Consider the following 53,414-nt stretch of genomic DNA (forward strand, 5'->3'; position numbering starts at 1 on the left):
AGCCGGGTTTCGACGGCTTGCCAGAGGGCCTGCAGGCGCCCGGGGGGTTCCAGCAACAGCAGGCCGATGCCTTCGTCCTGGGCGGCCTCGGCCAGCAGTTCGTCCAGCAGCCGGCTGGCTGCGTCGGGCTCGTCCTGGGCCAGGCAGCAACTCGCCAGCGCCAGCCGGGCGTCGGCCATGTAGGCCGGCAGGCGGCAGCGGGCCTGCAGCGCCACGGCGCGCTCCAGATGCGGGCGAGCAGCGGCCGGCTGGCCCAGCAGCAGCGCATGCTGGCCCTGCACCAGCGCGGCGCCGGTGTCCAGCACCGGCCACTCGCGCTCGTTGCGCGTTGCGGCCAGGTCGGGCAGCAGCCTGCCCAGTCCGGGGGCGTCGCCGGCCCGCCAGAGGATGCGGGCCTGGATGTGCAGATAGGTGCGGCGCCAGCCGCTGCGCTGTCCGGCGGCTTCGGGCATCTGCAAGGCCTGCTGCACGCGGTCGGAGGCGGCGAGGGCTTCGTCCTGCTGGCCGCGCACGGCCAGGGTCAGGGCCAGCAGGTGCTGGGCGCCGACGTTGAGCATGAAGACGCCGGGCAGCAGGCGCTGCAACTGCCGCAGCTCCTGCAGCGTGGCCTCGGCAACATCGGGCTCGCCGTGCCAGAAGGCCAGCCAGGCGTCCAGAGCGGGCACCTGCACCTCGCCTTCGAGAGGGGAGCGGCCGCGGCAGGCCCGTTGAAGCCTTTCCATGACGGGGCGGGTACCCGGCAGGCCCACGTAGTGACCGTAGCCCATGTCGACAACGTTGGGGTAGCGGGTCTGGGGCGCGCGGCTGATGTTGTCGGCCATGGCGTCCAGGGCCTGCACGAGGGCGGCGCCGTCGCCGCGGGCCATGCCGTTCCAGGCGGCCAGGGAGTCGAAGGGCACCTGCAACTCGGGCGGCAGGGCCGCGTCGGCCGCGTCCTGGATGGCCTGGCGGGCGAGCTCCAGGTCGGCCAGCGCGTTGTGGCAGGCACCCAGCATGCCGAGGGCGACATACCGGCCGGGGCCATCGCCGTCGCGCTCGAAGGCGTCGTGGCTGCGCTGGAATTCGTCGCGGGCGCGCAGCCAGTCCCAGCGCGACCAGGCGCACAGGCCGCGCAGCAGGGCCACTTCGGCGTGCGCCTCGCGCCAGTCGGGGGGCAACTGCTCGATCCAGCGCTCAAGCTGCTGGTTGGCGCCGACGGCCAGCATGCCCTCGGCGCAGCGCCGCATGCCGGTCACGGCTTCGGCCCAGCGGCCGGCGGCCAGCCAGTGCTGGATGGCGCGCTCGGGGAGCGGCTCGACGGGCGCCGCGCGGGCATGCAGCTCGGCGGCCAGGCCGGGCAGGCGGCGTTCGAGCTCGCCGCGCAGGAAGTCGAGAAACAGGTCGTGGAAGCGCAGCACCGGCACCGCCTCGTCGAGGGCGCGCAGGAAGAGCTGGCGGCCGTAGAGGCCCTCCAGCAGCGCGGCCGCATCGGCGCGGCCCGTGACGGCCTGGCACAGCGCGGGGCTGAGCTCGGCCAGCACGCTGCTGCGCAGCACAAAGTCCTGGAGCGTCGCGGGCAGTTCGGCCAGCACCTCTTGCGCGAAGTAGTCGAACAGGTGGCGGTGGGCGGCCGGGCCGATCAGCGTGGGCAGGGCCCCGCGGTCACGCACGCTGCCGAGCATCAGCTGCAGACCCGCGGCCCAGCCGTGGGTGCGGGCCAGGGCAGCGCGCAGGGCCTCTTCGGAGGGGGCCTCCAGGCCGCGCAGTCGGCACAGGGCCTGGGCGGTGTCCAGGTCGAAGCGCAGGTCCTCGAAGCCCAGCTCGACCAGCTCGCCCGCAACGCGCCAGCGCGCCAGCGACAGCGGTGGCGTCACGCGGCTGCCGATGAAGACGCAGACCTCGGGCGGCGCGCGCTCGATGAAGGCGTCCAGCAGCTGCAGCGCGGCAGCGTCGGCGATGTTGTGCAGATCGTCCAGCACCAGCGCGATGCGGGCTTCGGGGCGGGCGCCCAGGGCATTGAGCAGGGGGGTCAGGGCCGCGCGCGCGGTGGGGCTGGCATCCTGCAACTGGGCCAGCACGGCCGCCGGCGGCACGTCCCAGGGCAGGTCCAGCGGCGCCAGCGCGCCGATCAGCGCGGCAAACAGGCGGTTGGTGTCGTCGTCCTCGGCGTCCAGCGACACCCAGACGACCTCGCCCCCCGGGGCCGCGGCCAGGGCCTCGGCCAGCTGGACCAGCAGGGTGGTCTTACCGAAGCCGGCCGGTGCCTGCACGAGGACGACGCGTGCCTCGGCTGCCTGCGCCAGCGTGCGCGCCAGCAGTGGCGCGCGGGCCACGGTGTCGCGGCGGGCGCGCGGCACGCGGTATTTGCTGGGCAGGGCGGACGTCTGGGGCATGTGCGGGTTGGCGGTGCCGGCGGATTCTAGGAAGCGCAGCTGCGGCTTGCGGGGGCGCAAAGATGCCGACAATCCGCCGCGCCCGCTGTCCCGCACCTTAGGGCCGTCGCGCCCAAGGCGACATCGCCCTGAAGAGCCATTGGAGCCATACCCCCTCTTCATCCCGACATGAGCCGACACGACGACGCCTGGTTCGCTGCCCAGTACGACAACCGCGCCCGCGTGGCCGACAGTGCCCGCTGCCTGGCGCGCTGGGCCGAGGCCTCGGCGCTGGTGCGCGCCCGGCTGCCGGCCCAGCTGAACCTCGCCTATGGCGAAGGGCCGGACGAGACGCTGGACGTGTTCCCGAGCGCGGTGCACAGGGCCCCGGTGCTGGTCTTCATCCACGGCGGCTACTGGCGGGCGCTGGACAAGTCCGACCATTCCTTTCTCGCGCCGTCCTTCGTCGACGAGGGCGCCATGGTGGTGCTGCCCAACTACTCGCTGTGCCCGGTGGCAAGCGTTGACCGCATCGCGCTGCAGGTGGTGAAGGCGCTGGCCTGGGTCCGGCGACATGCCGAGGGCTTGGGCGGCGACCCCGCGCGCATCGTCGTGGCGGGGCATTCCGCGGGTGGCCACCTGGCCACGATGGCCGCCTGCTGCGACTGGAAGCGCCTGGGCCATGACCTGCCGAAGCGTCTGCTGGCCGGTGCGATGTCCCTCTCCGGCCTGCACGAGCTGGCACCGTTGCGCCGCGTGGCCTGGCTGCAGGCCGACCTGGGCCTGGACGCGGCGGCGGTGAGCCGGCTCAGCCCGGCGCGTTTCCCGCGACCCGAGGGGCCGGTGCACGCGCTGTGCGGTGCCGACGAGAGCCAGGAGTTCCGGCGCCAGAATCGCCTGATCCGCCAGGCCTGGGGTGCGCGTGCCGTGCCGGTCTGCGAGGAGCTGCCCGGCTGCAACCATTTCACCGTGCTGCACGACCTGGCCGATCCCCAGGGGCGCTCGCACCAGCTCGCCCGCCGGCTGCTCGGCCTGCGCTGGTATAGCGGGCTGCTATGAGGTGCATTGAAGCTAACGATTGGATGACGGGGCCGGCGAGGGAGTAGCGTCACCGTCTTTCCCCAACGGAGACTGCGATGAGCTTGAAAGGATCCAAGACCGAGCAGAACCTGAAGGACGCCTTTGCGGGCGAATCCCAGGCCAACCGCCGCTACCTCTACTTCGCGAACAAGGCGGACATCGAAGGCCAGAACGACGTGGCGGCGCTGTTCCGCTCCACGGCCGAGGGCGAGACGGGCCATGCGCACGGCCACCTCGAATTTCTGGAGGCCGTCGGCGACCCGGCGACCGGCCTGCCCATCGGCGCGACGCGCGACAACCTGAAGGCCGCCGTGGCTGGCGAGACGCACGAGTACACCGACATGTACCCGGGTATGGCCAAGACGGCGCGCGACGAAGGCTTCGACGAGATCGCTGATTGGTTCGAGACGCTGGCCAAGGCCGAGCGCTCGCACGCCAACCGCTACCAGAAGGCCCTTGACGCGCTGGTGGACTGACCCTGAAACGGCTGCTGAGAAGCGGCCGTCTTCTTTGGGAGATCGCCGCAAGAGCGCTGAGGTGAAAGCGTGGCGGCGGGCCGAGCGCCGGGCCGCCCCAAGCCGGCCTGCCATCTCCTTGGGAGATCGGCCAACGTACCCGTTGGACGAGAGGCACACATGACCACGAGAGAAGGCAACCTCGAAGCGCCCACCCGGCACGCCCTCGACTGGAAGAACCCCGAGTTCTACGACGAGGAGAAATGCCTCCACGAGATGGAGCGCATCTTCGACATCTGCCACGGCTGCCGGCGCTGCGTGTCCCTGTGCCAGAGCTTTCCGACGCTGTTCGACCTCGTGGACGAGGGCAAGACGGGCGAACTCGACGGCGTCGACAAGCGCGACTTCTGGAAGGTCGTCGACCAGTGCTATCTGTGCGACCTCTGCTACATGACCAAGTGCCCCTATGTGCCGCCGCATGCGTGGAACCTGGACTTCCCGCACACCATGCTGCGCGCCAAGGCGATCAAGTTCAGGAAGGGCGAGGTCGGGGCGGCAGAGAAATTCCTCGCTTCGACCGATGTGCATGGCCAGTTCGCCGGCATTCCTGTCGTCGTGCAGGCCGTCAACGCGGTGAACCGCACGAAGACGGCGCGCAAGCTGATGGACAAACAGCTCGGCGTTCACCCCGAGGCCTGGTTGCCGGAGCTGGCCACCAAGCGCTTCCGCTGGAGCGCGCCGAAGGCGCTGGCGCAGGTCGTCACCAACGGCGAGCGCACGCCGGGCAAGGTGGCCATCTTCTCGACCTGCTACGTCAACTACAACGAGCCCGGCATCGGCTTCGACCTGCTGAAGGTGCTGGAGCACAACGCCATTCCCTACGTCATCGTCGAGAAGGAAGCCTGCTGCGGCATGCCCAAGCTGGAACTGGGCGATCTGGACACGGTGGCGAAGCACAAGGCGGCCAACATCGCCGTGTTGGCGCCCTATGCCAAGGACGGCTTCGCCATCCTGTCCGCCATCCCAAGCTGCACACTGATGTTCAAGCAGGAGCTGCCGCTGATGTTCCCCGACGAGGCGGATGTGAAGCTCGTGCAGGAGGCGATGTGGGACCCCTTCGAGTACCTCGTCGCCCGCCACAAGGACGGCCTGCTGAAGACCGACTTCAAGCAACCGCTCGGCAAGGTCAGCTATCACATCCCCTGCCATGGTCGGGTGCAGAAGATCGGCCGCAAGACCGAAGAGATGTTCAAGCTGATCGGCCAGAGCGTCGACGTGAAGCTCAACACCGTCGAGCGCTGCTCGGGCCATGCGGGCACCTACGGCGTGAAGACGCCCTACCATCCGGTGGCGATGAAGATCGGCAAGCCCGTCTTCAAGGCCATGGCCAAGGACGAGCCGGACGTCATCGCCAGCGACTGCGCGCTGGCCGGCCACCACATCTCCCAGGGCATGACGCAGGCCGGCACGCCGCCCAAGGCGCTGGCTCACCCGCTGACCCTGATGCGCACCGCCTACGGACTTAAATGAACGCCCCCACGCTCGCTTCGCCAGCTGTCCCCCGAGGGGGCGCGGCCGTGGCTACGGGCGGCCGGGCGCTACAGCCATGATCACCGTCGACAGCCTGATGACCCTGGAGGCCTACGCGAAGTTCCGCAAGGTCGAGAAGAGTTCCATCGTTGCCCACCGCCGCCTGCGCAGCGTGCGCCTGGGCGAGCATCTGAACCTGCAGTTCGAGGACGAGCGCACGATCCGCTACCAGATCCAGGAGATGCTGCGCATCGAGAAGATCTTCGAGGAAGAGGGCATCCAGGGCGAGATCGATGCCTACGCGCCGCTGGTGCCCGACGGCACGAACTGGAAGGCGACGATGCTCATCGAATACCCCGATCCGAACGAGCGCCGGCGCGAACTTTCAAGGCTGATCGGCGTCGAGGACCGGATGTTCATCGAGGTGGAAGGCCAGCCGCGCGTCTATGCCGTCGCCGACGAGGACCTCGACCGCGAGAACGACGAGAAGACCTCGGCCGTGCACTTCGTCCGCTTCGAGCTGACGCCGGCCATGCGCCAGGCCGTCAAGGCGGGCGCGGGCGTCAAGCTGGGCTGTGACCACACCCACTACCCGGCGCATGTGCAGATCGCGCCGGAAACGCTGGCCAGCCTGGCCGGTGATCTGGTTCAGGTGGCGACGTAGCGGCCGGGCCGGTGGTTGATGGCCAAGGCCGCGTTGATGGCGGCCATGCCCAGCAGCGACAGCCCGATGCGGTCCAGCGGCACCAGGGGCAGGGCGGCGAGCAGGATGGCCGTGTCCAGCCCGGCCTGCAGATAGCCGGCGCGCCAGCCTCGGGTTTCCTGCAGCCAGAGCACCAGCACATTGAGCCCGCCAAGAGACGCCTTGTGGCGGAACAGCATGATCAGCCCGGCGCCTACCAGCAGCCCGCCCACGATGGCGCCGAACCAGGGGTTGAGCTGGCTGATGCTCAGCCAGCCCGGCAGGGCCTCGGCCAGCCCCGCCAGCAGGGCCACGGACAGCAGGCTCTTGACCGTGAAGGCCGGCCCCATGCGGCGCCAGGCCAGCACGTAGAAGGGCAGGTTGATGGCAAAGAAGAGCGCGCCGAACGACCAGCCGAAGGCGTAGTGCAGCAGGAAGGCGATGCCCACCGTGCCGCCGCTGAGCAGCCCGGCCTGCTTGAAGAGGGCCACGCCGAGCGCTGCGAACAGCGTGCCCGTGAGCAGCGCCTGCGCGTCCTCGAAATGGCTGTGCTTCAGTGTGCGGCTCACGGCCGCTGCCGGCTTCATCCGATGGCTCCGGAAAGGAAGTACTTGATGACGCCCTTGGCCGCGAAGCCCACCAGGCCGAAGCCCAGGCCCAGCAGCAGCACGAAGGTGCCGAAGCGGCCCGCCTTGGACTCGCGCGCCAGCTGCAGGATGATGAACACCATGTACAGCATGAACGCCGTGACCCCGAAGGTCAGGCCGAACTGCGCGATTTCAGCTTCGGTGTAGCCCCACATGGTTTGTTCTAGTCGGAGCGGCGCGTGACCAGGTCGCGGTAGGCGTGCCAGCTTGCGTGGCCCAGCCAGGGCGCGACGAGGATCAGGCCCAGCAGGGCTGTGGCCATGCCGATCAGCGTCAGCGCGAGGATGAGGGCGGCCCACAGGGCGATGGGCGCGGGGTGCTCCAGCACGACGCGCCAGCTCGTGAACACGGCGCCCAGCACGCCCAGCTTGTGCGGTGGCAGGTCCACCAGCGCCGGGATGGCCACGACCGTGGACGCGAACACCGGCGCGGCCAGCACGGCGCCCAGCATGAGCCAGGTCTCGAAGAGGTGGGACTCGTCGTTCAGCACGACCTTGAGCAGGAAGTCGCGCGGGCTGTGGATGGGGTCGGCGGCGAAGCCGGTCACGAAGGCGGCGGAGCACAGCACCCAGCCCGTGCCGGCGAAGGCCAGCAGCACGCCGAAGACGATGAGCCGGCCGTCGTGTGGCCGCCAGGCGTCGCGCACCGTGCGCCAGCCGGGCCGCCCGCCGCGGTCCAGCTCACGGCTGAGCGCGTACAGGCCCGTGGCCAGGATGGGTGACACGATGAGGAAGCCGGTGAAGGCGCCGGCCAGCAGCCAGAAGCGCTCACGCGCCAGCGCGAACAACAGGGCACCGAACAGCGCCATCGCCAGACCGTGGCTCAGCGATGCCAGCGGGGCCTGCCAGATGTCTTGCCAGCCGCGCGCTAGCCAGCCCAGCGGGCGCAGCACGGGAATGGGACGGACACCGAAGGCCTGTGACTCCCTCAGTGCCTGTTCGCTGTAGCGGTTGGGCATGACGGCCTGAAGTGTCCCGCGCCTCGGGTGCGAGGGCCTTGATCCGCCTCAAGCCATGGCGATCAACTGCTTGGCGGCCTGGCGCAGCGTGTCGGGGCGGGTGTCGGTCAGCACGAGGGGCGGCGTGTCGGCCACGGCCGGGAAGTGGCGGCGCAGCGAGGCGGCATAGCCGGGGTCGTAGTGCTCCCGCATCAGGGCCGAGAAGACGCCGGCCCAGTCGCCGGCCCGGGCCTGGGCCTGCCAGGCCGCCACGCGGGCATGGCCGCGCAGCTCGACGAGACTATCCAGCGTCGTGCAGAAACCCTCGGGGTCGGCGCTGAAGTGGGCGTAGTCCTGCAGCAGCAACTCCACGCGTGCGGTCTCGGGCATCTCGATCCACAACGGCTGGCCCTGGCCGTGCAGCGCGGTCAGCAGGGCGGCCGGCAGGGTGATGCGGCCGATCTTGCGGCTCTCGCTTTCGACGAAGACGGGGCGCGACGGGTCCAGCCCGCGCAGGGCCGCCCACAGCGCGCTGTCGAAAGCCTTCTGGCTGGGCTGAGGGCGGTCGGGCAGGTTGCCCAGCACCGAGCCGCGGTGGGCGGCCAGGCCTTCCAGGTCCAGCACCTGGGCGCCCTCGGCGGCCAAGGCCTGCAGCAGCCGCGTCTTGCCGCAGCCGGTCAGGCCGCACAGCACGCGGTAGCGGAAGTTGGCAGGCCAGCTTTCCAGGTCGGTGCGGACCTGGGAACGGTAGGCCTTGTAGCCGCCGACGAGCTGGCGCGAGCGGAAGCCGATCTGGCCGAGGAACCAGTGCATGGCCCCTGAGCGCTGGCCGCCGCGCCAGCAGTAGACGAGGGGGCGCCAGGTCTTGGGGAACTCGACGGCGCTGGTTTCGATGTGGCGGGCGATGTTGCGCGCGACCAGCGCCGAGCCCAGCTTGCGCGCCTCGAACGGCGAGCTGGCGTAGAGCAGGCCCACGTCGTGGCGCTCGCGGTCGTCCAGCACCGGCCAGTTCAGCGCGCCGGGCATGTGGTCCTCGGCGAACTCGGCGGGCGAGCGCACGTCGATGATCGCGTCGTAGCGGTCCAGCTCGGCGACGGCCTCGGCGATCGTGGTGGTGTAGCTCATGCGGGCAGGGAAACTGCGTCGAGCAGCTCGCTCTCGATCTGCAGCTGGGCCTTGTTCTGCTGCAGCGCCGGGCCGTCGAGCAGGAAGGTGTCTTCCACGCGCTCGCCCAGCGTCGAGATCTTGGCCAGCTGCAGGTTGATGCCGTGGCGGGCCAGCACGCGGGCGATGGCGTAGAGCAGGCCGGCGCGGTCGCTGGTGGAGATGGTCAGCAGCCAGGCCGTGGCGCGCTCGTCAGGTCGCAGCGAGATGCGCGGCGTGTAGGGGAAGCTCTTGACGCGACGCGACAGCCGCCCGCGCCGGGGCTCTGGCAACGGGCCGCCGGTCTGCAGCGCGGCGCTGAGCTTCTGTTCCACAAGCGGCACGAGGTCACGGTGGTGCACGTCGGCCTCGGGGCGGATGACCTGGAAGGTGTCCAGCGCGTAGCCCTTGCGCGTGGTGTGCACCTTCGCGTCGAGGATGCTGAAGCCGGCGGTGTCGAAGTAGCCGCAGATGCGGGCGAACAGGTCGGGCTGGTCGGGTGAATACACCAGCACCTGCAGGCCCTCGCCGATGGGCGAGGGGCGGGCGCGCACGACCGGCACCTGGGTCTCTACGTGGCGCCACAGCGAGCGTGCGTGCCAGGCCAGCTCGGCGCCGTCGTGGCGCGCGAAGTAGCTGATGGCCAGCGTGGCCCACAGCGGCTCCTCGGTGCCGGGCAGCTGGGAGTGCAGGGCCAGGTCCTGGCGGGCCTCGGCCTTGCGGGCCTCGATCTCGGCATCGAGGTTGATCTTGGCGCCGCCCAGCGCCCGCAGCGTGATGCGGTAGAGGTCTTCCAGCAGCTTGCCCTTCCAGGCGTTCCAGACCTTGGGGCTGGTGCCGCGGATGTCGGCCACGGTCAGCAGGTAGAGCGCCGTGAGGCGTCGCGCATCGCCCACCTTGGCGGCGAAGCCGGCGATGACGTCGGGGTCGGAGAGGTCTTCCTTCTGCGCCACGCGCGACATCGTCAGGTGATGCTCGACGAGGAAGACACACATCGTCGTGTCCGCGGCGCTCAGGCCGTGCTGGCGGCAGAAGCGCCTCACCTCCACGGCACCCAGCTCGGAGTGGTCGCCGCCGCGGCCCTTGGCCACATCGTGGAAGAGGGCGGCGATGTAGAGAAGCTCGGGCGTGTCGAATTGCGCGGCCAGCTGGGAGCAGAACGGGTACTCGTGCGCGTGCTCCGGCACGAAGAAACGGCGCACGTTGCGCAGCACCATCAGAATGTGCTGGTCCACGGTGTAGACGTGGAAGAGGTCGTGCTGCATCTGCCCGACGATGGCGCGGAACACCCACAGGTAGCGGCCCAGCACCGAGGTCTGGTTCATCAGCCGGAAGGCATGCGTCTGGCCTTCGTGCTGGCGCAGCATGGTCATGAAGGTGGCGCGGTTGACGGGGTCGCGCCGCCAGGCCGCGTCCATCAGGCCGCGGGCGTTGTAAAGCGCCCGCAGCGTGCGCGCCGACAGGCCCTTGATGCCGGGCGTCTGCTGGTAAATCAGGAAAGTGCGCAGGATGGCGTGCGGATCGCGCTGGTAGAGGTCGTCGCTGGCGACCTCCAGCATGCGGCCGCGGTCGAGGAAGTCGCTGTGCCCGTCCAGCGGGCGCAGGAGGTTCTGCTGCGAACCGCTGATCTGCTCTTCCAGGTTCAGCAGCAGGATCTGGTGCAACTGCGTGACGGCCTTGGCCGCCCAGTAGTAGCGCCGCATCAGCACCTCGGAGGCCCGCTGCGCGCCGGTGCCCTCGAAGCCGAAGCTCTGTGCGACGGCGGTCTGCAGGTCGAACACCAGCCGGTCCTCGCGGCGGCCGGCCACGGCATGCAGGCGGGCGCGGATGAGCTTGAGCTGGCCCTCGTTGCGCTGCAACTGGCGGCTCTCGAAAGGCGTGATGAGGCCGCGTGCGCTGAGGGCCTTCCAGGTCTTGCCCAGGCCCGCGGCGCGCGCCAGCCAGATCAGCATCTGCAGGTCGCGCAGGCCGCCGGGGCTTTCCTTGCAGTTGGGCTCCAGCGCGTAGGGCGTGTCGTCGAACTTGGTGTGGCGCTGCAGGCTCTCCAGCGTCTTGGCGCGGAAGAAGGCCTTGGGGTCCATGGCCTGCATGAAGCGCTTGTGCATCAGCTTGAAGAGCTTGGCGTCGCCGGCCAGCGGGCGGGCCTCGAGCAGGGCGGTCTGGATGGTCACATCGGCCTGCGACTCGCTGAGGCATTCGCCCAGCGTGCGCACCGAGGAGCCGATCTCCAGGCCCACGTCCCAGCAGGACGTGATGAAGCCCTCGATGGCCGTCTTGGCCGGGCCTGGCTGGTAGGCCTCGACGCCGTCGGGCAGCAGCACCAGCACGTCCACGTCGGAATGCGGGAACAGCTCGCCGCGGCCGTAGCCGCCGACGGCGGCAAGGCAACTGCCCGAGGGCATGCCGGCGGCGTCCCACAGCGAGCGCAGGGTGTCATCGACATGGCGGGCCAGGCGGCGCAGCATGCTCTGCGCGCCGGCCTGCGTCGGCCTCGCGGCCAGGAAGTCGTCGATCAGCGTCTGCTTGCCCGCCTTGAACTGCTGGCGGAGCTCGGCAACCGTGGCCACGGCGCTCAGACGGTGGCCGGGGCTGCGGCCGCCGTGATGAAGGCGGGCGGCGGCGGGCTGCCGGCGGACAGCGTCATGACCTCGTAGCCGGTCTCGGTGACGAGGATGGTGTGCTCCCACTGAGCCGAGAGCGACCGGTCCTTGGTGGCGATGGTCCAGCCGTCGCCCATCTCGCGGATCTCGCGGCGGCCGGCGTTGATCATGGGCTCAATGGTGAACATCATGCCGGGCACTAGCTCGTCCAGCGTGCCCGGGCGACCGTAGTGCAGCACCTGCGGCTCCTCGTGGAAGACCCGGCCGATGCCGTGACCACAGAACTCGCGCACGATGGAAAAGCCGGCGTTCTCGGCGAAGGTCTGGATGGCGTGGCCGATGTCCCCGAGGCGCGCGCCGGGGCGCACCTTGGCGATGCCCTTCCACATGGCTTCGTAGGTGAACGAGCACAGCCGCCTGGCGGCGATGCTGCCCTCGCCGACGACGAACATGCGGCTGGTGTCGCCGTGCCAGCCGTCCTTGATGACGGTGACGTCGATGTTGACGATGTCGCCGTTCTTCAGCGCCTTGTCGTTGGGGATGCCGTGGCAGACCACCTGGTTCACCGAAGTGCAGATGGACTTGGGATAGGGGACGTAGCCCGGCGGGCAGTAGTTCAGCGGCGCGGGAATGCCCTGCTGCACGTTGACGATGTGGTCATGGGCGAGCTTGTCCAGCTCGTTGGTGGTGACGCCCGGTTTGACGTGGGGCGTGAGCATGTCCAGCACCTCGGAGGCGAGGCGCCCGGCGATGCGCATGCCCGCGACATCGGCGGCGGTCTTGATCGTGATGGCCATCGGCCGATTATCTCAGTCGGCCCAGATGACCGTACCCGTGGCCCAGGTTGCCAGCACGACGATGCCGAAGGCGATGCGATACCAGGCGAACGGCACGAAGGTGTGGCTGGAGACGTAGCGCAGCAGCCAGCGCACGCAGGCCCAGGCGGCCAGGAAGCTGACGATGAAGCCGACGGCGAACATTGGGAAGTCGGCCATGGACAGCGCATGGCGCTCCTTCCACAGGCTGTAGCCGCCGGCCGAGATCAGCGTGGGGATGGCCAGGAAGAAGGAGAAGTCGGTCGCCGCCTTGCGTGACAGGCCCAGCAGCATGCCGCCGATGATGGTGGCGCCCGAGCGGCTGGTGCCGGGGATCATGCCCAGGCATTGCACGAGGCCTACCTTCAGGGCGTCCAGCGGCGTCATGTCATCCACCACCTGCACGCGGGCCACCGGCTGCGCGCGCTTCTCGGCCCACAGGATGATCAGCGCGCCAACGATGAAGGCGCCCGCCACGACCGGGGCGTTGAAGAGGTGGGCCTTGATCATCTTGTAGACCGTCAGGCCGACGATGCCCGCGGGGATGAAACCGATGATGACGTTGGCGACGAAGCGGCGCTGCCTGGCGCTGGTGGCGATGCCGCCCAGTGCCTCGCGTATGCGCGCCCAGTAGACGATGAAGACGGCCAGGATGGCGCCGCTCTGGATCGCGATGTCAAAGACCTTGGACTTGGCGTCCGTCATGCCCAGCAGGCTGCCGGTCAGGATCAGGTGACCCGTGGACGACACCGGCAGGAACTCGGTCAGCCCCTCGACGATGCCCATGACGGCGGCTTTGATCAGCAGGATGGCATCCACGTAAAGGCTCCGGGGCGAAAAAGCCGCGCAGTGTAGCCAGCGGCCATGCGCCGACCTTGCGGCCGACTGGCCCCGCCGGCTACATTACTGACCGTTCGGTCATTAACTTAGCCATCTTGGCCACTGCCCCCGTCCGCCAACGCCGCAAGGATGCCCGCCCGCAGGAACTGCTGGACGCAGCGCTGGCCCTCTTCGTGGAGAAGGGCTTCGCCGCCACGCGCAGCGAGGAAGTGGCCACGCGGGCCGGCGTCGCCAAGGGCACGCTCTACCGCTACTACCCCAGCAAGGACGAGCTCTTCAAGGCCATGGTGCGGGACAACCTGTCCGTGCACATCGCCGAGTCCGCCGCCCTGGCGGCGCAGTACGAAGGCCCGATTGCCGAACTGTTGAGCCAGATGATGCGGGCCTGGTGGGCCAAGGTCGGCCATGGCAATGCTGGCGTCGTCTGCAAGATCATGATGGTGGAGGCGCGCAACTTCCCGGAGCTGGCGCGCTTCTACGTGGACGAGGTCATCGCGCCGTCCAAGGCGCTGATCGGCGGCCTCGTCGAGCGTGGCATCCGCAGCGGCGAGTTCCGCGCCGTGTCCATCGAGGCGACGGTGCATATGCTGATCGCGCCCATGCTGCACATGCTGCTGCACGAGCACTCCTTCGGTGAACAGGACAGCTGCCACGAGACGATGACGGCCGAGGAACTGCTGGACGCCCAGATGGCGCTGTTGCTGCACGGCCTGCTGGCCGGCCCGCCGGGCACCTAGAATTTTGCTTTTCAGCCCGCCGTACCGCGCCCCCCGGAGAACAAGATGAATGTCGAACAAGCCCGCTTCAACATGATCGAGCAGCAGATCCGCCCCTGGGACGTGCTCGACCCCGGCGTGCTGGAACTGCTGCACGTCGTGCACCGCGAGGATTTCGTGCCCGAGGCCCACAGGCACCAGGCCTTCGTCGACGTCGAGCTGCCGCTGACGGCCACGCGCCGCATGCTGGCGCCCAAGGTCGAGGCGCGGCTGCTGCAGGAGCTCAAGGTGCAGCGCCACGAGAAGGTGCTGGAGATCGGCGCCGCCACGGGGCACCTGGCCGCGCTGCTGGGCCACAAGGCCCAGCGCGTCATCGCGGTCGAGGCCGACGCCGGCCTCGCCGCCCAGGCCCAGGCCAATCTCAAGCGTGCCGGCGTGCTCAACGCGACGGTCGTGAACATGGACGGCGCCGCCGGCATGCCCGGCGAGGAACCCTTCGACGTCATCCTGCTGTCGGGCTCCGTCGCCGCCGTGCCGCAAGCCGTGCTGAACCAGCTCAAGGTCGGCGGCCGCCTCGCGGCCGTCGTCGGCGAGGCGCCGGTCATGCGCGCCGTGCTGGTCACGCGCACCGGCGCGAGCGACTTCCGCACCGTGGAGATGTTCGACACCGTCGCCGGCCGCCTGCCGGGCTTTGCCGAAGCGCCGGCCTTCAGCTTCTGAGCAGCAACCGGATGCAGCCCGTCGCCGGAAAACGACCGTTGCTCCCCGTTTGGGCGCAGGTCGTCACATGGCTTCAGTCATCGACGGGCGTTGCCTCTATAAACCCGGCCGCGCTCACTTCATTGCTCCAGTCAAGGAATCCCATGCCTTTCGTCAAAGCCTCCCGCCTGACCCTGCAACCGCTGGCCCTCGCCGCCGGCCTCCTGCTCGCCGGCGTGGCCCAGGCCCAGAGCCTGCAGGAGCTCTACGACGCGGCGCGGGGCTATGACGCGACCTATCTGGCCACCCGTGCCAGCGCCGACGCGGCCGCCGCGCGCGCTGCCCAGGCCGAGGCCCTGCTGCGCCCGACGCTGGGCCTGCAGGCCGGCGCCACCCAGGCCCGCACCGACCCGCCGAGCACCGGCGCCATCAACGCCACGACGCTGACTGCCGGTCTGCAGGGCAAGTATTCGGTCTACAACGCGGCCAATGTGCCCACCATTGACAAGGCCCGCCGCGGCTATGCCGTCGCCCAGGCCGACTTCGAATCCGCCGAGCAGGACCTCATCGTGCGCCTGGCCACGGCCTACTTCGACGTGCTGGCCGCCAAGGACGCCCTGACCACCTCGCGCGCCAACAAGACCGCCATCGCCGAGCAACTGGCCTCGGCCAAGCGCAACTTCGAGGTCGGCACGGCCACCATCACCGACACGCGCGAGGCCCAGGCCCGCTACGACTTGGCCGTTGCCCAGGAACTGGCGGCGGACAACGACCTGCGCGTCAAGCGAGTGACGCTGGACCAGTTCGTCGGCCGTGTCGGTGTCGAGCCCAAGAGCCTGGCCACGCCGGTCGCGCTACCGGCCCTGCCCAGCGACCAGGTCGAGACCTGGGTCGCCACCGGCGACGACCAGCATCCGGCCATCCGCAAGGCCCGCCTGGGCCTGGAAGTAGCCCAGCTCGACACGCAGATCGCCCGCGCCGGCGAGAAGCCGACGCTGGACGCCAGCGCCAGCATCGGCGGCCAGAACCTGCACAACAGCCTGAACGGCGCCCAGGCGACGGCTTCGGGCGTCGGCACGACCAAGACGGCCAGCATCGGCCTGACCTTCACCTACCCGCTCTATACCGGCGGCGCGACGCAGAACCGCATCAAGGAAACTCTGGTGCTGGAAGACAAGGCCCGCAACGACCTGGACTTCGCCCGCCGCAGCGTTGCCGAGGCCACGCGCCGCGCCTTCTTCGGCGTGCAGTCGCTGAAGGCCCAGGTGGCCGCCTACGAGGCTGCAGAGTCGTCCACCAAGCTGGCGCTGGAGGCCACCCAGCTGGGCTACAAGGTCGGCGTGCGCGTTAACCTGGACGTGCTGAACGCCCAGACGCAGCTCTTCACGACGCAGCGCGACCTGGCCAAGGCGCGCTACGACGTCGTCGTAAACAGCCTCAAGCTGCGCCAGGCCTCGGGCCAGCTACGCGCCGAGGATGTCGGCGCCGTCAACACGCTGCTGGCGAAGTAAGCCGCCGCGAGGCGTGCATCAAGCCTCGCTGCGGCGGGGCTTTTTGCTGGCCGCGGCCGGCGCGGGCCCGGGCGTGGGCTCGGCCTCGGTGGTGGGCAGTGGCTTGACCGGCGCATGCTCGCGCACGGCGTTCAGGATGATGGCCGTCGACGTGGGCACCTGCTGGCAGAAGCGCGACAGCGTCGCCCGCAGATGTGCCACGTCGCGCACGGCGATCTCCAGGATCCAGCTGTCCTCGCCGGTCACGCCGTAGGCCGTCAACACCTCGGGGCTGCACTCCAGCGCCCGCATCAGCACGGCCTCGTCGAGATTGCCGATGCGGATGATCGAACGGATGGCATAGCCCAGCTTGCCCGCGTCGACGACGGCGCGGTAGCCGCGGATGACGCCGCCATCCTCCAGCTTGCGCACCCGCTCCGTCACGGCCGGCTGGCTCAGGTGCACGCGGCGGCCCAGCTCGGCCATCGTGAGGCGGGCGTCGGCCTGAAGTTCGGCGAGGATGCGATGGTCGTGGTGATCGAGCTCGATGGCCATGAAATTCTCCGAAATTCAGCGACGTTTTCTGCAATCCTAAGGTTGACCATGCGTCGAACCTTGAAGTTCCCCTGTTGCCAGCATGCCGGAATTTCTACGATGCCGGCCATGAACACGACCGTGCTGCCGCTCAAGACTGCCCCGGGCCTGAGCCCCAGACTGATGCTCTGCCTGGCTGCCACTTGGCTGGTCTGGGGCTCGACCTACCTGGCTATCAAATACGCCCTGGTCAGCCTGCCGCCTTTCCTGCAGATGGGCAGCCGGTTCCTCGTCGCCGGTGCGTTGCTGGCCGGCTGGATGCGCTGGCGCGGCGCACCCTGGCCGAGCCGCCGCCAGTGGCTGAACGCGCTGGTCATCGGCGGGCTGATGCTGGGCGGCGGCATGGGCGGCACTGCCACGGCCGAACAGACCGTGGGCTCGGGCCTGGTGGTGGCTTTCATCGCGGTGATGCCGCTGATGATCGCCGGCCTGAACCTGCTGTGGGGCGAGAAGCCGACGCGGCTGGAGTCGCTGGGCATCGCCTTCGGGCTTGTCGGCGTGCTGCTGCTGACGCAGGGGCAGGGCTTCGGGGCGTCGCCGATGGGCCTGGTGGCGATCAGCGTCGCCTGCGCGAGCTGGGCCGTGGGCAGCGTGCTGTCGCAGCGGGTCTGGCCGCTGGCGCCAGGAGCCATGGGCTTCGCCAGCGAGATGCTGGCCGGCGGCGTGGTGCTGATGGGCCTGAGCCTGCTCAGCGGCGAGGCTTTGCCCGGCCACATCGAGCCGCAGGCGCTGTGGGCCTGGGTCTACCTCGTCGTGTTCGGCTCGCTGGTGGCCTTCAATGCCTACATGGTGCTGCTGGCCGAGGCCTCGGCGGGGCTGGCCTCGAGCTATTCGTTCGTGAACCCGGTCATCGCGATGCTGCTGGGCGTCACTCTGGCGGGCGAGCAGATCAGCGGCCACGAATGGCTGGCCGCCGGCGTCGTGCTGGTGGGCGTGGTGCTGCTGCTCATCGGCCGCGGGCGTTCGGCAAGGCGTTGACGGGGATGCGCAGGTAGCTGATGCCGTTGTCCTCGGCCGGTGGCAGCTGGCCGGCGCGGATGTTGACCTGCAGGGCGGGCAGGATCAGCGCCGGCGCGCCCAGCGTCGCGTCGCGGGCGCGGCGCATGGCGACGAAGGCGGCTTCGCTGGTGCCGTCATGCACGTGGATGTTGGCGGTGCGCTGCTCGGCCACCGTCGTCTGCCAGCGTGCTTCGCGGCCCTGCGGGTAGTCGTGACAGACGAACAGCCGTGTCTCGGGCGGCAGGGCCAGCAGGCGCTGCACGGAGCGGTAGAGCTGCGCCGCGTCGCCGCCGGGGAAGTCGGTGCGGGCGCTGCCCAGGTCGGGCATGAAGAGGGTGTCGCCGACGAAGACCGCGTCCTCGACGCGGTAGGCCAGGTCGGCCGGCGTATGGCCGGGCACGAGCAGGGCGGTCACTTCCAGGCTGCCGATGTGCAGGATCTCGCCGTCGCTCAGGAGCCGGTCGAAACCGTCGTCGACCACGGGCTGGTTGTAGAAGCGGCCGAAGCTGGCCTGTACCTCGCGGATGTGTTCGCCGATGGCGATCAGCCCGCCGGCCTGCTGCTTCAGGTAGGGCGCGGCGGACAGGTGGTCCGCATGGGCGTGTGTCTCCAGGATCCACTGCAGGCTCAGGGACTGCGCGCGCAGGTGGGCGAGCAGGGCGTCGGCCGAGCGCGTGGACGTGCGGCCCGATGCCGCGTCGTAGTCCAGCACCGGGTCGATGATGGCGGCCTGGCGCGTGGCGGGGTCGTGCACGACGTAGCTGACCGTGCCGGTGGCGGTGTCGTGGAAGGCTTGGATGGCGGCGCTCATGCAGGTGTCCCGGGCTGGGTTTGGATGTTTCATTATATTCATCGATATAATGTTTGCCATGCACAATTTGATGGCCCTAAACCCGGAGCTGCTGCGTGCCGCCGCCGGTGAGGCCGTGGCGGCGCTGAAGGTGCTGGGCAACCCGGAGCGGCTGCTGCTGCTGTGCCAGATGTCGCAGGGCGAGCTCAGCGTGAGCGAGCTCGAAGAGTGCCTGGGTATCCGCCAGCCCACGCTGTCCCAGCAACTGGGAGTGCTGCGCCGCGAAGGCATGGTGCAGACACGGCGCGACGGCAAGAAGATCATCTACAGCGTGGCCGACGAACGCCTGCTGACGCTGCTGCGCACCCTCTACGCCCTTTACTGCCCGAAGGAAGAGACATGACCCTGAACTGGCCGGCCTTCACGCCGGGAACCGCTCTCGCAGGCGGACTGTTGCTCGGCACGGCGGCTGCGTTGCTGGTGCTGCTGGGCGGGCGCATCGCCGGCATCAGCGGCATCGTGGGCGGCCTGTTGCGGCGCGTGCCCGGCGAGCGTGCCTGGCGGGCGGCTTTCGTCGCTGGCCTGGTGGCGGCGCCCTGGCTGTACGCGGCCGTGGCCGCGCCGCTGCGGCCGCAGATCGACGCCGGGTGGGGCCTGCTCGTCGTCGCCGGCCTGCTGGTCGGCGTCGGCACGCGCTACGGTGCCGGCTGCACCAGCGGGCACGGGGTTTGCGGGCTGTCCCGGCTGTCGTGGCGGTCGGCGGTGGCGACGGGCACGTTCATGGCGGCCGGCTTCGCGACGGTCTTCGTCGTGCGGCATCTCTTCTGAGGAGCGCGAGCATGGGAACTTTCGTTGGTGCCGTCGCCGGCCTGCTGTTCGGCCTCGGCTTGATCGTCTCTGGCATGGTGGACCCAGCCAAGGTCCAGGGGTTCCTCGACCTCGCCGGCGCCTGGGACCCATCGCTGGCCCTGGTGATGGCGGGAGCCATCGCCGTCGGCCTGCCGGCCTTCGCGCTGGCCATGCGCAGGCGCGAGAGCTTTCTCGGCCTGCAGATGCAGCTGCCGCAGTCCAGTCTGGTCGACCGCCGTCTCGTCGGCGGCAGCCTGCTGTTCGGCATCGGCTGGGGGCTGGCGGGGCTGTGCCCCGGCCCTGCCGTGGTGGTGGCCGGCAGCGGCGACCTCAAGGCACTGGTTTTCGTCGCGGCGATGGTGGCCGGCATGGCGGTTTTCGAGTGGCTGGAGCGGCGCCGGGCGTGAGCCAAAATCCGCGCCCATGCTGTTCCTGCTCTCGCCCGCCAAGTCCCTCGACTACGACACCCCGACCCCGCCCGAACTGGCCGGCGCGCTGACCCGCCCGCAGTTCCTCGACGACACGGCAGCGTTGATCGACGTGCTGCGCACCAAGAGCGTGGCGGACGTGCGCGAGCTGATGGACCTGTCCGAGCCGCTGGCCCGGCTCAACGTCGACCGCTACAAGGCCTGGCGCCCGCGCTTCACCGATCACAACAGCAAGCCGGCCGTGCTGGCCTTCAACGGCGACGTCTACGACGGCCTGGAAGCCAGGACGCTGTCCGCCGACGACCTGGCCTGGGCGCAGCAGCATGTGCGCATGCTGTCGGGGCTGTACGGCATCCTGCGGCCGCTGGACCGCATGCAGCCCTACCGCCTGGAGATGGGTACCCGCCTCGAAACTAAGGCCGGCGCCAGCCTCTACGACTGGTGGGGCGACCGGCTGGCCCTGCATCTGAACAGGCTGGCTTCGGGCCAGAAGGCGCCGGTCATCGTCAACCTGGCCTCGCAGGAGTACTTCCGTGCCGCCGACCGCAAGGCGTTGAAGCCGCGCGTCGTGGACTGCCAGTTCGAGGACTGGAAGAACGGCGGCTACAAGATCATTTCTTTCTTCGCCAAGCGCGCCCGTGGGCTGATGGTGCGCCACGCCATCCAGCAGCGCCTTGAGACGCCGGAGGGGCTCAAGGGCTTCAACCTGGACGGTTATCGTTTCGCCCCCGACGTTTCCTCCCCCGACCGACTCGTCTTTCGCCGCAAGTCATGAGCCAGCAAGTCATCACCCCCGAACTGTGTGCGTGGATCACCGAGCAGAGCCGCGCCGGCCACGCGTCGGAGAGCATCCTGGCGGCCATGCTGGGCAGCGGCTGGGACGAGTCCATCGCCCGCCAGGCCCTGGCGCGCACGCTGGGCCAGTCGGCCACGCTGACGGCGCCGCCCGGCACCACGCCCGGCCTGCCCGAGCCCGACCTGAGCCGCTTCGCGCCGGTCATCGACGCTGGTGATCGCCAGGTCAAGGTGCTGATGGCGCTGCGCCAGCCGCGCGTGGTCGTCTTCGGCGACCTGCTGTCCGATGAGGAATGCGACGGCATCGTCGCCCTTGCGTCCAAGCGCCTGGCGCGCTCCGAGACCGTGGCCACCGGCAGCGATGGCAGCGAGGTGAACGCCGCGCGCACCAGCGACGGCATGTTCTTCGAGCGTTGCGAGACCGAGCTGATCCGCAAGGTCGAATCGCGCGTCGCCACGCTGCTGCGCTGGCCGCTGGACCATGGCGAGGGCCTGCAGGTGCTGCGCTACCGGCCCGGCGCTGAGTACCAGCCGCATTACGACTACTTCGACCCCGGCCACGTCAGCACGCCCAACATCCTCAAGCGCGGGGGCCAGCGCGTCGCCACGCTGGTCATCTACCTGAACACGCCCGCGGCTGGTGGCTCGACCATTTTCCCGGACATCGGCCTGGACGTCGCGCCCGTCAAGGGCAATGCCGTCTTCTTCAGCTACGACCGGCCCCACCCGGCCACGCAGACGCTGCATGGCGGCTCGCCCGTCGTCGAGGGCGAGAAGTGGGTGGCGACCAAATGGCTGCGCCAGGGCGTGTTCACCTGAGCAGGCCCCGGTTCAGGCCGACAGCAACCGGTTGATCAGCTCGGGCGTGCTGCCCGCCTGGTATTTCTTCATCAGTCGGCCGCGGTAGATGTCCACCGTGCGCGGGCTCACGCCCAGGCGCCGGCCGATGAGCTTGCTGGTCTGGCCCTCCACCAGCAGGGCCGCGATCTCGCGCTCGCGCGGTGTCAGCTCGGCGGTGATCTGGCGCCGGGCCGACAGGTCCTCGAAGCTCCAGATGCCACGGGCATGCGGGTCGGCCGGGTCCAGCGCACGGCCGGTCACATGACACCAGAAGAGTTCGCCGTTGCCCAGCCGGCGCATGACGCGGTCGTCGGCGTAATGGCCTTGCGCATCGAGGCTGGCGACGATGCGCGCACCGGTGCGCTCGAACTCGACGGCACTGGGGTACATGACGGCGAAGCTCTGGCCGACGAGCTGCTCGCGCGTGGCCGAGAACATCTGCAGCACCCGCTCGTTGCAGTCCACGATCTGGCGCTGCTCCGACAGCACCAGGCCGATGGGGGCGAACTGAAAGGCGCTGCGGTAGTCGAGGAAGGGAGGCACGGAAAAGGACATGGCCGACGGCTGCGGGTCGCGATGCTACCCGCCCGGGTCCCCTTGTTCGCGGGGAGGAGCCACGGGCCATGGCTCCAATGGGCGATTCGCTGCGCCGGGTGGCGCCCTACCGTGCGGCCCTCACCTCAAACAAGGAGTTCGATGATGGTCCTCGGTTCTGTTGCGGCCCGCCCGGGTCGGTTTCTGCGCGCGCTGCTGGGCGCCGGGCTGCTGGCGGCCGCCAGCGGCGCCGCCCAGGCAGGCGTCGGCCTGGTCTGGGACCTGAAGCAGTGGAGCTACACGCTGGCGCCCGACCAGACGCTGGAGCTGCACGCGTCCATCTACAACGAGGCTTCGGCGACCGAGCATCTGCTGGGCAGCCGCTTCCTCACGGCCTACGGCGAAGGCATCGAGTCCGTCTACGACTTCGTGGCGCCGCAGCAGCCGCTGGCCCAGCAGTTCGCCGCGATGGATCTCGCGCCGGGGCAGGGCATGGACTTCGTGTTCGGCCGGCTGGTGCCCATCGGAGGCCAGGCCGCGCCGGGCGGCTACACGGGAGGCGGTTTCTCGCTGGCCTTCCTCGACGCGAGCGGCGCCGAGGTGTCGTGGACGCCCGAGCACAACCTGAGCCTCACCGTCGTTGCCGACAGCCCTACGACGCCGGGCCAGAACCTGCCCGAGCCGGGCTCGCTGGCGCTGGCTTCCGCCTGTCTGGGGGCGCTCTTGCTGCAGCGCCGCCGCCGTCCAGCTTAGGCGATTCTGCGTAATCGACGCCGTGGCCTCGGGGGCGCTACGCTTCGCCCCTCATTCCAGCAGGAGACGGCATGAACAAGGTGTACCCGAGCGCCGATGAGGCGTTGCGCGGCGTCGTGAAAGACGGGCAGCTGCTCGCGGTTGGCGGTTTCGGCCTGTGTGGCATCCCCGAGGCCCTGATCGCCGCGCTGCGCGACAGCGGCGTCAAGGACCTGACGGTCATTTCCAACAACGCCGGCGTCGACGGCTTCGGCCTCGGCCAGCTGCTGACAACGCGCCAGATCAGAAAGATGATCTCCAGCTACGTGGGCGAGAACAAGGAGTTCGAGCGCCAGTACCTGGCCGGTGAACTGGAGCTGGAGTTCACGCCCCAGGGCACGCTGGCCGAGAAGCTGCGCGCCGGCGGCGCCGGCATCCCGGCCTTCTTCGTGCGCACCGGCGTCGGCACGCTGATCGCCGAGGGCAAGGAGGCGCGCGAGTTCGACGGCCAGACCTACATCCTCGAAAAAGCCCTGGTGCCCGACGTGGCCCTGGTCAAGGCCTACAAGGCCGACAAGAGCGGCAACCTCGTGTTCCGCCGCACGGCGCGCAACTTCAACCCGGCCGCGGCCATGGCCGGCAAGCTGACGGTGGTCGAGGTGGAGCAGCTCGTCGAGACGGGCGAGATCGACCCGGATGACGTGCATCTGCCGGGCATCTACGTGCACCGCATCGTCGTCAACGCCAACCCCGAGAAGCGCATCGAGAAGATGACTCTCAGCCCCAAGAAGGAGGCCTGAGCCATGGCCTGGACCCAAGATCAGATGGCCGCGCGCGCGGCCCGCGAGCTGGAAGACGGCTTCTACGTCAACCTCGGCATCGGCATCCCGACGCTGGTGGCCAACCATGTGCCGGCCGACAAGGAAGTCTGGCTGCAGAGCGAGAACGGCATGCTGGGCATCGGGCCCTTCCCGACCGAGGACGAGGTCGACGCCGACCTCATCAACGCCGGCAAGCAGACTGTGACGACGCTGCCCGGCTCCAGCATCTTCGGCAGCCACGACAGCTTCTCGATGATCCGCGCCGGCAAGATCAACCTCAGCATCCTGGGCGCAATGCAGGTCAGTGCCAAGGGCGACCTGGCCAACTGGATGATCCCGGGCAAGATGGTCAAGGGCATGGGCGGCGCGATGGACCTCGTAGCCGGCGTCAAACGCGTCATCGTGCTGATGGAGCACGTGGCCAAGAAGAAGGACGGCAGCGAGGACATGAAGATCATCCCCAGCTGCACGCTGCCGCTGACGGGCGTGGGCGTGGTGGACCGCATCATCACGGACCTGGGCGTCTTCGACGTGACGCCGCACGGCATCAGCGTCGTCGAGCTGGCCGAGGGCGTCACGCGTGAATTTGCGCAAAGCAAGACCGGGGTCCCTTTGCTCTGAGGTAAAGCCTCACGGGCACCCCCAGTTCATGGGCCTCGACGGGTCGGCGCAAGCCGGCCCGTTTTCGTTGGGCGACGATCCCTTCAACAACGAGCGAGGATTCCATGCGCGCAGCACCGCCGCCAGAAGTCGAGACCATCGCCCCCGCACTCGGGACAAGTGCAGACCCGGCCCCTGGCCTCGCTGCCGCCGCGGCCGCCGCCGCCTTGCTGGTCGCCTGTGGCGGTGGGGGAGGGGATGGCGGCACGCCGGCGCCTTCCCCACCGCCGCCACCGCCTCCTCCCCCGCCGCCGCCTGGCATCACGGATGCCGAGGCCGCGCGCTTCCTCGCCCAGGCCGGGTTCTCCGCCAGCAGTGCCGACATCGCCAGCGTCAAGACCAATGGCTACGCCGCATGGCTGGACGCGCAGCTCGCGCTGCCGGTCAGCGACGGCCATTTCGACTGGATGGTGGCCAACGGCTACGCCATCGTCGACCACCGCAACGACTTCGGCGGCGCCGACAACACGCTGTGGCGCAAGCTGATGTCCGCACCCGACTCGCTGCGCCAGCGTGTCGTGCTGGCCCTGAGCGAGATCTTCGTCATCTCCATGAACGGCCTGCCCGTGCCCTGGCGCGGCTTCGCCGTTGCGGCCTATGTGGACATGCTGGAGCAGCGTGCGTTCGGCAGCTACCGCGAGCTGCTCAACGCCGTGACGCTTTCCAACGGCATGGGCGTCTACCTGAACATGCGCGGCAACCAGAAGGAAGACACGGCCACCGGTCGTGTGCCCGACGAGAACTACGCCCGCGAGGTCATGCAGCTCTTCAGCATCGGGCTCTACCAGCTCAATGCCGACGGCACGCCCAAGCTCGACGGCAGCGGCAAGCCCATCGAGACCTACAACCAGGCCAACATCACAGACTTGGCCCGCGTCTTCACCGGCTGGGATTTCGACGGCTACAGCGGCACCGACCCCGGCTTCATGAAGAAGCCCATGGTCAACATCGCATCGCGGTTCTCGACCGGCGCGAAGAAGGTACTGAACATCGACATCCCCGCCACGGCCGACGGCCCCGCGGCGCTGAAGATCGCGCTGGACACGCTGGCCAGCCATCCCAACGTCGGGCCATTCATCGGCCGCCAGCTCATCCAGCGCCTCGTCGCCAGCAACCCCAGCGCGGCCTACGTCGCGCGCATAGCTGCCGTCTGGGCTGACAACGGCGCCGGCATGCGCGGTGACCTCCGGGCCGTGGTCAAGGCCATCTTGCTCGACGCCGAGGCGCGTACCCCGTCTGCCGATCCTGGTGCCGGCAAATTGCGCGAGCCACTGCAGCGTTTCATCCAGTGGGGGCGCACCTTCGGCGTCGCCTCGCCCAACGGGCTGTGGAACATCGGCGACACGACCAACCCCGGCACCCGCCTGGGCCAGAGCCCGCTGCGCAGTCCCTCGGTCTTCAACTTCTTCCGCCCCGGCTATTTGCCGCCCAATTCGCAGCTGGGCACGAACGCGGTCACGGCGCCCGAGTTCCAGCTCTGCAACGAGAGCACGGTGGCCGGCTACCTGAACTATCTGCAGAAGGCCATCTCGGACGGCGTCGGCGACGTCAAGCCCGGGTACACGGCCGAGCTTGCGCTGGCCGGCGACGCGCCCGGCCTGGTCGCCAGCCTGGCGCTGCGCCTGGGCGGTGGCGGCATTTCGGCGGCGACGCAGACGACCATCGCGACCGCCGTCGCGACCATCTCCGCCGGCACTGATGCCGGCAAGCTCAACCGTGTGCAGGCTGCCATCCTGATGCTGATGGCCTGCCCCGAATACCAGATCCAGAAGTGAGGGGACGACGATGAAGCTCAACCGACTCCCCGAACTGCAGCGCCGCGAGTTCCTGCGCCGAGCCGGAGCCCTGGGCCTGGCTGGTACGGCGGCACCCTGGGCGCTTAACCTCGCCGCCCTTGGCGAAGCCGCCGCCGCCACGGTGCCGGGTGACTACAAGGCGCTGGTTTGCGTCTTCCTCTACGGCGGCAACGACTATGGCAACACGCTGGTGCCCTACGACCAGGCCAGCTACAACGCCTACGCCGGCATCCGCCAGACATTGGCCACGCCGCGCGAGCAGCTCGCTGCCACGGCGCTGGGCCTGAACGTGGGCGGCCGCCAGATGGCCCTCGCGCCTCAGCTCGGCAAGCTCAAGGGCCTGTGGGACAGCGGCCGGCTGGGCATCCAGCTCAACGTCGGCACGCTGATCCAGCCCACCACGCTGGCCCAGTACAAGGCCCAGAGCGTGCCGCTGCCACCCAAGCTGTTCTCGCACAATGACCAGCAGTCCGTCTGGCAGAGCAGCACACCCGAGGGCGCCACTTCGGGCTGGGGCGGCCGCATGGGCGACCTGTTCCTGGCCGGCAACGGCACGGCCACCTTCACCTGCATCAACGCCTCCGGCAACGCCGTCTTCATGGCCGGCAAGCAGGCCGTGCAATACCAGGTGTCTACCAGCGGCGCCGTGCCCATCAACGGCATCCTGAAGCCGCTGTACGGCTCGCAGGCCTGTGCCGATGCGCTGCGCGGCCTCATCACCGCCGACCGCACGCACTGGATGGAGGCCGAGCTGAACAAGGTCGTCGCGCGCTCGGTCGGCGCCCAGAGCGCCGTCACGACTGGCCTGGCCGGCGTGCCGGCCCTGCAGACGCCCTTCGACACGGCCAGCAGCCTGTCGGCCCAGCTGCTGATGGTGGCCCGGCTCATCGCCGCGCGTCAGGCGCTCGGCGCAACGCGTCAGGTCTTCTTCGTGTCGCTGGGAGGGTTCGACCTGCACGACTTCCTGCTCGACCAGCACCCCGGGCTGCTGACCGCCGTCAACGACGCGCTGGCCAGCTTCTACGCGGCCACGGTCGAGCTGGGCGTGGCCAGCCAGGTCACCACTTTCACCGCCAGCGACTTCGGCCGCTCGTTGACCAGCAACGGCGACGGCTCCGACCACGGCTGGGGCAGCCATCACCTCGTGCTCGGTGGCGCCGTGCAGGGCGGCCGGTACTGGGGCACGCTGCCCTCGGTCAGCGTCAACGGGCCGGACGATGTCGGCCAGGGCCGGCTGCTGCCGACCACGGGCGTGGACCAGCTCGGCGCCACGCTGGCCACCTGGATGGGCATCGGCGCGGCGGACCTGCCGCGCGTGCTGCCGCAGATCGGCAACTACAGCCAGAAGGACATGGGCTATTTCTGACGCTGCCGGGGCATCGCGGGCCTGCCTAAGATGCCCCCCATGCGCCGCCTCCTGACACCACTTCTGCTGGCCAGCCTGCTGGCCCAGGCCCACGCCCTCGACCAGCCCGAGGCCGCGACCACGCGCACCGCCAAGCAGGGCAGCCTGACGGTGCCGGCGCGGCGCTTCGCGGTGACGGCGGCCAACCCGCTGGCGGTGGACGCCGGCGTGGAGATCCTGAAGGCCGGCGGCTCGGCCCTGGACGCAGCGGTCGCCGTGCAAGCCGTGCTGGGGCTGGTGGAGCCGCAGTCCAGTGGCATCGCCGGCGGCGCCTTCCTGATGCACTGGGATGGCCGCCAGGTGCAGGCCCTGGACGGCCGCGAGACCGCGCCCGCCGCGGCAACGCCGGAGATGTTCCTCAAGGCCGATGGCAAGCCGCTGGCCATGCGCGACGCCATCCTCAGCGGCCTGTCCACAGGCGTGCCCGGCGTGCTGGCCATGCTGGCCGAGGGACACCGCCAGCACGGCCGGCTGGCCTGGGCGCGGCTGTTCGAACCGGCCATCCGCCTGGCGGAGCAGGGCTTCGCCATCAGCCCGCGGCTGTTCGAGCTGGCCTCCAACGAGGCCGCCCTGCGCAGCGACCCGCAGGCGGCGGCCTACTTCTTCGACGCCGCGGGCGCGCCCAAGCCCGTCGGCACGGTGCTGAAGAACCCCGCCTACGCGGCCGTGCTGCGCGGCATCGCGAAGCAGGGCATCAAAGGCTTCTACGAGGGCCCGGTGGCTGCCGACATCGTGCGCCGCGTGAAGGGTCATGCCCGCCCGGGCCTGCTGACGGCGGCCGACCTCGCGGGCTACAAGCCCGTCGTGCGGCCGCCGCTGTGCAGCGACTGGCGTGCCTGGCGTGTCTGCGGCTTCGGCCCGCCCACCTCGGGCCACCTGACGCTGATGCAGATCCTCGGCCTGCTGGACACCCAGCCCGCCGCGCAGTCGGCCAAAGGCATCACGGCCGACTGGATGCATGCCTACGCCGAGTCGGCCAAGCTGGCCTTTGCCGACCGCGCCCAGTTCATCGGCGATCCGGCCTTCGTCACCGCGCCGGGCGGCGACTGGCAGAGCCTGCTGGGTGCCGCCTACCTGAAGCAGCGCGGTGCGCTGATCGGCGCCAGGGCAAGCGGCATCGCCGCGGCCGGCCAGCCCGGACAGGTCAGGCAGGCCCTGGCGCCGCAGGCCGAGCAGCTCGAAGCCGGCACCAGCCAGGTCAGCGTCGTCGATGCCGAGGGGCACGCAGTGGCCATGACCACCAGCGTCGAGTCCGCCTTCGGCAACCGTGTCATGAGCGACGGTGGCACCGGCCTGGCCGGTGGCTTCATGCTGAACAACCAGCTGACCGATTTCTCGCTGAACCCGGTGGGGGCCGACGGCAGGCCCGTGGCCAACCGTGTGGAGGCCGGCAAGCGCCCGCGCTCCAGCATGGCGCCCACACTGGTGTTCGACCGTGACGGCAGGCTGCTGATGGTGGCCGGCTCGCCGGGCGGGCCGGTCATCATTCACTACGTCGCCAAGGTCATCACCGGCGCGCTGGCCTGGGGTCTGCCCGCGCAGCAGGCCGTGGACCTGCCCAACTTCGGCCACTTCAACAGCGGCAGCCTCATCGTCGAGCGCGGTGCGCTGACGGCCGAGCAACTGGCCGACCTGCGCGGCCGCGGCCATCAGGTCGTCGAAACCGATCTGACCAGCGGCCTGCAGGTGCTGATGCGGGTGAAGGACGGCTGGGTGGGCGGCGCCGACCCGCGCCGCGAGGGCGTCGTCAAGGGTGAGTGATCAGGCGCGCGTTCAGCGCCTGGACAGCACCACCAACCCCAGCGCCGCCAGGCCGGCAAAGAGCAGGCCGCTCCAGATCTCGTAGGGCAGGCCGATCAGCCGGTAGGCCGCGGCCTCGGCGCAGTTGGCCGTGACCATGAAGACCGGCGGCCACAGCTCCTCGAGATTGAGGGCCGTGAGGATCTTGTCGGCCAGGCCCATCGCGCAGGTGGCGCTCTGCGATGCCACCTCGTGCTGGAAGACTGCAGCCGTCAGCCCGGCCGCGCACAGCAGCAGCACGACGACCAGCGCCGCCTGGCGCAGCGAGCGCCAGCCCCGCGCCAGCCAGCCCAGCAGCGAGAACGTGCCGACAGCCAGGAAGATGCCCCGCTGCAGCACGCACCACGGGCAGGGCTTGACGCCGAACTGGTGCTGGGCGACGAGTGCGATGCCGACAGCGGCGAAGCTCGCCGCAGCCATGCCGGCCAGCGCGCGGGCCGGCAGCTTGGAAGGCTGGATGAACATCAGTCGGCGATCTCGGCGATGAGCTCGATCTCGACGCAGGCGCCCAGCGGGATCTGGGCCACGCCGAAGGCGCTGCGCGCATGCTTGCCGGCATCTCCCAGCACGCTGGCCAGCAGCTCGGAGCAGCCGTTGGTGACGAGGTGCTGCTCGGTGAAGTCGGGCGTGCTGTTCACCAGGCTCATGACCTTGACGATGCGCACCTTGGAGAGGTCGCCCGTGGCGGCCTGCAGCGTGCCGAGCAGGTCGATGGCGACGGCGCGCGCGGCGGCCTGGCCGGTGGCGGTGTCCGTGTCCTTGCCGAGCTGGCCGACCCAGGGCTTGCCGTCCTTCTTGGCGATGTGGCCCGAGAGGAACAGCAGGTTGCCCGTGCGCATGAAGGGCAGATAGGCCGCGGCCGGAACAGCCACGGGAGGCAGGGTGATGCCGAGTTCGGCGAGCTTGGCTTGGATGGCGGAGGAGCTCATACGGGGAAGCGCGGTGGCGCGAGCAAAAAACGCCGGCATGCTACACCCCGCCCCCCGGCGAGCGGGGGTGGGGAGGGGCATTGACCCAGCGGCGTTGGGGCGCTTGGGAGGTGGTGGTGGCGGGCCTGGCCTGGCTAGCTGGCCTGGCGCTGCTGCATCGCTGCGAACGCCTGAGGGTGGTTGACCCCGATGCATGCCCGTACGCCGTCTGCAGAACTTCCAACGGAACCTTGCGCTCCATCCGGTTGATGTAGCCGAAGGTCTTGCGGCCTGAGTGGCTGTCGAAGTTGCCTTCAAGGCCAGCCTGCTCGCACCACATCTTCCACATCCGCGACAGGTCGCAGATGCCTGGCGCTGGCGCAGCGAGGACCCGCCGGGGCTGGCCGTCTGCGAGCGCAAACGCGCGCCGCGCTTCTGGCGCGATACCGGCTGGCTGCCGGGCGGCTCGGCGGGTCCGCCGCTGCCAGGTGACACCTCCCCGGAAGAAGGGGGGAGTTCTGAGCCGGCTGCCGGCCTAGACTCGCTCAATTCTCATCCTGGAGCCGTTCATGACTGCGCATAAATCTCTGTCCTTGGGCCGCCGCCTGTTGCTGCTCGGCCTGTTGTCGCTGGGGCTGGCCAGCGGCAGCGCCTGGGCCGGTACGGATGGCAGAGGCAGCGGCGCCAAGCCGACGCTCAGCACCAAGGACTACGACGTCTACATCACGGGCAGCACGAACGACTCCCAGCCGCCGCTTCCGAGCTCGCCGATGCTGGTGCTGATGGGGGGCGCCAGCGACATCGACGCTGCCTTCCGCGCCATGATCGCCAAGGGCCGGGGCGCTTCGACCCAGGGCGTGGACGCGGTCATCGTGCGCACCTCGGGCGCCGACGACTACAACGCCTACCTGACGGGCCTGGTGCCCGGCGGCGTCAATTCTGTCTCGTCCATCGTCATCAAGACCCGCGCGGGCGCCGCGGCCCAGGCCGTGGTGGATCTGGTCGGAAAGGCCGAGCTGATCTTCATCGCTGGCGGTGACCAGTCCACCTATGTCGCCCTGTGGGCCGGCACGCCGCTGGAGGCCGCCATGAAGGACGCGGTGGCGCTGCGCAACGTGCCCCTCGGCGGCAACAGCGCCGGCCTGGCCGTGCTGGGGCAGTTCGACTACGCGGCGCTCAGCAAGTCCGTCACCTCGAGCGAGGCGATGACCGACCCGTACAACAGGAATGTCACGCTGGACCGGAGCCTGCTGAACAGCCTGCCCTGGATGACCAACGTCATCACCGACACCCATCTCGTCGCACGCGACCGCATGGGGCGCCTCGTCACCTTCATGGCCCGCATCGAGAAGGACCATTGGGTGATTGGCGATACCGACGTGCGCGGCATCGGTGTGGACGAGCACACGGCCGTCGTCATCGACAACGGCATCGGCACCGTGATGGGCAATCCGCTCGTCGCGGGAAGCGGACGGGCCTATTTCCTGCGTCCGACCATCGCGCCGACGACAGTGAAGGCCAAGACACCGTTGACCTACCGCAGCGTGCAGGTCGAGAAGCGAACTGACGGACAGAGCTACGACCTGACCACCTGGTCGCCCGTATCGCCCTATTCGCTGTCCGTCGAGTCGGGCGTTCTGACGTCCAGCCAGAACGGCGGCAGCGTTTACTGAGCCGTGGCCCCGCGGGCCCTGGCCACGGCCTCGCCCAGCTCGATGACGGCCAGTGCGTAGTAGGCCGACCAGTTGTAGCGCGTGACGACCCAGAAGTTCTGCGTGCCCAGCAGCACGGTGGTCGGCTTCTTTGGGCCGTTCTGCAGCTCGATGACGGCCATGGGGCCGTCGTGCTCGCGGGCGGCTTCCGAGGGCAGGGCGCCGGCGGCGCTGAGGTCGGCGGCGCTGAAGCTGGGCTTGATGTCCGGCGCCAGCAGGCGGGCCCGCTCGCGGCGGTCGGTGGGCAGCCTGACGCTGTAGTGGGTCGCCTGCCCGGGCTTCCAGCCGTATTCCGACAGGTAGTGGGCCACGCTGCCGATGGCGTCCACAGGGCTGGCGATGAGGTCGACGCGGCCGTCGCCATCGAAGTCCACCGCATGCTGGCGCCAGCTGCCCGGCATGAACTGCGGCCAGCCCAAAGCGCCGGCGTAGCTGCCGCGCACCTCGGCGGCATTCAGGCCGTTCTCGCGGCAGAGCTTGAGGAACTCGGCCAGCTCGTTGCGGAAGAAGGCCTGGCGGTCGGCCGCGCGCGGGTGCTCGGCGGGGAAGTCGAAGGCCAGCGTGGCCAGCGCGTCCAGCACTTTGAAGCCGCCGGCGATGCGGCCGTAGAAGGTCTCGACGCCGATGATGCCGACGATGACCGCAGCGGGCACGCCATAGGTGCTCTCGGCCCGGGCCAGTGCCACCTCGTGCTCGGCCCAGAATGCCGCTCCGGCCTCCACGCGCCTGGGCTCGATGAAGCGGTCGCGGTAGGCAGCCCAGTCTTTGGCCGTGCCGGTCTTCGCGGGCAGTATGAGCTGCTTCACACGTGGCAGGTCCAGTGCCTGGGCGAGCTGCTCCCGAAGTGCGGCGGCGTCCCAGCCCTGCGCGGTGGCGAGCTCGTCGGCAAAGGCGACGAGGGCGGGGCGGGCGCCGAGGGGTTCGGGCGTCGGCGAGGGCTTGGCGCGGTGGGGTTTGGCCTGGGCGGAGAAAGCCAGCAGCAGGCCGGCCAGCAGGGGCAGGATTCGAGACTTCACGCGCGCAGCATACGTGCGGCTGTGCGGAATTCGCCCCAGGTCGGCGCGGGCGCGTCGGCCGCGTAGCGCGACCGCTCCAGCTTCTCCAGCCACTGCGCGGCAGGCTCGGCCTTCTGGCCCAGCTGGCGGCGCAGCGTGCGGGCCCAGGCGGCCGGGCTTTCGTGCGCCGGCACGGTGACGCCGGCGCGGCCGAGCAGGGCGGCGATGCGCGTGCGCTGGCGGCTCCAGGCGTCGTGCGGTCGGCTGCTCCAGCGTATCCAGGCCGCGCCGGTAACGGCCAGCGCCAGAATGACGCCCGCCAGGGCCTGGCCCAGCGCCGTCCAGTCGGGCTGGCTGAAGCCCAGGTTCTTCAGCAGGTCGAACTGGTTCTGGCGCGAGTAGTTCAGCACCAGTTGCTGCCAGCGGTTGTTCAGCGTCTCCCAGCCGTTGCGCACGGCCCGCCACAGCGTCGGGTTGAGCTGGCCCAGCACGCCCGGCTCGGGCCGCAGCGCCAGGCCCTGGGTCACGCGGTTGGGCGCGACGGCGGCTGTCGGGTCGCTGCGCACCCAGCCCTGGCCCTCCACCCAGTACTCGGCCCAGGCGTGGGCGTTGGCGTTGCGGACGACGTGGTAGCCGTCCTGGGGCTCGGCGTCCCAGCCCTGAAAGCCGGTGACGATGCGGGCCGGCACGTCCATGGCGCGCATCAGCACGACGAAGGCCGAGGCGAAGTGCTCGCAGAAGCCCAGGCGCCGGTCCAGCCAGAACTCGTCGATGACGTGGGGCGACTCCTCGCCATAGCGGCCGGGGGTCAGGGTATAGGTGAAGTCCTGGCTGCGCACATGCTCGAGCAGGGCCGCGGCGAGGGCCTGCGCGCGCGGGCCCGGCGCGAGGCCGGCAAAGCGTGGCTGGGCGGCCAGCGCCGTGGCCCAGGCCCGCGTGCGCGGGTTGCCGCCGGCGGGCAGGTCGAGGTCGGTGGCGAGCTGCAGCCGGTTGCGGTGTTCGCCGGCCTGCCAGGCCAGGTGGGCGCTGGTGCTGAAGCGCATCCGCTCCGTGATGGGCCGCGGCGACACCCATTGCAGCTCCGGGCCGCGGGTGAGCACGAGATCGGTCAGGGCCAGCTCGCTGCCGACGGCGCCCGGGCTCATCTCCAGCAGCGGCAGCACCGGGATGCGCAGCGGCTCCAGTGTCATCTCGTAGCGCAGGGCCGGGCCGGTGGTGACCAGCTCGTCGCGGCCGCGCAGCCAGCTCTGGCTGAGGCGGGTGTCGGCCGCGCGCCAGGTCTTGCCGTCGAAGCGGGTCAGCACCGGGCCGCGGAAATAGCGCTGATCGGGCGGTGGCGGCGGGCCGTCGAACTTCAGCCGCATGGCGATGCTCTCGTCGTTGGCGATCTCGTTCATCGCGCCGAATTCGAGCTGGTTGGACAGGCCGGTCCTGCCGATGGCCTCGGTGGGCACTCCCCACAGCGGCGCGATGCGCGGGAACAGCACGAAGAGCAGCACCATGACCGGCAGGCCGAGCGCCGTCGTGCTGGCGGCGCGGCGGGCGGCAATGGTGATGCTGGGCAGCCCTTGGGCGTCGGTGGAGGGCATCTGCGCCAGCACGACGGCCGCCAGCAGACCCCACAGCGACAGCAGCGACCAGACGGCCATCAGCAACGACTGCGAGTACAGGAACTGCGTCAGCACGAGGAAGAAACCGAGGAAGAAGACGACGAAGGCGTCGCGCCGTGCGCGCAGCTCCAGCGTCTTCAGCGCCATCAGCATGACGAGCAGTGTGATGCCTGCCTCGCGGCCGATCAGCGTGCGAAAGCTCAGCCAGGTCATGCCCGCGTAGACAAGGATGACGGCGCCCAGCCACCAGCGGCTGGGCAGGGGGCGCTGGCGCCAGGCCAGCAGCGCGCGCCAGCCGAGCACGACGGCGGTCAGCGCCGTGCTCCACCAGGGCAGGTGCTCGGCGTGGGGCGCGATGACGGCGGTGATGACGCCAAGCAGAAAGAAGCTGTCGCGGGTGTCGCGCGGCAGCCGGTTCCAGCCGCTGCTGAGGGCACTCATGCGCCGTACCCCGCAAGGGCTTGCAGGCAGGCCACGCGATGCGCCGAGCCCAGCGAAGGCGCGATCTCCCGGCCGGCAAGGCGCAGACCGTAGGGCTGGCCCAGGCGCTCGGCGGCCAGCACCCAGGCGGTCAGGCGGGACAGCCGCGCCTCGACGTCGCGGCCCTGGGTGTCGCGCCAGTCCAGCCACAGGTCCTGGGCCAGCGGTGCCTCGGTCTCGCGCACCCACAGCGGCAGGCCCTGATCCAGTGCGAGGGCGGACTTGCGCCAAAGGATCTGCTTCATCGAGTCGCCACGGCGGTAGCTGCGCACGCCGGAGAAGTCGGTCCCGTGGGCGGCCTGCCGCGCGGAGGCGGCCTCGCCCGCGCCGGCCTCGGCCTGCACGGGGAAGGGGGACGGCACGTCTTCGGCGCGCGGGTAGACCCAGACCCTGGCCGCCGGCCGCCAGTAGCTCCAGGCGCGGAAGAAGCCGAGCGGGAAGCGCGTCGTGACGATGAGGCGGGGCAGGGGGCGCAGGCCGCGCGCCACGGCCGGCAGGCGCAACTGCACCACCGCGTGGCCCAGGGCCGGCACGTCGACCCAGGCGGGCTCGGTGGCGCCGCTGTCGAGCTGGGCGCTGACGGCGATGCCGAAGCGCGCGCTGCCCGGGTTGTGCAGGCGCAGCTCCAGCGCGTACTCGCTGCCGGCATGCACGCCGTCGGGCGCTTTCAGGTCCATCTGCAGCCCGCGCAGGTTGGCGTGCGTCGTGTGCATTGACGCCAGGCCCGCGCCTGTGAGTGCGAACGTCAGTGCATAGCCCAGACTGAGCTGTTCGTTGATGCTGGCCAGCAGCAGCACGCCCAGCGTGCCGCAGAAGGCCACGCCGGCCCAGGTGGGCACGATGTAGACGTTGCGCTGCGTCGTCTGGTGGGTGTCGGCCACGGGCTGGCGGGCCTGCCACCAAGCTTGCCAGCGCTGGCGTACGGCCAGGATCATGGAAGAGGTATCGCCTCGATCATGGCGCGCACCTGCTCGCGTGCGCCACGCCCTGCGCCGGCACGCGGCTGCAGGCGGTGGGCAATGGTCTGTGGCAGGATGGCCTGCACGTCGTCGGGCGAGGCGTAGTCGCGCCCCTGCAGCAGCGCACGAGCCCGGGCGGCCCGCAGCACGGCCAGGCCGGCGCGTGGCGACAGGCCTTCGACGAACCACTGGCCGGAGCGCGTGGCCGCGATCAGCGCCTGCAGGTAGTCCAGCAGCGGCGGTGCGGCGTGGATGGCCTTGACCGCGGCCTGCGCCTGGACCAGCTCGGCCGGCGTCATGATGGGCCGCAGCGCCTTCAGCAGCTCGCGGCTGTCCTCGCCCATCAGCAGTTCGCGCTCGGCTGCGGCGTCGGGGTAGCCCAGCGAGATGCACATCAGGAAGCGGTCCAGCTGCGACTCCGGAAGCGGGAAGGTGCCGAGCTGCTCGCTGGGGTTCTGTGTCGCGATGACGAAGAAGGGCTCGGGCAGCGGGTGGCTGACGCCCTCGATGCTGACCTGGTGCTCCTCCATCGCCTCCAGCAGCGCGCTCTGCGTCTTGGGGCCGGCGCGGTTGATCTCGTCGGCCAGCAGCACCTGGGCGAACACCGGGCCGGGGTGGAAGGCGAAGCCGTTCTTCTCGCGCTCGTAGACGGACACGCCCAGCAGATCGCTGGGCAGCAGGTCGGCCGTGAACTGCAGGCGAGAGAACTTCAGGCCCAGGGAGATCGCCAGCGCATGCGCCAGCGTCGTCTTGCCGACGCCGGGCAGGTCCTCGATGAGCAGATGGCCGCCGGCGATCAGGCAGGCCAGGGAATCGGCGATCTGGGCCGGCTTGCCCTTGATGACCGTGCTAATCTGGTTTTGCAGCGCCAGCAGTTGTGCTGCCAGGGTTCGTGATGGGGCTTGCGTCATGAACTGCACCATATCAAGAGACAAGCATTCCATGCCGACCGCGTATTTCAATCCCCCCGAGTGCCGCCGCCACGACATGGGCGACGGCCACCCCGAATGCCCCGAGCGCCTGGCCGCCATCGACGACTGGCTGATCGGCTCCGGCCTGAATCAGGCGCTGGAATACGTCGATGCCCGGCCGGTCGACCTGAAGGACGTGGAGCTGGCCCACACCCACGGCTATGTCGCCGAGATCGGCATGATGCTGCGTGAATGCGCCGAGAAAGGCGGGCGCTGCGCGGTGGACCCCGACACCTCGGCCAACGCCCACACCTGGTCCGCCGCGCTGCATGCCGCCGGCGCTGCGGTGCAGGCCACGGACCTCGTCATCGACGGCCGCGCCGACAATGCCTTCTGCTCGGTGCGCCCGCCCGGCCACCATGCCACGCGCGACCAGAGCATGGGCTTCTGCTTCTTCAACAACGTGGCCATCGCGGCCCGCCACGCGCTGGACCGGCGCGGCCTCAAGCGCGTGGCCATCGTGGACTTCGACGTCCACCACGGCAACGGCACCGAGGACATCATTGCCGGCGACGACCGCGTGCTGATGGTCAGCCTGTTCCAGGACCCGCTCTACCCCTACAGCGGCGCCGTGCCCAAGGGCACCAACATGGTCAACGTGCCGCTGCCCCCGTACACGCGGGGCGGCGAGGTGCGCGAGATCGTCGAGGCGATGTGGCTGCCGGCGCTGGAGCGCTTCAAGCCGCAGATGATCTTCGTCTCGGCCGGCTTCGACGCCCACCGCGACGATGACCTCGGCCAGCTCGGGCTGGTGGAGGCCGACTACGAGTGGATCACGCTGAAGATCAAGGACGTCGCCGCGCGCCATGCCAAGGGCCGCATCGTCTCGGTGCTGGAGGGCGGGTACAACCTGCATGCGCTGGCGCGCAGCGTGGGCGTGCACCTGCGGGCGCTGGCCGATCTGTGATGCTTTTCCCTGACCATCGCCCGGTGCCTGCACCGGGTGCGGGCCCGACATGAATTCAATGCACCAACCTCTGAGCCTGGCCGAACTGCAGGCCCTGCTGGCCCGTGTCTTCAGCGCCGACGCGCTGGCCGAGTGGACGCTGCTGACGGGCTGCCTGCTGGCCGCGGCCATGTTCGGCTGGGCGCTGGCCCGCAAGGCAATCAAGCGCGACAACAGCGTGCTGTTCGGCGAGCGCGTCATCGACGGGGCGCTGTTCCCACTGCTGGCGCTGGCGCTGGCCTTTGGCGCGCGCCGCCTGCTGCCGCTGTGGGGGCTTGCGCCGGCTCTCTTCAGGCTGGCGCTGCCGGTGCTGGTGTCGCTGGCCGTCATCCGTGTCATCGCCCGCGTGCTGGTGGCGGCCTGGCCCAACTCGGCACCCATCCGCCTCGTCGAGCGCAGCGGCTCCTGGGTGGCCTGGCTGGGCGCGGTGCTGTGGGTGACCGGCCTGCTGCCCGTCATCCTGGACGAGCTGGACGACATCGGCTGGAAGTTCGGCACGGTCAAGCTGACGCTGCGCAACCTCATCGAGGGCGGACTGACGGCGGCTCTGGTGCTGGTGGTGGCCTTGTGGATCTCGGCGGCCATCGAGTCCAGGCTGCTGCGGCGCGAGTCCATGGACCTGTCCATGCGCAAGATCGCCGCCAGTGCCATCCGGGCGCTGCTGCTCTTCGTCGGCCTGCTGTTCGCGCTGTCGGCCGCCGGCATCGACCTGACGGCGCTGGGCGTGTTGGGCGGCGCGCTCGGCGTGGGCCTGGGCTTCGGCCTGCAGAAGCTGGCGGCCAACTACGTCAGCGGCTTCGTCATCCTGGCCGAGCGCAGCTTGCGCATCGGCGACATGGTCAAGGTCGACGGCTTCGAGGGCCGCGTGACCGACATCAAGACGCGCTACACGGTGATCCGCTCGCTGGGTGGCAAGGAAGCCATCGTGCCCAACGAGATCCTCATCACGCAGCGCGTCGAGAACTCCTCGCTGGCCGACCCGCGCGTGTTGCTGTCGACCGTGGTGCAGGTGGACTATGACTGCGACGTGGATGCCGTCATGAAGGCGCTGACCACCGCCCTGGCCGACGTGCCGCGCGTGCTCCCGGACCCCGGGCCGTCCGTGCAGCTGAGCCGCTTCGCCGATAGCGGCCTGGAGCTGACGGTCTACTTCTGGATCGGCGATCCCGAGAACGGCAGCGGCGGCGTGCGTTCGGACGTCAACCTCGCCGTGCTGCACACGCTGCAGCGCCTGGGCGTGGAGATTCCCTACCCGCAGCAGGTGCAGCGTCAGCCGACGAAGTCGGCGTCCAGCACGACCCTGTAGCGGGCCTTGCCCGAGCGCAGGTGGTCCAGCGCGTCGTTGACGCGGCTCATCGGGAAGCGCTCCACCTGCGGCAGGATCTGGTGGCGGGCCGAGAACTCCAGCATCGTCGCCAGCACCGACGGCGGCGGCGTGGGCGAGGCCGAGAGACCTTTCTGCCAGCCCAGCAGGCCGCCACTCTTCAGCGCCATTGCGTCGGTGACGACGCCCACCAGGTGCATGCGGCCCTTGGGCGCCAGCGTGGCCAGCAGCGCGTCCCAGTTCAGCGCGGCACCGACGGTGATGAGCATGAAGTCCAGCGTGCCGGCAGCGGCCTTCAATTCGGCCTTGTCGACGCTGGACAGCGTCTTGTGCGCGCCCAGCGCCAGCGCCTCGTCGCGCTTGCTGGCGGATGACGTGAACGCCGTCACCTCGCAGCCCCAGGCGCGTGCGAACTTGACGGCCAGGTGGCCCAGACCACCGATGCCGACGACGCCGACGCGATCGGTCGGCTTGATGGCGTGCAGCACGAAGGGCAGGAAGACCGTGCCGCCGCCGCACATCAGCGGGCCGGCAGCGGCCGGGTCCAGCGCGTCGGGCAGCGGGATCGCCCAGCTCCAGTGCGAGCGCAGCCGGTCGGCGAAGCCGCCGTGGCGGCCGATGAGCGTCGGCTGGCGCTTGGCGCACAGATGCTGTTCGCCACCGAGGCAGAGATTGCAATGGCTGCAGCTGCCTGTGTGCCAGCCCACGCCGACGCGTTGGCCGATCTGCCGCCCCCTGGCGCGCGGGCCCAAGGCGGTGATGCGGCCGACCACCTCGTGGCCCGGCACGACGGGATAGCTGGCCGGGAACCATTCGCTGTCGATCATGGCGAGGTCGGAGTGGCAGATGCCGCAGTGCTCGACGGTGATCTCGACGTCCTCCTCGCCCAGCGGGCCGGGGTCGAACTCGAAGGGCTGCAGCGGGCCGCCGGCGCTGTGGGCGGCGTAGGCGCGGATCTGGGGCATGGGCATCTCCGAAAACGGCATCCGGCGATTGTGCAGGCCGCGGGAGGCCGGCTCTAGGCGTTGTCCCGGCCCCGCAAGCATGGGGATTCGCCGCGCGGACACGCCGGCCATCATCCGGTGCACATCCTTACAGGAGGCGCCATGCAGATCAGGCAAAAACTCGTCCGCGGCATCTTGCTGCTCGGCTTGGCGGGCATGGTCCTGCCGGTGCTGGCCGTGCCGGTCAGCATCTCCAACGCTGCCTACGCGGCCAGCTATGTGCGTGACTGCCGCAGCGCGGGCGCACGCACGGCCGGCGCGACGACGCCCGACAAATGCGAGGTCAACGGGAACTTCGGGGCGACGATCGTCGAGATCCAGCAGCAGAACGTGTCCGGCGGCTTCACCGCCGCCGTGGCGGCGACCAACCCGCTGGGCATTGCCGGCGGCCAGGCCACGCGCTCCAGCATCGACGCCTCGGGCGCTGCCGGCACCCTCATCCTCAAGCAGGGCGCGTTCTCGGGCACCAGCTATTCGCGTGTGTCCGGGCACTCGCTGGGATTGCAGAGCTTTCTGTTCACCGGCACGACCGGCGAGCACCGCACCATCCAGAACCACCTGGACTTCACCTCGAACGTGCCGCCGGGCACCGACATCAGCCTGCCCAACCCTGGCGGGCTCATCACCGACCCGACCACCTATGCCAAGACCCGGCTGACCGTGTTCTCGCTGTCGGCGGCCAGCTTCGTCTACGACTACGACCTGGGCCTCGAACCCCAGTCCACCGGCTACTGGAGCCAGGCCGCGTCGCGTGCCGACTACCGGCTGGAGGGCCTGTCCGAGGAGAGCGGCATCCTGGCGTCGGGCGACACGACCTATCTCGACATCACGATGGAGGCGGGGCGCTACTACTTCGTCGAGTCCTATCTCGGGCTGTGGGCACGCTTCGGCGGCCAGCTGGACGCGACGCACACGTTGCTGACGACGCTGGGCAGGATCGACCCGACCAGCGGCGGCTTCATCGCCACGGCCGCCGATTTCCAGGCCGCCGCGGCGCTTGACGCGCCCGTCGTCGACGAAGTCAGCATCGGCACCGTCGCGCTGCCCGAGCCAGCCAGCCTGGCCTTGAGCGGCTTGGCGCTGGCCGCATTGGCAGCCGTGCGCCGGCGCCGCGGCTGAACCGCACGCGAGGACCTACCGGCGCGGGTGGGCTTTGAAAAAGGCCCAGATCGCCTCAGTCGCGTCGATCTCGGCACGGGGCCAGATGTGGCCCATGCCGTCGATGCGGATCAGCTGGACCTCTGCATTGCCTTCACAACCGGCGTAGCGCAGCGTCTGGCGCGGGCCAGGCTGCCTGTCCTGCACCAGTTTCTGCTGGCAGCGGTTGTGGGCCGCCCAGCCGGCCAGGGCTTCGGGCACGCTCTCGACCCACTCGCCGCCGCGGTCGGCATGACCTTCGTAGGGGTTGGTGAAGTCGGTCAGGCCGTGTACCGCGAGCACCGGCACCGCGCGCCCGCCGCAGGGGCCGAACCAGCGCAGCCCGCCCACCGGCGCGATGGCCGCGATGCGGTCGTTCAGCCGGCAGCCCAGCAGCGAGGACATGCGGCCGCCGCCGGAGAAGCCGGTGGCATGCACGCGCGCCGGGTCGATGCAACTGCGGACGGCGATGTCGTCGATGACGTCCGACACGTACTGCACGTCGTCGGCGCGCGGGGTGAACACGGGCGCATTCCAGCGCGAGTCCTCGGCCTGCAGCGTGGCGACGGCGAAGCCCTCGCGGGCGGCCAGGGTCTCGAAGGCGCTCTCCCTGGCGCGGCCGGCGGTGTTGCCCCCGGTGCCGTGCAGGTCCAGCACCAGGGGCAGCCGCGTTTGGCCTGCGGTGGTGGCTGGCACGAAGAGGCGGTAGACGCGCTTGTGGCCGCCAGAGACCAGATCCCGCATCTCGCCGTTGACCTGCGCCAGCGTGCAGGTGGCTGTCGGCGTCTGGGCTTGCGCGGTAGTCGCCAAGGCGAGCAGGAGGAAGCTGAAGCAGAGCAGGCGCATTGGGGCTCTCCGGGTGCGGTCAGATGACGTCATGGGCATAGACGATGAAGCCCAGGTGCTGCGCGACCTGGTCGTACAGCGCGCGGCCGGCGGCATTGGTGGTGTGTGTCTGCCAGTAGACGCGCTTCACGCCGGCTTCGCGGGCCGCGGCGTAGACGACTTCTATCAAGGCCCGGCCGATACCGCGGCCCCGGGCCTCGGGCGCGGTGAAGAGGTCTTGCAGATAGCAGGTCGGCTCGATGCGCGTCGTGCTGCGGTGGTAGAGGTAGTGGGCGAGGCCGAGCAGGGTGCCCTGCTCGTTCACGGCTACGAGGGCGTGCACCGGCTCGGCGGCCTCGAAGAAGCGTGCCCAGGTCGACTCGGTGACCGGTGCGGGCAGGGCCGTTTCGCCGGTGCGGCCATAGAAGGCGTTGTAGCCGTCCCAGAGAGGTTGCCAGGCGGCGCGATCGGAGGCGTGGATGGCTCGGACTTGAATCATGGGGCGGGCGTTGTCAGGCAGGAAGCCGGCGCATTGTTTCCGAAGCGGACGGCGGGCATAGTCCTGTCGCACAACAACCGCTGGAGACGACATGCCGGCATCGCGTGCGCTGTGGCTGGCCGGGTTGCTTGCGCTGCAGGTTGCCGGTGTGGCGGCGCCGCCGGCGAAATTGCGGCTGTGCGTGTCCGACCAGCCCTTCGGAGCCTACACCCGCCCGGATGGCAGCGGGCTGTTCCAGCAGCGCGTGCTGGGCGCCGCCAAGGGGCTGGATGTGGCCATCGAGCAGTACGCCGCCCCGCGGGCGCGCTGCCTGCAGGACAGCCGGCAGGCGCGTGCCGACGCGTTGATCGGCGTGTTTTCACCCGAGCGGCTGGCCTGGCTGGCCTATCCAATGCGCGACGGCCAGCCGCTGGCCGAGCAAGGCTTGGGCCGCATCCAGGTCGTCGTGTTCCGGCGCGTGGGGACGCAGGTCGAGTGGGACGGCCAGAAGCTCGCAGGCCTGGGCGACCAGCCTCTGGGCCTGAGGTTCGGCTTCGCTTACGGCGGCAAGCTGGAGAGCCTGGGCGTGAAACTGGACGACCGGGCGATGTCCAGCGAGCAGCTCATCGCCAAGCTGGTCAAGGGTCGTGTCGGCGCCATCCTGCTAACGGACGAAGCGCTGCCCCAGGTCGCCAAGCTGCCGCCGGGCCAGATCGAGCCGCTGCCGCGGCTCTACGACACCACGGCGCTGTATCTCATAGTCACGCGCGATTTCGAGCGCCGCCATGGCGATCTGGTGCAGAAGCTGTGGCTCAACCTGGGCGCGGCAGGCGGCGCGCGATGAACCGCCGCCGCCATGGTCTGGCGCCGATCAGGCCGTTGCAACCGGGATGCCGACCGGCTTGCCCGAGGCGATGCGCTGCTTCCAGTCCGCCGGGCCGGTGATGTGGGCGCTGGTGCCGCTGGCGTCCACGGCCACGGTAACGGGCATGTCCACCACGTCGAATTCGTAGATGGCTTCCATGCCCAGGTCCGCGAAGCCCACGACCTTGGCGCCCTTGATGGCCTTGCTGACGAGGTAGGCCGCGCCGCCCACCGCCATCAGGTAGGCGCTCTTGTGGTTCTTGATGGACTCAATGGCGACCGGACCACGCTCGGCTTTGCCCACCATGGCGATGAGGCCGGTCTTGGCCAGCATCATGTCGGTGAACTTGTCCATGCGCGTGGCCGTCGTCGGGCCAGCGGGGCCGACGACCTCGTCGCGCACCGGGTCCACGGGGCCGACGTAGTAAATGACACGGTTGGTGAAATCCACCGGCAAGGGCTCACCCTTGGCCAGCATGTCCTGGATGCGCTTGTGGGCGGCGTCGCGGCCGGTCAGCATCTTGCCGTTCAGCAGCAGCGTGTCGCCGGGCTTCCAGCTGGCCACCTCGGCCGGCGTCAGCGTGTTCAGGTCCACGCGCTTGCTCTTGTTGTAGTCGGGCGCCCAGTGCACGTCGGGCCAGAGGTCCAGGCTCGGGGCTTCGAGGTAGCTGGGGCCGCTGCCGTCCAACACGAAGTGCGCATGGCGGGTGGCCGCGCAGTTCGGGATCATGGCGATGGGCTTGCTGGCGGCGTGGGTCGGGAAGGTCTTGATCTTCACGTCCAGCACGGTGGTCAGGCCACCCAGGCCCTGGGCGCCGATGCCCAGCGCGTTGACCTTCTCGTAGAGCTCGATGCGCAGCTCTTCGAGCTTGTTTTGCGGGCCGCGCTGCAGCAGCTCGTACATGTCGATGTCTTCCATCAGCGCCTGCTTGGCCAGCAGGGCGGCCTTCTCGGCCGTGCCGCCGACACCGATGCCAAGCATGCCCGGCGGGCACCAGCCTGCGCCCATGGTGGGCACGGTCTTGAGCACCCAGTCGACGATGTCGTCGCTGGGGTTGAGCATGTAGACCTTGCTCTTGTTTTCCGAGCCGCCGCCCTTGGCCGCGACGATGACGTCCACCGTGTTGCCGGGCACCACCTCCATCTGCACGACGGCGGGCGTGTTGTCCTTGGTGTTCTTGCGGGCGAAGATGGGATCGTCCAGCACGCTGGCGCGCAGCTTGTTGTCGGGGTTCAGATAGCCGCGACGCACACCTTCGTTGATGGCGTCCTCTATGCTGCCGCTGAAGCCTTCCCAGCGCACGTCCATGCCGATCTTCAGGAAGACGTTGACGATGCCGGTGTCCTGGCAGATGGGCCGCCTGCCTTCGGCGCACATGCGGCTGTTGGTGAGGATCTGCGCGATCGCGTCCTTGGCGGCGGGCGAGGCCTCGCTCTCGTAGGCGCGGGCCAAGTGGGCGATGTAGTCGGCCGGGTGGTAGTAGCTGATGTACTGCAGGGCGGCTGCAATGCTGTCCACCAGGTCGTCGTGCTTGATCGTGGTGCTCATGGGTCCGGGGGGCTGAATGTGGTGTCCTTGGGATTATCCCGCAGGGCTCCTGACGGGAAGCTTTGCGCGGGCCCATGTGGAGCCATCAGACGGCGTCGCCAAGAACAACACCCCGGCGACTTGCGCCGCCGGGGTGTTGTTGCATGCATCAGCGTTGCGTCAGTGCCGGGCACGGACCGCCGACGCGATCTCAGGCGCTCTTGCGGCGCCGAGCGGCAGCGACGGCGGCAAAGGCCAGGCCGACCAGCGCGACCGAGCCGGGCTCGGGAAGCGTGCCGCCCACGGAGCCGATGGCCACGGACGCGAAGCGCAGCGTGCCGCCAGCGACCAGGTATTCACCGAAGCCGTCGCCGAAGAACGTGATCTTGCTGAACGTGCCCGACGCATCGATGGCGCCAATGAAGTTGGTGTAGCTGAAGCCGTTGTTGGCATAGCCGGGGTTGTCATCGGCGCTGAGTGCGTTGGCCGGCATGGTTGCGGCGCCACCGTCGAAGGCGATCCACAGGCCGGAGCCGGCTGCCGCCACGCCATAGTCGGCCTGCACGGCAGCCGAACGGGTGTTCGTCATGCAGCAGGTGCCCCAGTCACCGATCTCGAAGCCAAAGGCATTGACTGGCGACGAGAAAGTGAAAGTCAGGCCGCTGAAGAAGCCTGCGATGTCGGCCTTGCCGCCTGCGCCGCCGCCGGCACTGGTGTTCGAGCCCGGGCTGATGTCCCAGGCATTGCCGGACAGCGACTGGCTGCCGCTGCTGTAGACGCCGACGTTCGGCGAGGCGCTGCCGCCCGACGTGCGCGTGACGGTGACCGTGGCAGGGTTGCCATTGAGGTCGGTGTAGCTGTAGACATCGGTGCTGGTGACTTGCGCCGTCGAGACCGCGGCGCCGGTGCCCGTGATGACGTTGTCGAACGTCGAGATGTTGGGCAGCGCGAGGTTGTAGACGACCGGGGCGGCGATTGCCGAGCCCATGCTCATCAAGGAGAGAGAAGCGACGGCAGCAAATTTCTTGAAAGTCATTACTAAATGTTTCCTGCTGGAAAGAGTTGAGGGAGGCGTCCCAACAGCAATTTGTGGGCCAGTATTCATCTCTTAATTAAATCAATGGCTTGCGATTGAAATAATGATTTGTTACATTTGTTTGTAAATCGATTCGACACCCGCAAACGGATATTGACTTGTTTTGCATATTGCGCATATCGCGGTGCAGCATGGGTTGCTGTGCGCTGCGCCAAACCGTGAATTTCTGGTTTGGCCATGATGGTTTTTAATCTCCCGGAGGCACTCTCATGATGGTTCGCATCGAACGTGACACCTTCGGCCCGGTGCAGGTGCCGGCCGACAGGCTTTGGGGCGCTCAGACGCAGCGCTCGCTGCAGAACTTCGACATTTCCGGCGAACGCCAGGCGCCGGAACTGATCAGGGCGCTGGCGCGGGTGAAGCGCGCATCGGCGGTCGTCAATCACGCGCTGGGTCTGCTGGACGCGACGAAGACTGATGCCATCGTGGCAGCCGCCGACGAGGTCATCGGCGGCCAGCACCCGGACGAGTTCCCGCTGGTCGTCTGGCAGACCGGTTCGGGCACGCAGACGAACATGAACGTCAACGAGGTGCTGGCCAACCGCGCCAGCGAACTGCTGGGCGGCGAGCGCGGCGAGGGCCGGCTCGTGCATCCCAACGACGATGTGAACCGCAGCCAGAGCAGCAACGACGTTTTCCCGACCGCCATGCACGTGGCCGCCTTGCAGGCGCTGCAGGAGCGCCTGCTGCCGTCGCTGCGCGCGTTGCGCACGACGCTGCAGCAAAAGGCCGAGGCCTTCGACGGCATCGTCAAGATCGGCCGCACCCACCTGCAGGACGCGACACCGCTGACGCTCGGGCAGGAGATCTCGGGCTGGGTTGCGCAACTGGCCCAGGGGGAGCGCCATGTGCTGGCTGCATTGCCGCATCTGCACGAACTGGCCTTGGGCGGCACGGCTGTCGGCACGGGCCTGAACGCCCCCAAGGGCTATGCGGAGCAGGTCGCGGCAGAGCTGGCGCGGCTGACGCGCCAGCCGTTCGTGACGGCGCCGAACAAGTTCGAGGCCATGGCCTCCTGCGACGCGCTCGTCCACGCCCACGGCGCGCTGAAGACGCTGGCTGCCAGCATGACCAAGATCGCCAACGACGTGCGTTGGCTGGCCAGCGGCCCGCGCAGCGGCATCGGCGAGATCCGGATTCCGGAGAACGAGCCAGGCTCGTCCATCATGCCCGGCAAGGTCAACCCGACTCAGAGCGAGGCGGTGACGATGCTGGCCGCCCAGGTAATGGGCAACGACGTGGCCATCAACATCGGTGGCGCCTCGGGCAACTTCGAGCTGAACGTGTTCCGGCCGATGGTCATCCACAACTTCCTGCAGAGCGTGCGTCTGCTGGCGGATGGCATGGCCAGCTTCGACCGGCACTGCGCTGCGGGCCTCGAACCGAACGAGGCGCGCATCGCCGAGCTGGTGGAGCGCTCACTGATGCTGGTGACGGCACTCAACCCTCACATCGGCTACGACAAGGCCGCGCAGATCGCCAAGAAGGCGCACCTGGAAGGCACGAGCCTGCGCGAGGCGGCGCTGGCGCTCGGGCATGTGACGGCCGAGGAATTCGATGGCTGGGTGGTGCCGGCGCAGATGGTGGGGCGATAAGCGCCTCAGGGCCGCCCCAGCCGGGGTTCAGTGCCTGTCGCCGTGGTGCGCGGGCTGCGGCAGCAGGCGGTCGGTGTAGGCGATGGCCATGGCCGACAACAGGAAGGCGACGTGGATGATGGTCTGGTACATCAGCGTCTTCTCTTCGTAGTTGGCCGCGTTGATGAAGGTCTTCAGCAGGTGGATGGAGCTGATGCCGATGATGGCCGTGCCGAGCTTGACCTTCAGCACCGACGCGTTCACGTGGCTCAGCCATTCCGGCTGGTCGGGGTGGCCTTCCAGGTCCATGCGCGACACGAAGGTTTCGTAGCCGCCGACGATGACCATGATCAACAGGTTGGAGATCATGACCACGTCGATCAGGCCGAGCACGACCAGCATCAGCACGGTTTCATTCAGCGCGCTCGGCACGGCCTCACCCTTGTAGCCGATGCTCTTGACGAGCGTCTCCAGCGCATGCTGATTGCCGAAAGCGGCCTCGATGAGGTGCACCAGCTCGGTCCAGAACTGGTAGACGTAGACCGCCTGCGCCAGGATCAGGCCGAGGTAGAGCGGCAATTGCAGCCAGCGGCTGGCGAAGATCAGGCGGGGCAGGGGGCGGAGCTGGGGATCGGGGCGCATTGGGGTGGGGCCGAGCAGAATTGAGCGAAATTCTAGGTGTCGTGAATGACTTCACGGCGTCAGGGCATCGTCAGACGGCCGAAGCACAGTCCGCGCCAAGCAACTTCAGGAGACAAGCCATGAGCACGCTGAACACCTACGCGCCCAGCCCCGAGTGGGTCGCCAACGCCCACGTGAAGGGCGAAGCCGGCTATGCCGCGCTGGTGGCCGAAGCCGAGAAGGACTACGCCGGCTACTGGGGCCGCCTGGCTCGCGAGCTCATCAGCTGGCAGACGCCGTTCACCAAGACGCTCGACGAGAGCGATGCGCCCTTCTTCAAGTGGTTCGAGGACGGCAAGCTCAACGTCTCCTACAACTGCCTGGACCGTCATGTCGAGGCTGGCAAGGGCAGCAAGACGGCGCTGATCTTCGAAGCCGACGATGGCACCGTCACCCAGGTCAGCTACGCCGATCTGCTGGCCAAGGTCAGCCAGCTGGCCAATGCGCTGAAGGCGCGCGGCATCAAGAAAGGCGACCGCGTCGTCATCTATATGCCCATGTCGGTCGAGGGCGTGGTGGCCATGCAGGCCTGCGCCCGCATCGGCGCGACGCACTCCGTCGTCTTCGGCGGCTTCTCCGCGCAGAGCCTGCGCGACCGCGTGCAGGACGCCGGTGCCGTGGCGTTGATCTGCGCCGACGAGCAGCAGCGCGGCGGCAAGTCCCTGCCGCTGAAGGCCATCGTCGACGAGGCCCTGGCCGACAACAGCTGCCCCACGCTGAAGGACGTCATCGTCTACAAGCGCACCGGCGGCAACATCGCCTGGGTGGCCGGCCGCGACCTCTGGCTGCACGAGTTGATGGCCGCCGAGTCCACCACCTGCGCACCCGAGTGGGTCGAGGCCGAGCACCCGCTGTTCCTGCTCTACACCTCCGGGTCCACCGGCAAGCCCAAGGGCGTGCAGCACAGCAGCGGCGGCTATCTGCTGCACGCGGCGCTGACCACCAAGTGGACCTTCGACCTGAAGGACAACGACGTCTTCTGGTGCACGGCCGACATCGGCTGGGTCACCGGCCACAGCTACATCACCTATGGCCCGCTGGCCCTTGGCGGTACCGAGATCGTCTTCGAGGGCGTGCCCACCTACCCGGACGCCGGCCGCTTCTGGCAGATGATCCAGAAGCACAAGGTCACGATTTTCTACACGGCGCCCACGGCCATCCGCTCGCTGATCAAGGCGGCCGAGAGCAATGACGCCGTGCACCCCAAGAGCTACGACCTGTCCAGCCTGCGCCTGCTGGGTTCGGTGGGCGAGCCCATCAATCCGGCTGCCTGGGAGTGGTACCACCAGCATGTGGGCGGCGGCCGCTGCCCCATCGTCGACACCTTCTGGCAGACCGAGACCGGCGGCCACATGATCACGCCGCTGCCCGGCGTGACGACGCTGGTGCCCGGCTCCTGCACGCTGCCTTTCCCAGGCATCACGGCGGCCATCGTCGACGAGACCGGCAACGACGTGCCCAACGGCCAGGGCGGCATCCTCGTCGTTAAGAAGCCCTGGCCGTCCATGATCCGCACGATCTGGGGCGACCCCGAGCGCTTCAAGAAGAGCTACTACCCGTCCGAGCTCAAGGGCTACTACCTGGCGGGGGACGGGGCGATCCGTGACGCGGAGACGGGCTACTTCACGATCACCGGCCGCATCGACGACGTGCTGAACGTGTCGGGCCATCGCATGGGCACGATGGAGATCGAGTCGGCGCTGGTGAGCTGCACCGAACTGGTTGCCGAGGCCGCCGTGGTGGGCCGTCCGGACGACACCACCGGCGAGGCCATCTGCGCCTTCGTCGTGCTGAAGCGCCCGCGCCCCAGCGGCGACGAGGCCAAGGCCATCGCCAAGCAGCTGCGCGACCACGTGGCCAAGGAGATCGGCCCCATCGCCAAGCCCAAGGACATCCGCTTCGGCGACAACCTGCCCAAGACCCGCTCCGGCAAGATCATGCGCCGCCTGCTGCGCTCGGTGGCCAAGGGCGAGAGCGTCACGCAGGACACCAGCACGCTGGAGAATCCGGCCATCCTGGAGCAGCTGGGGCAGGCCTACTGACGCTTCGGCCACTCATGAAGAAAGGCCGCCCGCAGGGGCGGCCTTTTCGTTAGCGGTGCGGCTCAGCCCTGCTGGCGCTTGCGCAGCGACAGACCCACCAGCCCCAGCCCCGCGAGCATCATCGCAACCTTGCCGGGCTCGGGTACGGCCGACACGTTGAGCGCCTGGTCCAGATGGATCTTCAGGAACTCCGTGCCGTCCGAGGTCAGCGCACGTCCACCGCCGCCGGGGAAGTTGTTGTCGTTGACGACCAGCAGCGTGTGAGCGTCGATGACGTGCACGTTCTCGATGGTCACGTAGGGGAAGGTGAAGGTGGTGCTGCCGTCGCCGTTGAGGTCGTTGGGGTCGGCGATGTTCATGAGGTCGACCAACTCGGTCTTCTCCACAGCGCCGTCCGCGCCCACCTTGTTCAGGTCGATCTTGAACAGCTTCTTGAACGGCGTGCCGCCGCTGGTGGCCGTGGCGCCGTTGCGCTCGATGACGATGAACTCGTGGTCGTTGATCGCCGTCATGTCGCCGATGTTGGTGCCGTCGGCCTCCAGCTTGTAGACCCAGCTCGACGTGCTGTAGAGGTTGGTGTCGATGTTGAATTCGTTGATGCGCAGCGTCTTGGCCGCGTCGCCGGTCACGGTGCCTTCAAGCAGCGTGTAGAGGCGGTCGCCGCCCTTGTTGATGGCCATGCCTTCGAAGCCGCGCGAGCTGCCGAGGTTGGCCGGCGTCGCACCGCGGTAGGCGTTCTCGGGCGCGTAGACGCCGGGCAGGCTGACGTCGCGGGCCAGCACCCTGCCGGTCGCATCGGTCTTCACGAGGTAGGGGCCGAACTCGTCGCCGAACCACAGGTTGCCGTTCTTGTCCTGGCGCACGCTCTCGGTGTCGAGGTCGGCGCCGGTCAGCAGCTTGCCCGTGCGGATGCCGGCGTCCACGGCGATGCCGGCCGGGTTGCGCGTGGCGTTGCCGTTGTAGTACTGGGCGTAGTCGGCCTGGATGGCGAAGCCGAGCTGGCGGTTGGGGTCGCTCAGCGTGATGCGGGTGCTGGCGTCGAACGCGGCGCGGGCAGCGCCAGTGTTCCAGTCGGCGGCCGACACGGTGCCGGTGCCGCCCGTGGTGGTGCGGAAGTCCGGCAGGATGGCATACATGCGCAGCAGCGAATCGGCCGAGTTGGCCTGGCTGCCGAAGCCGTTGTCGACGAGGAAGCGGTAGCTGCCGCCGGCGCCCTGCAGCACGCCGGAGAAGCCCTGCACCGGCTGCAGGTTGACGTAGGGCGGGTTGTTGGCCGGGCTGGCCGCGTTCGTGAAGCCGAACTGGCCGGACGTGGGGCCGTCCGAGAACGTGGCGGCGGGCATCTGGGCCCAGCCTTCCAGCGACGGGGCGGCGTGGGCGGCGGTGCACAGGGCCGCGGCGAGGCCGATGGCGGTGAGCAGGTGACGGGAGGGCTTCATGGTGGGGCCGGATCCAGGGCGCAGAACAGCCTGCGTGGTGGATTCTTGGAAGCCGTCGTGACCGTCCCGTGAAGCCGGATCATGCGGCCGACCCGGGGTTCTAGGGAGGCGTCGCGCAAATGCGAACAGGCCCCGCAGGGCCTGTTCGGAGGGGCGAGGGGGCTCTTACTTGACCGTCAGCACCCACTTGGCCAGCGTCTCCGCCTCGGCCGGGCTGACTTGCGTGTTGGCCGGCATCGGGACCGGGCCCCAGACGCCGGAGCCGCCCTTGACGATCTTGTCGGCCAGCTTCTTGTAGGCATCTTTCTCCTTCGCGTACTTGGCGGCCACGTCCTTGTAGGCCGGGCCGACGAGCTTCTTGTCCAGCGCATGGCAGGCCATGCAGTTCTTCTTCTGGGCCAGCTCCTGGTTGGCGAAGGCGGCGGGCGCGATGAGGGCGAGGCTGAGGATCAGGACATTCTTCATGCTTACCTTTCGGGGCGTTGGACTACAGTGTTCATAAAGATACCTGAAGGAGAGCCCGCATGGGTTTCGTATTGGTCGGCGTGCTCTTGGTTGTGTTGCGTTTGGGCGGCTGGGTGCAGTTCCACAAGGACGACTTCTGGGCCTGGGTGATCGTGCTGTCGCCGTTTGCGCTGGCCGCGGTCTGGTGGGCCTGGGCAGACGCTTCGGGCATGACCCAGCGCAAGGCGATGAAGACGCTGGATGAGCGCAAGGCCGCACGGCGCGACCAGCTGATGGAAGGGCTGGGCCAGCTCAAGCCGGGCACGAAGAAGAAGCGCTGAGCCGCCTCAGGCCGGCCTAGCCGGCCGAGGGGCGCCCCGAAGTCACTCGAACCGGTCCAGCACCGCGCCCGAGCTGGCGCTGGAGGCGTTCTTCGCGAACTTGGCCAGCACGCCGCGCGTGTAGCGCGGCGCCGGCTGCACCCAGTCTGCGCGGCGTTTCGCCAACTCGGCTTCGCCGACGTTGAGGTTCAGCAGCAGTTGGTGGGCGTCGATGGTGATCGAGTCGCCTTCCCGCACCAGCGCGATGACGCCACCCTCGTAGGCCTCGGGCGCCACGTGGCCGACCACCATGCCCCAGGTGCCGCCGGAGAAGCGGCCATCGGTGATCAGGCCCACGCTCTCGCCCAGGCCCTGGCCGATCAGCGCGCCGGTAGGGGCCAGCATTTCCGGCATGCCCGGACCGCCCTTGGGGCCGAGGTAGCGCAGCACCATGACGTCGCCCGCCTGGATCTTCCCGGCCATGATGGCCGCCAGGGCCGACTGCTCATCGTCGAAGACGCGCGCCGGGCCGGTGATGACGGGGTTCTTCAGGCCGGTGATCTTGGCCACGCAGCCCTCGGGGCTCAGATTGCCCTTCAGGATAGCCAGGTGGCCCTGTGCGTAGATGGGCTGCGAGACCGGGCGAATCACCTTCTGCTCGGGCGACAGGTCGGGCACGTCGGCCAGGTTTTCGGCGACCGTCTTGCCGGTGATGGTGATGCAGTCGCCGTGCAGCAGGCCAGCCTTCAGCAGCTCCTTCATGACGGCCGGAATGCCGCCGGCCTTGTGCAAGTCCACGGCCAGGAACTGGCCGCTGGGCTTGAGGTCGCACAGCACGGGGATCTTCTTGCGCATGCGCTCGAAGTCGTCGATGGTCCAGTCCACCTCGGCGGCGTGGGCGATTGCCAGGAAGTGCAGCACGGCGTTGGTCGAGCCACCCGTGGCCATGACGACGGCGACGGCGTTCTCGATGGACTTCTTGGTGACGATGTCGCGTGGCTTCAGGTCGGCCTTGACGGCCTCGACCAGGCAGTTGGCCGCCAGCTTGA

General features: G+C 69.2%; 55 protein-coding genes (2 of these 55 running past the window's edge). 27 read left to right on the plus strand and 28 right to left on the minus strand.

The features are described from left to right. Positions 1-2,372 carry the 5' portion of a winged helix-turn-helix domain-containing protein gene (locus AC07VX_RS16260; protein ID WP_493167396.1) on the minus strand. Its footprint begins 274 nt before the window's first position, so 2,372 of the gene's 2,646 nt are visible here — the first part of the coding sequence; it begins with the start codon at positions 2,370-2,372; its stop codon lies off the left edge, out of view. A 168-nt stretch (positions 2,373-2,540) separates the two neighbouring features. Between AC07VX_RS16260 and AC07VX_RS16265 the strand changes: the two genes are divergently transcribed. The 4 genes from AC07VX_RS16265 (at position 2,541) to AC07VX_RS16280 (ending at position 6,080) form a co-directional block, all read left to right on the plus strand. Beyond that, a complete protein-coding gene (locus AC07VX_RS16265) occupies positions 2,541-3,410 on the plus strand; it encodes an alpha/beta hydrolase (protein WP_493167395.1) in 870 nt (289 codons plus the stop codon). A 77-nt stretch (positions 3,411-3,487) separates the two neighbouring features. Then, on the plus strand, positions 3,488-3,907 hold the full coding sequence (locus tag AC07VX_RS16270; protein WP_331176299.1) for a rubrerythrin family protein: 420 nt from the start codon (positions 3,488-3,490) through the stop codon (positions 3,905-3,907). A gap of 159 nt (positions 3,908-4,066) precedes the next feature. Further along, positions 4,067-5,416, plus strand: a complete 1,350-nt coding sequence (locus AC07VX_RS16275) for a (Fe-S)-binding protein (protein WP_493167394.1) — start codon at positions 4,067-4,069, stop codon at positions 5,414-5,416. Positions 5,417-5,492: 76 nt separating this feature from the next. Further along, complete coding sequence (locus AC07VX_RS16280) at positions 5,493-6,080, plus strand: DUF3501 family protein (RefSeq protein WP_493167393.1); 588 nt, start codon at positions 5,493-5,495, stop codon at positions 6,078-6,080. Here the strand turns inward: AC07VX_RS16280 and AC07VX_RS16285 are convergent. The 7 genes from AC07VX_RS16285 to AC07VX_RS16315 are packed head-to-tail and all read right to left on the minus strand — an operon-like array spanning position 6,065 to position 13,059. Further along, entirely contained in the window at positions 6,065-6,685 is a 621-nt protein-coding gene (locus AC07VX_RS16285; RefSeq protein ID WP_493167392.1) for a YitT family protein, read from the minus strand. The genes AC07VX_RS16280 and AC07VX_RS16285 overlap by 16 nt on opposite strands. Next, a complete protein-coding gene (locus AC07VX_RS16290; RefSeq protein ID WP_268165700.1) occupies positions 6,682-6,900 on the minus strand; it encodes a DUF2788 domain-containing protein in 219 nt (72 codons plus the stop codon). Before AC07VX_RS16290 ends, AC07VX_RS16285 begins: the two co-directional genes overlap by 4 nt. A gap of 8 nt (positions 6,901-6,908) precedes the next feature. Beyond that, positions 6,909-7,703: a DUF2189 domain-containing protein gene (locus AC07VX_RS16295; protein WP_493167391.1), complete on the minus strand. Its 795-nt coding sequence runs from the start codon at positions 7,701-7,703 to the stop codon at positions 6,909-6,911. A 48-nt stretch (positions 7,704-7,751) separates the two neighbouring features. Continuing rightward, positions 7,752-8,807: a tRNA 2-selenouridine(34) synthase MnmH gene (gene mnmH / locus AC07VX_RS16300; protein ID WP_493167390.1), complete on the minus strand. Its 1,056-nt coding sequence runs from the start codon at positions 8,805-8,807 to the stop codon at positions 7,752-7,754. Then, a complete protein-coding gene (locus AC07VX_RS16305) occupies positions 8,804-11,392 on the minus strand; it encodes a [protein-PII] uridylyltransferase (RefSeq protein ID WP_493167389.1) in 2,589 nt (862 codons plus the stop codon). The genes mnmH and AC07VX_RS16305 overlap by 4 nt, the downstream gene beginning before the upstream one ends. Positions 11,393-11,397: 5 nt before the next feature. Then, positions 11,398-12,222, minus strand: a complete 825-nt coding sequence (map, locus tag AC07VX_RS16310) for a type I methionyl aminopeptidase (RefSeq protein ID WP_493167388.1) — start codon at positions 12,220-12,222, stop codon at positions 11,398-11,400. A 12-nt stretch (positions 12,223-12,234) separates the two neighbouring features. After that, complete coding sequence (locus AC07VX_RS16315) at positions 12,235-13,059, minus strand: undecaprenyl-diphosphate phosphatase (protein ID WP_493167387.1); 825 nt, start codon at positions 13,057-13,059, stop codon at positions 12,235-12,237. A 116-nt stretch (positions 13,060-13,175) separates the two neighbouring features. Between AC07VX_RS16315 and AC07VX_RS16320 the strand changes: the two genes are divergently transcribed. From AC07VX_RS16320 to AC07VX_RS16330, 3 genes are all read left to right on the plus strand, one after another. Next, complete coding sequence (locus tag AC07VX_RS16320; protein ID WP_493167386.1) at positions 13,176-13,817, plus strand: TetR/AcrR family transcriptional regulator; 642 nt, start codon at positions 13,176-13,178, stop codon at positions 13,815-13,817. Positions 13,818-13,862: 45 nt separating this feature from the next. Then, the gene (locus tag AC07VX_RS16325; protein ID WP_493167385.1) at positions 13,863-14,516 is read left to right on the plus strand and encodes a protein-L-isoaspartate O-methyltransferase family protein; all 654 of its coding nucleotides are present in this window, start codon (positions 13,863-13,865) and stop codon (positions 14,514-14,516) included. 143 nt (positions 14,517-14,659) lie between these two features. Then, positions 14,660-16,006: a TolC family outer membrane protein gene (locus AC07VX_RS16330; RefSeq protein ID WP_493167384.1), complete on the plus strand. Its 1,347-nt coding sequence runs from the start codon at positions 14,660-14,662 to the stop codon at positions 16,004-16,006. An 18-nt stretch (positions 16,007-16,024) separates the two neighbouring features. On the opposite strand, the gene AC07VX_RS16335 is transcribed toward AC07VX_RS16330, so the two are convergent. Further along, the gene (locus AC07VX_RS16335) at positions 16,025-16,540 is read right to left on the minus strand and encodes an Lrp/AsnC family transcriptional regulator (RefSeq protein ID WP_493167383.1); all 516 of its coding nucleotides are present in this window, start codon (positions 16,538-16,540) and stop codon (positions 16,025-16,027) included. Positions 16,541-16,648: 108 nt separating this feature from the next. Here AC07VX_RS16335 and yedA point away from each other — a divergent pair, with 108 nt between their 5' ends. Continuing rightward, positions 16,649-17,557 (plus strand): drug/metabolite exporter YedA, encoded by a 909-nt coding sequence (gene yedA, locus AC07VX_RS16340; protein ID WP_493167382.1) that lies wholly within the window; start codon positions 16,649-16,651, stop codon positions 17,555-17,557. Here the strand turns inward: yedA and AC07VX_RS16345 are convergent. Beyond that, positions 17,526-18,389, minus strand: coding sequence for an MBL fold metallo-hydrolase (locus tag AC07VX_RS16345; protein ID WP_493167381.1), 864 nt, complete (start codon positions 18,387-18,389; stop codon positions 17,526-17,528). The two genes, yedA and AC07VX_RS16345, sit on opposite strands and share 32 nt — an antisense overlap. A gap of 70 nt (positions 18,390-18,459) precedes the next feature. On the opposite strand from AC07VX_RS16345, the gene AC07VX_RS16350 reads away from it, so the two are divergent. The 5 genes from AC07VX_RS16350 to AC07VX_RS16370 are packed head-to-tail and all read left to right on the plus strand — an operon-like array spanning position 18,460 to position 21,259. Further along, a complete protein-coding gene (locus AC07VX_RS16350) occupies positions 18,460-18,771 on the plus strand; it encodes an ArsR/SmtB family transcription factor (protein ID WP_495122019.1) in 312 nt (103 codons plus the stop codon). Then, a complete protein-coding gene (locus AC07VX_RS16355) occupies positions 18,768-19,196 on the plus strand; it encodes a YeeE/YedE family protein (RefSeq protein ID WP_493167379.1) in 429 nt (142 codons plus the stop codon). Before AC07VX_RS16350 ends, AC07VX_RS16355 begins: the two co-directional genes overlap by 4 nt. A gap of 11 nt (positions 19,197-19,207) precedes the next feature. Next, complete coding sequence (locus AC07VX_RS16360; RefSeq protein ID WP_493167378.1) at positions 19,208-19,624, plus strand: DUF6691 family protein; 417 nt, start codon at positions 19,208-19,210, stop codon at positions 19,622-19,624. Between the two features lie 16 nt (positions 19,625-19,640). Continuing rightward, a complete protein-coding gene (gene yaaA, locus AC07VX_RS16365) occupies positions 19,641-20,420 on the plus strand; it encodes a peroxide stress protein YaaA (RefSeq protein WP_493167377.1) in 780 nt (259 codons plus the stop codon). Then, the gene (locus AC07VX_RS16370) at positions 20,417-21,259 is read left to right on the plus strand and encodes a 2OG-Fe(II) oxygenase (RefSeq protein ID WP_493167376.1); all 843 of its coding nucleotides are present in this window, start codon (positions 20,417-20,419) and stop codon (positions 21,257-21,259) included. The genes yaaA and AC07VX_RS16370 overlap by 4 nt, the downstream gene beginning before the upstream one ends. Before the next feature lie 12 nt (positions 21,260-21,271). Here the strand turns inward: AC07VX_RS16370 and AC07VX_RS16375 are convergent, their stop codons facing one another. Then, a complete protein-coding gene (locus tag AC07VX_RS16375) occupies positions 21,272-21,835 on the minus strand; it encodes a LuxR C-terminal-related transcriptional regulator (protein WP_493167375.1) in 564 nt (187 codons plus the stop codon). A 144-nt stretch (positions 21,836-21,979) separates the two neighbouring features. Here AC07VX_RS16375 and AC07VX_RS16380 point away from each other — a divergent pair, with 144 nt between their 5' ends. From AC07VX_RS16380 to AC07VX_RS16405, 6 genes are all read left to right on the plus strand, one after another. Then, positions 21,980-22,567: a hypothetical protein gene (locus AC07VX_RS16380; protein WP_493167374.1), complete on the plus strand. Its 588-nt coding sequence runs from the start codon at positions 21,980-21,982 to the stop codon at positions 22,565-22,567. Between the two features lie 71 nt (positions 22,568-22,638). Beyond that, positions 22,639-23,346 (plus strand): CoA transferase subunit A, encoded by a 708-nt coding sequence (locus AC07VX_RS16385; RefSeq protein ID WP_493167373.1) that lies wholly within the window; start codon positions 22,639-22,641, stop codon positions 23,344-23,346. Between the two features lie 3 nt (positions 23,347-23,349). Then, a complete protein-coding gene (locus tag AC07VX_RS16390) occupies positions 23,350-23,988 on the plus strand; it encodes a 3-oxoacid CoA-transferase subunit B (protein ID WP_493167372.1) in 639 nt (212 codons plus the stop codon). Positions 23,989-24,092: 104 nt separating this feature from the next. After that, positions 24,093-25,802 carry a DUF1800 domain-containing protein gene (locus AC07VX_RS16395; RefSeq protein ID WP_493167371.1) on the plus strand — a complete coding sequence of 570 codons (1,710 nt, stop codon included), beginning with the start codon at positions 24,093-24,095 and terminating at the stop codon, positions 25,800-25,802. 10 nt (positions 25,803-25,812) lie between these two features. Beyond that, positions 25,813-27,189, plus strand: a complete 1,377-nt coding sequence (locus tag AC07VX_RS16400) for a DUF1501 domain-containing protein (protein WP_493167370.1) — start codon at positions 25,813-25,815, stop codon at positions 27,187-27,189. A 39-nt stretch (positions 27,190-27,228) separates the two neighbouring features. Next, positions 27,229-28,989 carry a gamma-glutamyltransferase family protein gene (locus AC07VX_RS16405; RefSeq protein WP_493167369.1) on the plus strand — a complete coding sequence of 587 codons (1,761 nt, stop codon included), beginning with the start codon at positions 27,229-27,231 and terminating at the stop codon, positions 28,987-28,989. A gap of 12 nt (positions 28,990-29,001) precedes the next feature. On the opposite strand, the gene AC07VX_RS16410 is transcribed toward AC07VX_RS16405, so the two are convergent. From AC07VX_RS16410 to AC07VX_RS16420, 3 genes are read right to left on the minus strand one after another with little or no spacing between them, the layout of a single operon-like run. Beyond that, positions 29,002-29,493 (minus strand): disulfide bond formation protein B, encoded by a 492-nt coding sequence (locus tag AC07VX_RS16410; protein WP_493167368.1) that lies wholly within the window; start codon positions 29,491-29,493, stop codon positions 29,002-29,004. Next, entirely contained in the window at positions 29,493-29,957 is a 465-nt protein-coding gene (locus AC07VX_RS16415; protein ID WP_493167367.1) for a RidA family protein, read from the minus strand. The genes AC07VX_RS16410 and AC07VX_RS16415 overlap by 1 nt, the downstream gene beginning before the upstream one ends. A 40-nt stretch (positions 29,958-29,997) precedes the next feature. Further along, a complete protein-coding gene (locus AC07VX_RS16420; RefSeq protein WP_493167366.1) occupies positions 29,998-30,285 on the minus strand; it encodes a hypothetical protein in 288 nt (95 codons plus the stop codon). A 220-nt stretch (positions 30,286-30,505) separates the two neighbouring features. On the opposite strand from AC07VX_RS16420, the gene AC07VX_RS16425 reads away from it, so the two are divergent. Beyond that, positions 30,506-31,609, plus strand: coding sequence for a cyanophycinase (locus AC07VX_RS16425; RefSeq protein WP_493167365.1), 1,104 nt, complete (start codon positions 30,506-30,508; stop codon positions 31,607-31,609). Here the strand turns inward: AC07VX_RS16425 and mltB are convergent. The 4 genes from mltB to AC07VX_RS16445 are packed head-to-tail and all read right to left on the minus strand — an operon-like array spanning position 31,603 to position 36,603. Continuing rightward, positions 31,603-32,664, minus strand: coding sequence for a lytic murein transglycosylase B (gene mltB, locus AC07VX_RS16430; protein ID WP_493167364.1), 1,062 nt, complete (start codon positions 32,662-32,664; stop codon positions 31,603-31,605). The two genes, AC07VX_RS16425 and mltB, sit on opposite strands and share 7 nt — an antisense overlap. Then, positions 32,661-34,694: a transglutaminase TgpA family protein gene (locus AC07VX_RS16435; RefSeq protein ID WP_493167363.1), complete on the minus strand. Its 2,034-nt coding sequence runs from the start codon at positions 34,692-34,694 to the stop codon at positions 32,661-32,663. Before AC07VX_RS16435 ends, mltB begins: the two co-directional genes overlap by 4 nt. Then, positions 34,691-35,668 (minus strand): DUF58 domain-containing protein, encoded by a 978-nt coding sequence (locus AC07VX_RS16440; protein ID WP_493167362.1) that lies wholly within the window; start codon positions 35,666-35,668, stop codon positions 34,691-34,693. The genes AC07VX_RS16435 and AC07VX_RS16440 overlap by 4 nt, the downstream gene beginning before the upstream one ends. Then, complete coding sequence (locus AC07VX_RS16445) at positions 35,665-36,603, minus strand: AAA family ATPase (protein WP_493167361.1); 939 nt, start codon at positions 36,601-36,603, stop codon at positions 35,665-35,667. The genes AC07VX_RS16440 and AC07VX_RS16445 overlap by 4 nt, the downstream gene beginning before the upstream one ends. A gap of 31 nt (positions 36,604-36,634) precedes the next feature. On the opposite strand from AC07VX_RS16445, the gene AC07VX_RS16450 reads away from it, so the two are divergent. Both AC07VX_RS16450 and AC07VX_RS16455 read left to right on the plus strand, forming a co-directional pair. Next, positions 36,635-37,570, plus strand: coding sequence for a histone deacetylase family protein (locus AC07VX_RS16450; protein ID WP_493167360.1), 936 nt, complete (start codon positions 36,635-36,637; stop codon positions 37,568-37,570). A gap of 58 nt (positions 37,571-37,628) precedes the next feature. Next, the gene (locus AC07VX_RS16455; RefSeq protein WP_493167359.1) at positions 37,629-38,915 is read left to right on the plus strand and encodes a mechanosensitive ion channel family protein; all 1,287 of its coding nucleotides are present in this window, start codon (positions 37,629-37,631) and stop codon (positions 38,913-38,915) included. Here the strand turns inward: AC07VX_RS16455 and ahr are convergent. Further along, positions 38,879-39,898 carry an NADPH-dependent aldehyde reductase Ahr gene (ahr, locus tag AC07VX_RS16460; RefSeq protein ID WP_493167358.1) on the minus strand — a complete coding sequence of 340 codons (1,020 nt, stop codon included), beginning with the start codon at positions 39,896-39,898 and terminating at the stop codon, positions 38,879-38,881. The genes AC07VX_RS16455 and ahr overlap by 37 nt on opposite strands. Before the next feature lie 141 nt (positions 39,899-40,039). Between ahr and AC07VX_RS16465 the strand changes: the two genes are divergently transcribed. Then, entirely contained in the window at positions 40,040-41,056 is a 1,017-nt protein-coding gene (locus tag AC07VX_RS16465; protein ID WP_493167357.1) for a PEP-CTERM sorting domain-containing protein, read from the plus strand. 15 nt (positions 41,057-41,071) lie between these two features. On the opposite strand, the gene AC07VX_RS16470 is transcribed toward AC07VX_RS16465, so the two are convergent. Further along, positions 41,072-41,920 carry a CE1 family esterase gene (locus AC07VX_RS16470; RefSeq protein ID WP_493167356.1) on the minus strand — a complete coding sequence of 283 codons (849 nt, stop codon included), beginning with the start codon at positions 41,918-41,920 and terminating at the stop codon, positions 41,072-41,074. A 19-nt stretch (positions 41,921-41,939) separates the two neighbouring features. Next, positions 41,940-42,398 (minus strand): GNAT family N-acetyltransferase, encoded by a 459-nt coding sequence (locus AC07VX_RS16475; protein ID WP_493167355.1) that lies wholly within the window; start codon positions 42,396-42,398, stop codon positions 41,940-41,942. A gap of 91 nt (positions 42,399-42,489) precedes the next feature. Between AC07VX_RS16475 and AC07VX_RS16480 the strand changes: the two genes are divergently transcribed. Beyond that, a complete protein-coding gene (locus tag AC07VX_RS16480) occupies positions 42,490-43,221 on the plus strand; it encodes a hypothetical protein (RefSeq protein ID WP_493167354.1) in 732 nt (243 codons plus the stop codon). Between the two features lie 27 nt (positions 43,222-43,248). Here the strand turns inward: AC07VX_RS16480 and AC07VX_RS16485 are convergent, their stop codons facing one another. The 3 genes from AC07VX_RS16485 to AC07VX_RS16495 all read right to left on the minus strand — a co-directional run bounded on the left by AC07VX_RS16485 (position 43,249) and on the right by AC07VX_RS16495 (position 46,044). After that, positions 43,249-44,790 (minus strand): fumarate hydratase, encoded by a 1,542-nt coding sequence (locus AC07VX_RS16485; protein ID WP_493167353.1) that lies wholly within the window; start codon positions 44,788-44,790, stop codon positions 43,249-43,251. A 190-nt stretch (positions 44,791-44,980) separates the two neighbouring features. Beyond that, positions 44,981-45,757 (minus strand): PEP-CTERM sorting domain-containing protein, encoded by a 777-nt coding sequence (locus AC07VX_RS16490; protein ID WP_493167352.1) that lies wholly within the window; start codon positions 45,755-45,757, stop codon positions 44,981-44,983. Between the two features lie 113 nt (positions 45,758-45,870). Next, the gene (locus AC07VX_RS16495) at positions 45,871-46,044 is read right to left on the minus strand and encodes a hypothetical protein (RefSeq protein ID WP_493167351.1); all 174 of its coding nucleotides are present in this window, start codon (positions 46,042-46,044) and stop codon (positions 45,871-45,873) included. 30 nt (positions 46,045-46,074) lie between these two features. Here AC07VX_RS16495 and fumC point away from each other — a divergent pair, with 30 nt between their 5' ends. After that, positions 46,075-47,460, plus strand: a complete 1,386-nt coding sequence (gene fumC / locus AC07VX_RS16500) for a class II fumarate hydratase (protein WP_493167350.1) — start codon at positions 46,075-46,077, stop codon at positions 47,458-47,460. A gap of 27 nt (positions 47,461-47,487) precedes the next feature. Here fumC and AC07VX_RS16505 read toward each other — a convergent pair whose 3' ends face one another. Beyond that, on the minus strand, positions 47,488-48,081 hold the full coding sequence (locus AC07VX_RS16505) for a TIGR00645 family protein (RefSeq protein WP_493167349.1): 594 nt from the start codon (positions 48,079-48,081) through the stop codon (positions 47,488-47,490). A 119-nt stretch (positions 48,082-48,200) separates the two neighbouring features. On the opposite strand from AC07VX_RS16505, the gene acs reads away from it, so the two are divergent. Beyond that, positions 48,201-50,162, plus strand: coding sequence for an acetate--CoA ligase (acs, locus tag AC07VX_RS16510; protein WP_493167348.1), 1,962 nt, complete (start codon positions 48,201-48,203; stop codon positions 50,160-50,162). 62 nt (positions 50,163-50,224) lie between these two features. Here acs and AC07VX_RS16515 read toward each other — a convergent pair whose 3' ends face one another. Both AC07VX_RS16515 and AC07VX_RS16520 read right to left on the minus strand, forming a co-directional pair. Then, positions 50,225-51,601 carry an esterase-like activity of phytase family protein gene (locus AC07VX_RS16515; RefSeq protein WP_493167347.1) on the minus strand — a complete coding sequence of 459 codons (1,377 nt, stop codon included), beginning with the start codon at positions 51,599-51,601 and terminating at the stop codon, positions 50,225-50,227. Positions 51,602-51,766: 165 nt separating this feature from the next. Then, complete coding sequence (locus AC07VX_RS16520) at positions 51,767-52,066, minus strand: c-type cytochrome (RefSeq protein ID WP_493167346.1); 300 nt, start codon at positions 52,064-52,066, stop codon at positions 51,767-51,769. Between the two features lie 59 nt (positions 52,067-52,125). Here AC07VX_RS16520 and AC07VX_RS16525 point away from each other — a divergent pair, with 59 nt between their 5' ends. Next, on the plus strand, positions 52,126-52,386 hold the full coding sequence (locus tag AC07VX_RS16525) for a TIGR04438 family Trp-rich protein (protein ID WP_493167345.1): 261 nt from the start codon (positions 52,126-52,128) through the stop codon (positions 52,384-52,386). 42 nt (positions 52,387-52,428) lie between these two features. On the opposite strand, the gene ilvD is transcribed toward AC07VX_RS16525, so the two are convergent. Further along, positions 52,429-53,414: the 3' portion of a dihydroxy-acid dehydratase gene (gene ilvD, locus AC07VX_RS16530; RefSeq protein ID WP_493167344.1), read on the minus strand. It continues 694 nt past the right edge of the window; only the last 986 of its 1,680 coding nucleotides appear in the window; its start codon lies off the right edge, out of view; the stop codon is at positions 52,429-52,431.

Source organism: Roseateles sp. GW821-FHT03B02, assembly GCF_059421025.1.

Excerpts from the sequence above, each read along its gene's own strand:
- AC07VX_RS16485 (WP_493167353.1), bottom strand. The coding sequence starts at position 44,790 with ATGAGCACCACGATCAAGCACGACGACCTGGTGGACAGCATTGCAGCC.
- AC07VX_RS16470 (WP_493167356.1), bottom strand. The coding sequence starts at position 41,920 with ATGCGCCTGCTCTGCTTCAGCTTCCTCCTGCTCGCCTTGGCGACTACC.
- AC07VX_RS16435 (WP_493167363.1), bottom strand. The coding sequence starts at position 34,694 with ATGAGTGCCCTCAGCAGCGGCTGGAACCGGCTGCCGCGCGACACCCGC.
- AC07VX_RS16520 (WP_493167346.1), bottom strand. The coding sequence starts at position 52,066 with ATGAAGAATGTCCTGATCCTCAGCCTCGCCCTCATCGCGCCCGCCGCC.
- ahr (WP_493167358.1), bottom strand. The coding sequence starts at position 39,898 with ATGCCCCAGATCCGCGCCTACGCCGCCCACAGCGCCGGCGGCCCGCTG.
- AC07VX_RS16440 (WP_493167362.1), bottom strand. The coding sequence starts at position 35,668 with ATGATCCTGGCCGTACGCCAGCGCTGGCAAGCTTGGTGGCAGGCCCGC.
- AC07VX_RS16515 (WP_493167347.1), bottom strand. The coding sequence starts at position 51,601 with ATGAAGCCCTCCCGTCACCTGCTCACCGCCATCGGCCTCGCCGCGGCC.
- AC07VX_RS16405 (WP_493167369.1), top strand. The coding sequence starts at position 27,229 with ATGCGCCGCCTCCTGACACCACTTCTGCTGGCCAGCCTGCTGGCCCAG.
- yedA (WP_493167382.1), top strand. The coding sequence starts at position 16,649 with ATGAACACGACCGTGCTGCCGCTCAAGACTGCCCCGGGCCTGAGCCCC.
- AC07VX_RS16265 (WP_493167395.1), top strand. The coding sequence starts at position 2,541 with ATGAGCCGACACGACGACGCCTGGTTCGCTGCCCAGTACGACAACCGC.
- yaaA (WP_493167377.1), top strand. The coding sequence starts at position 19,641 with ATGCTGTTCCTGCTCTCGCCCGCCAAGTCCCTCGACTACGACACCCCG.
- AC07VX_RS16290 (WP_268165700.1), bottom strand. The coding sequence starts at position 6,900 with ATGTGGGGCTACACCGAAGCTGAAATCGCGCAGTTCGGCCTGACCTTC.
- AC07VX_RS16525 (WP_493167345.1), top strand. The coding sequence starts at position 52,126 with ATGGGTTTCGTATTGGTCGGCGTGCTCTTGGTTGTGTTGCGTTTGGGC.
- AC07VX_RS16395 (WP_493167371.1), top strand. The coding sequence starts at position 24,093 with ATGCGCGCAGCACCGCCGCCAGAAGTCGAGACCATCGCCCCCGCACTC.
- AC07VX_RS16415 (WP_493167367.1), bottom strand. The coding sequence starts at position 29,957 with ATGAGCTCCTCCGCCATCCAAGCCAAGCTCGCCGAACTCGGCATCACC.
- acs (WP_493167348.1), top strand. The coding sequence starts at position 48,201 with ATGAGCACGCTGAACACCTACGCGCCCAGCCCCGAGTGGGTCGCCAAC.
- AC07VX_RS16285 (WP_493167392.1), bottom strand. The coding sequence starts at position 6,685 with ATGAAGCCGGCAGCGGCCGTGAGCCGCACACTGAAGCACAGCCATTTC.
- AC07VX_RS16335 (WP_493167383.1), bottom strand. The coding sequence starts at position 16,540 with ATGGCCATCGAGCTCGATCACCACGACCATCGCATCCTCGCCGAACTT.
- AC07VX_RS16350 (WP_495122019.1), top strand. The coding sequence starts at position 18,460 with ATGGCCCTAAACCCGGAGCTGCTGCGTGCCGCCGCCGGTGAGGCCGTG.
- AC07VX_RS16445 (WP_493167361.1), bottom strand. The coding sequence starts at position 36,603 with ATGACGCAAGCCCCATCACGAACCCTGGCAGCACAACTGCTGGCGCTG.
- AC07VX_RS16345 (WP_493167381.1), bottom strand. The coding sequence starts at position 18,389 with ATGAGCGCCGCCATCCAAGCCTTCCACGACACCGCCACCGGCACGGTC.
- AC07VX_RS16455 (WP_493167359.1), top strand. The coding sequence starts at position 37,629 with ATGCACCAACCTCTGAGCCTGGCCGAACTGCAGGCCCTGCTGGCCCGT.
- AC07VX_RS16490 (WP_493167352.1), bottom strand. The coding sequence starts at position 45,757 with ATGGGCTCGGCAATCGCCGCCCCGGTCGTCTACAACCTCGCGCTGCCC.
- AC07VX_RS16505 (WP_493167349.1), bottom strand. The coding sequence starts at position 48,081 with ATGCGCCCCGATCCCCAGCTCCGCCCCCTGCCCCGCCTGATCTTCGCC.
- mnmH (WP_493167390.1), bottom strand. The coding sequence starts at position 8,807 with ATGAGCTACACCACCACGATCGCCGAGGCCGTCGCCGAGCTGGACCGC.
- AC07VX_RS16280 (WP_493167393.1), top strand. The coding sequence starts at position 5,493 with ATGATCACCGTCGACAGCCTGATGACCCTGGAGGCCTACGCGAAGTTC.
- AC07VX_RS16390 (WP_493167372.1), top strand. The coding sequence starts at position 23,350 with ATGGCCTGGACCCAAGATCAGATGGCCGCGCGCGCGGCCCGCGAGCTG.
- AC07VX_RS16425 (WP_493167365.1), top strand. The coding sequence starts at position 30,506 with ATGACTGCGCATAAATCTCTGTCCTTGGGCCGCCGCCTGTTGCTGCTC.
- AC07VX_RS16465 (WP_493167357.1), top strand. The coding sequence starts at position 40,040 with ATGCAGATCAGGCAAAAACTCGTCCGCGGCATCTTGCTGCTCGGCTTG.
- AC07VX_RS16370 (WP_493167376.1), top strand. The coding sequence starts at position 20,417 with ATGAGCCAGCAAGTCATCACCCCCGAACTGTGTGCGTGGATCACCGAG.
- AC07VX_RS16420 (WP_493167366.1), bottom strand. The coding sequence starts at position 30,285 with ATGTGGAAGATGTGGTGCGAGCAGGCTGGCCTTGAAGGCAACTTCGAC.
- AC07VX_RS16400 (WP_493167370.1), top strand. The coding sequence starts at position 25,813 with ATGAAGCTCAACCGACTCCCCGAACTGCAGCGCCGCGAGTTCCTGCGC.
- AC07VX_RS16495 (WP_493167351.1), bottom strand. The coding sequence starts at position 46,044 with ATGGCCAAACCAGAAATTCACGGTTTGGCGCAGCGCACAGCAACCCAT.
- fumC (WP_493167350.1), top strand. The coding sequence starts at position 46,075 with ATGATGGTTCGCATCGAACGTGACACCTTCGGCCCGGTGCAGGTGCCG.
- AC07VX_RS16270 (WP_331176299.1), top strand. The coding sequence starts at position 3,488 with ATGAGCTTGAAAGGATCCAAGACCGAGCAGAACCTGAAGGACGCCTTT.
- AC07VX_RS16330 (WP_493167384.1), top strand. The coding sequence starts at position 14,660 with ATGCCTTTCGTCAAAGCCTCCCGCCTGACCCTGCAACCGCTGGCCCTC.
- AC07VX_RS16275 (WP_493167394.1), top strand. The coding sequence starts at position 4,067 with ATGACCACGAGAGAAGGCAACCTCGAAGCGCCCACCCGGCACGCCCTC.
- AC07VX_RS16410 (WP_493167368.1), bottom strand. The coding sequence starts at position 29,493 with ATGTTCATCCAGCCTTCCAAGCTGCCGGCCCGCGCGCTGGCCGGCATG.
- AC07VX_RS16475 (WP_493167355.1), bottom strand. The coding sequence starts at position 42,398 with ATGATTCAAGTCCGAGCCATCCACGCCTCCGATCGCGCCGCCTGGCAA.
- AC07VX_RS16385 (WP_493167373.1), top strand. The coding sequence starts at position 22,639 with ATGAACAAGGTGTACCCGAGCGCCGATGAGGCGTTGCGCGGCGTCGTG.
- AC07VX_RS16375 (WP_493167375.1), bottom strand. The coding sequence starts at position 21,835 with ATGTCCTTTTCCGTGCCTCCCTTCCTCGACTACCGCAGCGCCTTTCAG.
- AC07VX_RS16325 (WP_493167385.1), top strand. The coding sequence starts at position 13,863 with ATGAATGTCGAACAAGCCCGCTTCAACATGATCGAGCAGCAGATCCGC.
- AC07VX_RS16355 (WP_493167379.1), top strand. The coding sequence starts at position 18,768 with ATGACCCTGAACTGGCCGGCCTTCACGCCGGGAACCGCTCTCGCAGGC.
- AC07VX_RS16450 (WP_493167360.1), top strand. The coding sequence starts at position 36,635 with ATGCCGACCGCGTATTTCAATCCCCCCGAGTGCCGCCGCCACGACATG.
- AC07VX_RS16360 (WP_493167378.1), top strand. The coding sequence starts at position 19,208 with ATGGGAACTTTCGTTGGTGCCGTCGCCGGCCTGCTGTTCGGCCTCGGC.
- AC07VX_RS16480 (WP_493167354.1), top strand. The coding sequence starts at position 42,490 with ATGCCGGCATCGCGTGCGCTGTGGCTGGCCGGGTTGCTTGCGCTGCAG.
- AC07VX_RS16295 (WP_493167391.1), bottom strand. The coding sequence starts at position 7,703 with ATGCCCAACCGCTACAGCGAACAGGCACTGAGGGAGTCACAGGCCTTC.
- map (WP_493167388.1), bottom strand. The coding sequence starts at position 12,222 with ATGGCCATCACGATCAAGACCGCCGCCGATGTCGCGGGCATGCGCATC.
- AC07VX_RS16380 (WP_493167374.1), top strand. The coding sequence starts at position 21,980 with ATGGTCCTCGGTTCTGTTGCGGCCCGCCCGGGTCGGTTTCTGCGCGCG.